Here is a 57,671-nt window from a genome sequence, read left to right on the forward strand (position 1 = left end):
CGGCGGGGCGTGCGAGAGCGTCGCGCTCGACGTCGGCCAGAGGCCGGGTCAGAGCACGACGTTCGGCGTCTGCGACTGCGCCGGCCGTGAGGTCGGCGAGCACCATTAGTGCGCCTTCGGCGAGTACTTGGGGCCCTTCACGCCGTAGCCGGCCCTCGACAGCAGCCAGCCCACGAGCGCACCGATCGGGATGATCGCGGCGCCCACCCAGATCAGGGCGACCCAGACGGGGCTGAACTCGGCGAGGCAGAACGCCAGCGTGCCGATCGTGAAGCCGGCGAGCATGATGATGACGCCCGTCCATGCGGCAGGCGAGTGTCCGTGGCCGGGGTCAGCGATCGGGTTGGTCATGGTCTCCTCCGGGGGACGACGTGCTGGTTCGGATCAAGTCTATCGGGGTCATCGTGTCGGGTCGGTTCCGCGCGAGAGGTCGTCCCACGAATCGATCGCGTCGACGGGCCCGGCGGTCGAGCCGACATGTGCGGCATCGGTGCGGTAGCGGCGTCCGCCGCGCTTCCATCGCCGCCACGTGAGGAGCACGACGAGGGATGCCGCCAGCAGGATCACCCAGCCGATGAGCGTCATCACGGGCCAGGCCGAGAGCTCGATGCCGGCGACGACGTCGGCGATCGCCGTGCTGCCTGCGAGCCCGGTCGTCTCGGTGACGGTGGGACCGACAGCGCTCAGCGGCTCGGTCAGGAGCAGCTGCAGGGTCGTCCAGCCGAGGAACAGCGCTGCCGCGGTGGCGAGAACGCCGAACACGAGTCGCATCACCGGGCCGACGATCGAGAGGGCGATGCCTAGCGCCAGGACCGCGAGGCTCAGAGGAGCGAGCAGCGGCAGCGCGGACGCGCCTGGCACGAGGATGGCCTCCCCGGCATCCGCGCGTTCGACGGTGAGCCACGTCTGGGTCGACGAGATGATCCCGACCGCTCCCGCGAGGAGGAAGCCGGAGACGGCGATCGAGCGACCTCTGCGCGCGAGAGTCACTCGGCCGAGCTCCCCTCGACGGCGTGCAGGTCCGTCGTGTCGAAGCAGGTGCGGGTGCCGGTGTGGCAGGCGGGGCCGGTCTGGTCGACCCGCAGCAGGATGGCGTCGCCGTCGCAGTCGAGTCTCGCCTCGTGCACCACCTGGATGTGTCCGGAGGTGTCTCCCTTGCGCCAGTACTCCTGACGCGAGCGCGACCAGTACACCGCGCGACCGGTGGTGAGCGTGCGGCGCAGGGCCTCGGCATCGACCCACGCGAGCATGAGGACCTCTGCCGTGTCCCACTGCTGGACGATCACCGGCGCGAGGCCGTCGTCGTTGAAGGCGACCTGAGCGATGCGCTCCTCGATATCGTTCATCGGACGAGCACTCCCTCCGCGCGCAGCGCGTCCTTGACGTCGCCGACCGTGAGCGCGCCCGTGTGGAACACGCTGGCTGCCAGCACCGCATCCGCTCCGGCCTTGATCGCGGGAGCGAAGTCGGATGCCTTGCCCGCGCCACCGGAGGCGATCACCGGCACTGAGGCGGCCTCACGCATGAGCTTCACCAGTTCGAGGTCGAAGCCGTCTCGCGTGCCGTCGGCGTCGATCGAGTTGACCAGCAACTCGCCTGCCCCGCGCTCCGCCGCCTCACGCGCCCAGTCGAGCGCATCGAGGGTCGTCTGGGTGCGTCCGCCATGGGTGGTGACGACGAAACCGGAGGGAGTGCCGGGTGCCCGCTTGACGTCGAGCGACAGCACCAGCACCTGTGCGCCGAAGCGGTCCGCGATCTCGCCGATCAGCTCAGGGCGAGCGATGGCCGCCGAGTTGACCCCGACCTTGTCGGCGCCGACCGAGAGGAGCCGCGCCACGTCGTCGACGCTGCGCACTCCCCCGCCGACCGTCAGCGGCACGAACACCTGCTCAGCCGTGCGCTGCACCACGTCGTACGTCGTCGCGCGAGCATCGACGGTCGCCGTGACGTCGAGGAACGTGATCTCGTCTGCGCCCTGCGCCGCGTAGTGGCGCGCGAGCTCGACGGGGTCGCCCATATCGCGCAGGTTCTCGAAGTTGACGCCTTTGACGACGCGACCCGCGGCGACGTCGAGGCACGGGATGACGCGACTCGCGAGCGCCATCAGAGCCTCGCGTTGTGGATCGCCGTGACGAGGATCGCGCGAGCGCCGAGCGCGTACAGCGCGTCCATCACGGGGTTGACCCGCGCACGCGCCACCATGACGCGGACGGCGACCCACTCCGGATCGCGGAGCGGTGAGACCGTGGGCGACTCGATGCCACCCGCGATCTTGACGGCGTCGTCGAGCAGAGCCAGCGGCAGGTCGTAATCGATCATCACGAACCGCCGAGCGACCATGACGCCGCGCAGGCGGCGAAGCAGCGTCTCGGAGCCCTCAGCATCATGCGGGCCCGCGATCAGCACGGCCTCGGACTGCAGGATCACAGGGCCGAAGACGTCGAGCCCCGCCTGACGCAGCGTCGTTCCCGTCTCGACGACATCGGCGACGGCGTCGGCGACGCCGAGGCGCACGGCGGACTCCACCGCGCCGTCGAGCGGCACGAGGTCGACGGCGATGCCCCGCTCGTCGAGGAACGCGTCGACGAGGCCGGGGTACGACGTCGCGATGCGCAGTCCGTCGAGCTCTGAGACGTCGGTGTAGCGCCCCGATGGCGCGGCGAAGCGGAACGTCGACCCGGCGAAGCCGAGCGCCTCGATCTCCCGCGCGCCCGGCATGCGGGCGTCGAGGAGCAGATCGCGTCCTGTGATGCCGACGTCGATGGCGCCGGACCCGACGTAGGTCGCGATGTCCTTCGGGCGGAGATAGAAGAACTCGACGTCGTTGTCGGCATCGACGACGTGAAGCGTCTTGGGGTCACGACGACCGGCGTAGCCGGCCTCCGCGAGCATGTCGGCGGCCGTCTCGGAGAGAGAGCCCTTGTTGGGAACAGCAATGCGCAGCATGGGAAGCCTTCAGATCGAAGCGAGTGGGGCGGAGCGCTTCACAGATGTCGGTAGACGTCCTGCAGGCTCAGGCCCTTCGCGATCATCATCACCTGGACGTGGTAGAGCAGCTGCGAGATCTCCTCCGCAGCGGCCTCGTCGGATTCGTACTCGGAGGCCATCCAGACTTCGGCGGCCTCCTCGACGATCTTCTTGCCGATCGTGTGCACGCCGCCGTCGAGCTCCGCGACCGTCCCCGATCCCTCTGGACGGGTCTCGGCCTTGACGCTGAGCTCGGCGAACAGCTCGTCGAAAGTCTTCACGATTCCAGGCTAGCGGCTCTGGCGCGGTCTCTGAGCCGGGTGACGGCCGCCTCGACGTCGTCGGCGCCGTAGACCGCCGACCCGGCGACGAACGTGTCGGCGCCCGCGGCGGCTGCCGCTTCGATGGTCGCGTCCGAGATGCCGCCGTCGACCTGCAACCAGACGTTCGATCCGCGACGCTTGGCCTCGTCGGCGAGAGCGCGCAGCTTGGGCATGGTCTCGTGCATGAACCCCTGCCCGCCGAACCCGGGTTCGACCGTCATCACGAGGATCTGGTCGAACTCCTCGAGCACGCTGTAGAGCCCCTCAGCGGGGGTGTCCGGCTTGATCGCGACGCCGGCCCTCGCCCCGATGCTGCGCAAGGTGCGAGCGAGCGAGATCGGATCCGCCGCCGCTTCGAGGTGGAACGTGACGCTGGCGGCGCCCAGCTCTGCATAGGCGGGCGCCCAGCGCTCGGGCTCGGTGATCATCAGGTGCACGTCGAGCGGTATGGGGCTGGTCGCCTGGATCCGTTCGACCATCTGCGGCCCGAACGTGAGGTTCGGCACGAAGTGGTTGTCCATCACATCGACGTGAGCGAAATCCGCGGTCGCGATCTTGGCGAGATCGCGCTGCATGTTCACGAAGTCGGCAGCGAGGATGCTGGGGTTGATGCGCGGTGCGCTGGGGAGTTCCACGTCTCTAGTCTCTCTCTTCGGAGTTCGCGTCGCCCTGCTCGGTGGCGGTGCGCTGGAGCAGCGCGAGGAACATGGCATCGGTGCCGTGGCGGTGCGGCCACAGCTGCACGCGACCGGAGCCGTCGCCGGCGAGGTCGATCGGTGACGCGGAGACGCCCTGGAGCACGCCACGCGCATCGAGCTCGGTGATGTCTGTGCGGCCTCGGAGCACCTCCTGGACGACGCCCGTCGTCTCGGCGAGATGCGGCGAGCAGGTGACGTACGCGACGATCCCACCCGGCGCGAGTGCGTCGAGCGCGGAGCTGAGGAGCTCGACCTGCAGCGGCACGAGCTCTGCGACGTCGGCGGGGGTCTTGCGCCAGCGCGCTTCCGGCCGCCGTCTGAGCGCGCCGAGGCCCGTGCACGGCGCGTCGACGAGGATGCGATCGAAGGCACCGGGATGGGACGCGCCGAACGAGCGCCCGTCCTCCTCGTGCACCACGACCTCGCCAGGCACCGCACGCAAGGCGTTGCGCACGAGACGTGCGCGTGTCGGGATGACCTCGTTCGCCTCGAGCGTGACGTCGTGCTCACGGGCGATGGCGGCGAGCAGCGCGGTCTTGCCGCCCGGGCCCGCGCACAGGTCGAGCCAGCGCTCGCCCGACGTGATGGGCGCGGCGGCCGTCAGTGCGAGCGCGACGAGCTGCGAACCCTCGTCCTGCACGCGGACGGTGCCGCCTGTCGCGGCGATCACGCGATGGGGGTCTCCCCCGGGCGAGCCGAAGGCGGTCGGCGCGTACGGACGCCGTGGCTCACCCGGGTCTGCGAGACCGGGGAGCGCGACGAGCGTCACCTCCGGCGAGGCGTTGTCGGCGTCGAGGAGATCATCGAGCTCGTGTGCCCGGCCCTCGGCCGCCAGCGCGCGTCGCAATGCCCTGATGATCCACACGGGATGCGCGGAGCGCAGTGCGAGACGCTCGTCATCGGACCGTGCCGAGCTCTCGATGCGGTCTTCCCACTCCCCCGGTGTCTCTCGGGCGATCCGGCGCAGCACGGCGTTCGCGAAGCTCGAAGCGCCTCGCCCCTGCGTCGAGGCGACCAGATTCACGGATTCGTTGACGGCCGCGTGCGAGGCGACCCGTGTGGCGAGCAGCTGGTGCGTCGCCAGGCGCAGCGCGTCGAGCACAGCCGGGTCGATCTCCTCCGCCGGACGATCGGCGGCGGTGGCGATGATCGCGTCGTAGGTGCCACGTCGACGGAGCGTTCCGTATGCGAGTTCAGTGGCCAGGGCCGCATCCTGCGGGCCGAGGCCCGCCTCGGCGATGGCCGGGGGCAGGATGAGGTTGGCGTAGGCATCCGACTCGGAGACAGCGCGCAACACGTCGTACGCCACCCGACGTGCGGGCTGCACTGTGCGCTGCGGCCCGCGAGGCTCGTCGCCACGACGGCCCCGTGGCTGACCACCGGCCTGCTGACTGCCACGCTGCCCGTGCGATCGCCCCTGCGGCCGGTTCTGCGGACCGCCCGGACGGCCGTCGCGACGCCTCGCGTCTCCCTGGCCGCTCATGCTCCGGCTCTCAGACCGTCGGTGTCGCGTTGGCCCCGCCACCAGTCGACCGCGTTCATGGCTCCCTTGCCCGCCGGCTGCACACGAGCGACCGAGAGGGGCGTCGAGCCCGTTCCGATGAGGAGGGCCGACTTCGTGGCAATGATCTCTCCCGGTTCCAGGGTGACGACGTCGCTCGATGGCGCCGCCTCGAGGATCTTCAGACGGAGCCCGTCGACGGTGGTGTGCGCCCCGGGCTCGGGAGTGACTCCGCGGAAGCGCGCGAACACCTGAGCGAGGGGCTGGCTCCAATCGAGCAGGCCGTCGTCGAGCGTCAGCTTCGGCGCCAGTGTCGGCTCCCCGTGCTGCGGCACGGCGCGCGCAGTGCCGTCGGCGATGGCCTGCACGACCTCGGCCGTCAGCTGCGCCCCGTCGACGGCAAGGGTCGCGAGCGCCGCGTCGGCCGTCGCCCCTGCTGCCACATCGACGACGCGGGTCGCGAAGATGTCTCCCGCGTCGAGTGCCGGCACGAGCTGGAAGACGCTTGCTCCGAGCTGGGCGTCGCCGGCGATCAGCGCGCGCTGCACGGGAGCAGCACCTCGCCACTGGGGCAGAAGCGAGAAGTGGAGGTTGATCCACCCCTTCGCCGGGGTGGAGAGCAGCGGCTCTCGCACGAGGCCGCCATACGCGACGATCACGCCGAGCTCGACCTGCAGGGCAGCGATCGCCTCTGTCGCCTCGTCACCGAGCCGCGCAGCCTTGATGATCGGCAGACCGAGGTCGGCGGCTGCCTGAGCGACGGGTGACGGTGTCAGCACCCTCTTGCGCCCCAGTGGCGCATCAGGACGCGTGACCACAGCCGCGATGTCGTGTTCGTCCGCGAGGCGGAGGAGGGTGGGAACGGCTGCCGATGGTGTGCCGGCGAAGACGAGACGCATGAAGGTGCTCCGGAGGGATGCGGGGTGAGGATCCGGGAGGATCGGGGTGATCGGATCGGTGCGGACTGATCAGAGCTCTGGGTCGAGGATATCGAGCCGAACCGAGAGCGTGCTCCGAGTCGACTTGCCCTTGCCTCGGCGATTGCTGACGGCTTCGGCGACGACGGCCGCTCGCAGCGTCGCCGCGACCTTGACTCCGGCGCCGTACTCGAACCGGACGAGGGCGCGGACGCGCGGCGGGTAGTCGTCGGACTCGATGGGCACGGGACCCAGGACCGCGTCGGACGGGAGGGCGAGCTCCTGCAGCGCCGCCAGCGCACGGCCGACGGCCGCGGCTGACCCCTCGACCAGGGCCACGCGCGCGGCCGGCGGCATGTGGAGCGGCGCGCGCTCTGCGAGCTCAGAGCGTGCGTAACCCGACTGGTTCCACGTCGCGAGCGCTCGCGCGATCGTGCCGTCGACTCCGACGAGGTGGATCGGCGCCCCAGGGGCCGCGAGCGCTGCCGCGTTCGACCACCACCGCAGGCAGGCCTCGCCGATCCGCAGATCCGGGGCCTGGAGCATCCGCGGACCGTCGAGCAGCACCACTGCGCGATAACCGCCCTCGGCAAGCGGCTCGGCGCCGCGCGTCGCGACCACCAGTGCGGGCTTGTCCGCGACGTGCTCGACCGGGTGCGCGCTGTCGGCCACGATCACGCGGACGCCGGGGAACGCCTTGCCCAGCTCGTCGGCGGTCCGCTCGCTTCCCGACGACGCCAGGCGCAGCTTGGTCGACGCACACGTCGGGCAGGTCCAGGCTCGCGCGCCCCGGCCGCACCACGCGCACACCGGCACGGCGCCGCGATGCTTGGCGCCCAGGGGTCCGCCGCAGTGCGCGCATCGGGCGGGGGCCCGGCACTCCGCGCACACGAGGGACGGTGCGAATCCCGGGCGCGAGACCTGCACGAGCACCGGCCCCTCGGACGCGGCGTTACGGGCCGACAGGAACGCCGACGACGGCATCCGCTGGGCTGTCGGCGCATCCATCTCCTGCGGGGTGCTCAGGATCACCCTCGGCATCACCCGCCGCGCGGCTCGCACGTCCTGCAGATAGCCGTGCGCGACGAGGCGCTCCACGTCCGTCGTACGGGTGTGGCCGACGAAGAGCAGGGCTGAGTCCTCCTGCTCCTGCCGGAGCAGGGCCGCATCGCGCGCGTTGATGTAGGGCGCGAGAGGTTCGCCGAGCAGCGGATCGCCGTCGTCCCAGACGGCGACGAGCCCGGCGCGGACCGGCGCGTACACGGCGGAGCGGTTGCCGACGACGATGCACGGAGCATCCTCGAGCGATCTGAGGAACGAGCGGTATCGATCGGGGTTCGTCTGCCGTGAGTCGTATCGCACGACAGCCTCGGGCGGAACCAGCGAACCGAGCGCTGCGAGCAGCAGATCGAGGTCGCGATGGTCCGGCACGATCAGGATGCTGGAGCGTCCGGCAGCGAGCATCCGCGTCGCCGTCGACGCGAGCAGAGCCGTCCAGCCAGGCTCGCCCCTGTGCTGCACCGGGATCGCCTCCACTGCGGCTCTGCCTGCGCCTTCGAGCACCTCCTCGAGGTGGTCGTACGTGGCGATGAGCGAAGATGCGGAGGTGACGGCGTCATCGGCAGGCACGGGCGTCGGCGCGTCTGAGGTCCACGCCTTCTCGACCCGCACCTGACGCTTGGGGATGACGAGACGCAGCACATCCGACGCCGAACCCGCGGCACGGTCGGCTGCACGACGAGCCAGCCGGTAGGTGCGCTCGGGGAGCACGGGAACCTGTGAGACGACGCTCTCGACCTCGGAGAGGGGCCTGTCGGCGTCGTCCTCGGTGTCGATCTCGACCACGTACCCGTCGATGACCCGACCGGCGGTGCGGAGCGGCACACGCACGCGTACCCCGATCGGCACGTCTCCGAGTTCTGCCGGCAGGGCGTAGTCGAAGAGCCGGTCGAGCTGCGGAAGCGGCGAGTCGAGCAGCACGCGCGCGATACGACGGCTCTCGGCCGTCATGAGCGGATCGCCATCTGGCTCGCGCTCCGTCAGAGGCCTGCAGCGCGCCGCAGCTCCTCAGCGCGGTCGGTGCGCTCCCAGGTGAACTCCGGCAGCTCGCGACCGAAATGCCCATAGGCGGCTGTCTGCGCATAGATCGGGCGCAGCAGATCGAGCTCCTCGATGATCGCCTGCGGACGGAGATCGAAGACGTCGTTGATCGCGCGGATGATCGCCTCGTCCGACACCTTGCCGGTGCCGAAGGTCTCGACGTAGAGCCCCACCGGGCGTGCGACTCCGATCGCGTACGCGACCTGGACCTCGAGCCGGTCGGCGAGACCTGCCGCCACAGCGTTCTTGGCGACCCAGCGCGTCGCGTAGGCGCCCGAGCGGTCGACCTTGGACGGGTCCTTGCCGCTGAAGGCTCCGCCACCGTGGCGCGCCGCACCACCGTACGTGTCGATGATGATCTTGCGGCCGGTGAGCCCGGCGTCGCCCTTGGGACCGCCGGTCACGAAGGGACCGGCGGGGTTGATGTAGTAGGTGATGTCGTCGAGGTCGAGCCCTGTGGTCTCGAGGACCGGGTCGATCACGTGCTCCTGCACCTGTGCCTTGAGCTCGTCCTGCGAGATCTCGGGGTGATGCTGGGTCGACAGCACGACGGCATCGACGGTCTTGGGGGTGAAGCCGTCGTACCCGAGCGTGACCTGCGTCTTGCCGTCGGGGCGGAGGAACGGCAGCGCGCCGGAGCGGCGAACCTCGGCGAGACGCTCCGCGATGCGGTGCGCGGTCCACGCGGCCATCGGCATCAACTGCGGCGTCTCGTTCGTGGCGAACCCGAACATGATGCCCTGGTCTCCGGCACCGAGTCCGTCGAGCGGATCGACGGATGACCCGTCGCGGTGCTCCTGGGCGTTGTCGACACCGTGGGCGATGTCTGTCGACTGCTCGCCCACCGAGATGCTCACACCGCAGGAGTCCCCGTCGAAGCCGGTGTCGCTCGACGTGTAGCCGATCCCATTGACGACCTGTCGGACGATGGTCGGGATGTCGACGTAGGCCTCGGTGCGGATCTCACCGGCGACGTGCACGAGACCGGTGGTCACCAGCGTCTCGACCGCGACCCGCGAGCCGGGGTCTTTCGCGATGAGTCCGTCGAGGATGCTGTCTGAGATCTGGTCGCAGATCTTGTCCGGGTGCCCCTCGGTGACGGACTCGGACGTGAACAGACGCAGCGCGCTCATCGGGGCTCCAGGACGGAATCGGACAGCAGGAAGGGGGTGGCTCCCATGATGGACCGCACCGCCGACATCAGTCGGCGGTGCGGTCATCGGACGTCACTCGGCGTGACGGAGGCGGAGCTTGTCCTCGTTGATCTCGTGCAGAGCGATGGTCAGCGGCTTGTCCTCGACGGAGGAGTCGACGAGCGGACCGACGTTGTCGAACAGGTTGCCCTCGTGGAGATCGGAGTAGTAGTCGTTGATCTGACGGGCACGCTTGGCGGCGTAGATCACGAGCTCGTACTTCGAGTCGACGCGGTCGAGCAGGTTGTCGATGGGGGGATCGATGATTCCGTTGGTGTGGTGTCCGGCCATGGTGGGACCTCCTGATCAGGCGACGGGATCGTCGCGAAGACTGTGCTGCGGCGCGCGAAGAAGCTCAGCGCGCAGAGCTTGAAGACAATTCTACGACCTCTGCGGCCGCGGCGGCGACGTCCTCGTTCACGATGAGGTGATCGAACTCGTTCTGCGCGGCGAGCTCCACCTTCGCGGTGCGCAGTCTGCGAGCGCGTTCCTCGGCACCCTCGGTGCCTCGACCGACCAGTCTCTGAACCAGTTCGTCCCAGGTCGGCGGCAGCAGGAAGATGAGCGTCGCCGCAGGCTCGGCCTTGCGCACCTGGCGTGCACCCTGCAGGTCGATCTCGAGCAGAACGGTCTTGCCGGCGGCCAGCGCGGCATCGATCGGGGCACGCGGAGTTCCGTATCGCGACCTGTTGTGCACGACCGCGTACTCGAGAAGCTCGTCCTCGGCGATCAGCCGATCGAACTCCGCGTCGTCGACGAAGTAGTAGTGCACGCCGTCGATCTCGCCCGGGCGCGGTGCGCGGGTCGTCGCCGAGACCGACAGATGGATCTCGGGGTTGTGCTCGCGGATGTGGGCGGCGACCGTGCCCTTGCCCACAGCGGTCGGGCCGGCGAGCACCAGCAGACGGCTGCGTGCGCCCCGCGGCTGCAGGAGCGGGAAGCGTGTGTCGAGCCACTGCGTGAGCGCCAGCCGTTGCCTGACGCCGAGACCGCCCAGTCGCTTGACCGGCGAGATGTGCAGTTCTGCGAGAATTCGGTCGCGCTTGCCCGCCCCGATGGCAGGGAGGGCGAGCAGGAAGTCCGTGATGCGCATCGATCCCTCGACCGAATCGGGGTCGGCGGTGGCGCGCTCGAGCACCGACTGCGGGGTGACGACACGCGTCGTCAGATCGCGCTTGAGCGACGCACGGGCGCGGCGCCGCTCGACCGCCTTGCGTGCGGCGGCGGCACGATCGACCTCGGGGACGGGACGGGACTCAGCCACGGCCGGCCTCCCTGTACTCTGCGACGCGAGCGTCGATGGCGGCGGCGAGACCAGCGGGTCCGGCCGAGAGGATGCTGCGGCTCTCGCTCGCGATCACCGCGGGGCTCATCGAGCCGAACCGCCGGTGCAGGTCTGCCGGAGTCGCGCCCTGCGTGCCGAAACCGGGGGCGAGGACGGGTGCCACCGGCGCGAATGCGGCGATGCCGGCATCCGTCCAGTCCACCGTCGCTCCGATGACGAAGCCGAAGCTCCCCCACTCGCCTGCCTCCGAGTGCTCCGCATTGCGTGCCGAGACGACCGAGATGATGTCCGCAGACACAGCGCGGCCGGTCTCGGAGACCGAGCGCTGCAGAGTCTGCGCCTCAGGGTTGCTCGTCGCGGCGAGCACGAAGAGGCCCTTGTCGTGCTCGCCGGCGAGGGCGAAGGCGCCGTCGAGCGCACCGACCCCGAGGAACGGGTTGACGGTCAGGGCGTCGGCCTCGAGCGGAGACCCCGGTGTGAGCCACGCCGCCGCATACGCATCCATGGTCGAGCCGATGTCGCCGCGCTTGGCATCCGCGATCACGATGAGTCCGGCCGCGCGCGCGGCCGCGAGCACCTCTTCGAGGGCCGCGAACCCCGCAGAGCCGAAGCGCTCGAAGAACGACACCTGCGGTTTCACGATCGCGGCACGGCCAACGGCGGCCTCGACCGTGCGCAGCCCGAACTCGCGGACGCCGGAGGCGTCGTCACCGAGCCCCCAGTCCGCGAGCAGCGCCGCATGCGGGTCGATACCCACGCACAGCGGGCCGTGCGCCGCGAGGGCGGCACGGACCCGTTCGCCGAAGCGTGCGCTCACAGAGCGGCCTTCCGGTCGAGTGCGTACTCCTGGAGGCTCTTCACCTGGAAGCCCTCGTGGGCTGCGTCCATGCCGCTCACCGCTGCGCCGAGCACTGCCATCGTGGTGAACAGCGCCTTGTCGGCCGCGACGGCAGCCGCACGGATCTCGTAGCCGTCAGCACGCGCCGCCCCACCCGAAGGCGTGTTCACGACGATGTCGATCGACCCGTCGTTGATGAGGTCGACGATGTTGGTCGCGCCCGACTCCTGGGTCTCGCTGTACTTCTCGACCACGGTCACCGCGATGCCGTTGCGCGAGAGGATCTCGGCCGTGCCCTCGGTGGCCACGATCGTGAACCCGAGCTGCTGCAGACGGTGGGCCGGCAGGATCACCGCGCGCTTGTCGGAGTCGGCCACCGAGATGAACACGGTGCCCGAGGTCGGCATCCCGCCGTACGCGGCCGCCTGGCTCTTCGCGAACGCGGTCGGGAAGTCGCGGTCGATGCCCATGACCTCGCCGGTCGAGCGCATCTCCGGGCCGAGGATCGAGTCGACGGTCTTGCCGTCGGCCGTGCGGAACCGCTTGAAGGGAAGCACGGCCTCCTTCACCGAGACGGGGGCGTCGAGCGGCACACGAGAGCCGTCCTGCTCGGGGAGCATGCCCTCGGCGCGGAGCTCGGCGATGGTCGAGCCGACCATGATGCGGCTCGCGGCCTTCGCCATCGGGATGCCCAGCGCCTTCGAGACGAACGGCACCGTGCGGCTCGCGCGCGGGTTCGCCTCGATGACGTAGAGCACGCCGGCGCTGATCGCGAACTGCACGTTGAGCAGACCGCGCACGCCGACACCCTTCGCGATCGCGAGGGTCGCCTCGCGCACCCGGTCGATGTCGGTGCGGCCGAGCGAGACCGGCGGCAGCGTGCAGCTGGAGTCGCCCGAGTGGATGCCGGCCTCCTCGAGGTGCTCCATCACGCCGCCGATGTACAGATCGGTGCCGTCGTACAGCGCGTCGACATCGAGCTCGATCGCATCGTCGAGGAATCGGTCGACGAGCAGGGGCTTGCCCTCCTCGATGATGACCTCGCCCGCCGTGCGCACGAAGTACTCGCGCAGCGACTCCGCGCTGTAGACGATCTCCATTCCCCGTCCGCCGAGCACGAAGCTCGGACGCACGAGCACGGGGTAGCCGATCTCGTCGGCCACGGCCACCGCGGCGTCAGCGTTCACAGCGGTGCCGTGACGCGGTGCGATGAGACCCGCCGCGTCGAGCAGCTGGGAGAACAGCTCGCGCTCTTCGGCGATGTCGATGGCCTCAGGGCTCGTGCCGAGCACGGTGTAGCCCGCGGCCTCGATGCCCTTGGCGAGACCCAGCGGCGTCTGGCCGCCGAGCTGGCAGACGACGCCGAGGATGGTGCCGCTGGCGGCTTCCGCGTCGAGCACCTCGAGCACGTCTTCGAGCGTCAGCGGCTCGAAGTAGAGCCGGTCGGACGTGTCGTAGTCGGTGGACACGGTCTCAGGGTTGCAGTTGACCATGATGGTCTCGAAGCCGGCATCCGACAGCGCGAACGACGCGTGCACGCAGGAGTAGTCGAACTCGACGCCCTGGCCGATGCGGTTGGGACCGGATCCGATGATCACGACCTTGGTGCGATCCGATGGCATGACCTCGGTCTCGAAGTCGTAGCTCGAGTAGTGGTACGGCGTGAGAGCCGGGAACTCGCCGGCGCAGGTGTCGACCGTCTTGTACACGGGGCGGATGCCCAGGCCGTGGCGCACACCGCGGATCTCGGCCTCGTCGTCACCCCGGAGCTGTGCGATCTGCGCGTCGGAGAATCCGTGCTCCTTGGCATAGCGGAGCGTGGCCGCATCGAGCTCGGGCGCCGTGCGCACGGTCTCGGCGACCTCGTTGATCAGCACGATCTGGTCGATGAACCACGGGTCGATCGCGGTCGCCTCGAACGCCTGCTCGACTGTCGCACCCTTGCGCAGCGCCTGCTGCAGGGTGACGATGCGACCGTCGGTCGGGATCTTCGAGATCTCGAGCAGCTCGTCTGCCGAGCGGTTCTCCTCGCCCCAGTGGAAGCTCGAGCCGCGCTTCTCGAGCGAGCGCAGCGCCTTCTGCAGCGCGGTCGCGTAGTTGCGGCCGATCGCCATGGCCTCACCCACCGACTTCATGGTGGTCGTCAGCGTCGCATCGGCGGCCGGGAACTTCTCGAACGCGAATCGCGGCACCTTGACGACGACGTAGTCGAGCGTGGGCTCGAAGCTCGCCGGGGTGACACCCGTGATGTCGTTGGGGATCTCGTCGAGACGGTAGCCGAGTGCGAGCTTGGCCGCGAGCTTGGCGATCGGGAACCCGGTGGCCTTCGAGGCGAGGGCGCTCGAGCGCGAGACGCGCGGGTTCATCTCGATGACGATGATGCGGCCGTTGCTGGGGTCGACGGCGAACTGGATGTTGCAGCCACCGGTGTCGACGCCGACGGCGCGGATGATGTCGATGCCGATGTCGCGGAGCTTCTGGTACTCGCGGTCGGTGAGCGTCAGAGCCGGGGCGACCGTGATCGAGTCGCCCGTGTGCACGCCGACCGGGTCGACGTTCTCGATCGAGCAGACGACCACCGTGTTGTCGGCCGTGTCGCGCATGAGCTCGAGCTCGTACTCCTTCCAGCCGAGGATCGACTCCTCCAGGAGCACCTCGGTGGTCGGCGAATCGCGCAGACCGGCCCCGCCGATGCGGCGCAGGTCCTCTTCGTCGTATGCGAAGCCCGAGCCGAGACCGCCCATCGTGAACGAGGGGCGCACGACGAGCGGATAGCCCAGCTCGGCCGCACCCTCGAGCAGGTCGTCCATCGTGTGCGCGATGATGCTGCGGGCGACGTCGGCTCCGGCGTCGAGCACGAGCTGCTTGAAGATCTGGCGGTCCTCGCCCTTGTTGATCGCCTCGAAGCTCGCGCCGATCAGCTCGACGTCGTACTTCTCGAGGATGCCGTGGTTGTGCAGCTCGATCGCGGCGTTCAGGGCGGTCTGTCCGCCGAGAGTCGGAAGGATCGCGTCAGGGCGCTCCTTCGCGATGATCGTCTCGATGACCTGCCACGTGATCGGCTCGATGTACGTCGCGTCGGCGAAGTCGGGGTCCGTCATGATCGTGGCCGGGTTGGAGTTGACCAGGATGACCCTGACGCCCTCTTCGCGGAGCACGCGGCACGCCTGGGTGCCGGAGTAGTCGAACTCGCAGGCCTGACCGATGACGATCGGGCCGGAGCCGATGACGAGAACGGAGTTGATGTCGTCGCGCTTGGGCATTACTTGGCGTCCTTCTTGCTGGCGATGACCATGTCACGGAACCGGTCGAAGAGATAGTTGGCGTCGTGCGGGCCGGCGGCGGCCTCCGGGTGGTACTGCACCGAGAACGCCGGGATGTCGAGGGCGCGGAGGCCCTCCACGACGTTGTCGTTCAGACCGACGTGGCTGACTTCGACCTTGCCGTAGCCGTGGGGGCTGTCGAACGAACCCTCCAGCGGCGCTTCCACGGCGAAACCGTGGTTGTGCGCGGTGATCTCGACGCGTCCGGTGGACTTGTCGAGCACCGGCTGATTGATGCCGCGGTGGCCGAAGGGCAGCTTGTAGGTGCCGAGCCCCAGCGCCCTGCCGAGCAGCTGGTTTCCGAAGCAGATCCCGAAGAACGGCAGCCCGTCGTCGAGCACCGAGCGCAGCAGCTCGACGTGGTCGCCCGACGCCGCGGGGTCTCCAGGGCCGTTCGAGTAGAAGACGGCGACGGGGTCGATCGAGCGGATGTCGTCGATCGTGACGTCCTGGGGCAGCACGTGCACCTCGAAGCCTCGGGCTGCGAGATTGTCGATCGTCGCCTGCTTGACTCCGAGGTCGAGGACGGCGAGATTGCCGACCCGCTCCCCCATCGCCGTCGTCACCGTGGCGACGTCGACAGAGACCTGCGACGAGAGGTTCTGACCGGCCATCTCGGGGGCTTCGCGCACGAGCCGCAGCTGCTCTTCGGGGTCGATCTTCGCGGCGTCGCCCGAGAACACGCCGCCGCGCATCGAGCCGGCCGAGCGGATGTGTCGGGTGATCGAGCGGGTGTCGATGCCGCTGATGCCCACGATGCCGTCTCGCTCGAGGATCTCGTCGAGCGAGGCGTTGGCTCGCCAGTTCGAGACGACGCGCGAGGGGTCGCGGACGATGTAGCCGGCCACCCAGATGCGACGGGACTCGCGGTCTTCGTCGTTCATGCCGGTGTTGCCGATGTGCGGTGCCGTCTGCAAGACGATCTGGCCTGCGTACGAGGGATCGGTGAGGGTCTCCTGGTAGCCGGACATGCCGGTGGCGAAGACGACCTCGCCGAAAGTGGTGCCCCGCGCGCCGTATGCACGGCCCGTGTGGCGGGTCCCGTCTTCGAGGACGAGGACGGCGGGTTCGGGGAGGGCTGTCATGACGTTGCTCCTGTGTCGGGGGCGGCGGCGTCGTCCGTGGCCGGGACGAGGCGCTGCAGTTCTGAGATGAAGTTCTGGGGGTCGCCGTCTGTCAGGCGGAGGTACGAGTCGACGATCGTGTCGTCGTCTGCGCTCCAGGCGACGCGGACGAGTCCGCCCGGTTCCACGACGCGGTCGATCGTCACGGTCGCACGATCGACGCTCGCGAGCCGTGCGGAGGCGAGGAAGACCGTCGGCGCCCCGTCGAGGCAGAGCGCGAGGCCGCGATCAGTGACGGCGACCTCTCCCCTGGCTCGGTAGGCGAGCGGGTGCAGGGTCAACCGCTCCAGCGGCTGGTCGTGCTTGGTCGTCGAGACGTAGAGCACCTCACGACGGGCGATCACCTCGGCGTGCTCCGGCACTCCGAGGGGCGCCGAGAGACCAGAGTCGCGTCGGAGTCGTCGTCGCCACGCGGTGAACATGACGACGAGCACGAGCGCCGCCACGGCGATGGTGATCGCGATGGCGATGTCGCGTGCGCTCATGCGTTCAGCTCCTCGACGACGTCTGCGCCGTCGACCGTCAGGACTCCGCGGTGCACCGTGAATTCGACGCGACCGGGGAGGTCGCGGCCGAGGTAGGGCGAGTTCACGCTGCGACCGTGCAGGTCCGATTCGGTGAAGACGCCGGCGACGGACGGGTCGTAGAGGGTGATCTGCGCGGGAGCACCCGCCTCGAGAGGCAGCCCGTGGCCCGAGAGACGGCCGATCCGCGCGGGCGCGGCGCTCATCACCCGAGCGACGTCCTCCCAGCCGATCAGGCCGGTCTGCACCATCGACTGGTGCACGACGCGCAGCGCGCTCTCGAGTCCGACCATGCCGTTGGCGGCGGCCTGCCACTCGCACGACTTGTGCTCGCTCGGGTGCGGCGCGTGGTCGGTCGCGACGATGTCGATGGTGCCGTCGGCGAGGCCTTCGCGCACCGCCAGGACGTCCTCCTCACGACGCAGCGGCGGATTGACCTTGTAGCGCGCGTCGTACCCGCGCACGAGCTCATCGGTGAGGAGCAGATGATGCGGAGTGACCTCCGCCGTGACGTCGATGCCCCGCTTCTTGGCCCAGCGGATGATGTCGACGGAGCCGGCCGTCGACAGGTGGCAGACGTGCAGACGCGATCCGACGTGCTCGGCGAGGAGCACATCGCGGGCGATGATCGACTCCTCGGCGACGGCTGGCCATCCGGCGAGGCCGAGCTCGGCCGAGACGGTGCCCTCGTTCATCTGGGCGCCCTCGGTGAGGCGGGGGTCCTGCGCGTGCTGCGCGATGACGCCGCCGAAGGACTTCACGTACTCGAGCGCGCGACGCATGATCAGCGGGTCGAAGACGCAGAATCCGTCATCGCTGAAGACGCGAACCTGCGCACGGGATGTCGCCATCGCACCGAGCTCGGCGAGTCGCTCGCCCTTCTGCCCCACGGTCACGGCGCCGATGGGCTGCACGGTCGCGTACCCGGCCGCTTCACCGAGCGCGAGCTCCTGCTCCACGACGCCTGCGGTGTCGGCCACCGGAGACGTGTTCGGCATGGCGAACACGGCGGTGAACCCGCCGGCCGCGGCCGCCCTGGTGCCGGTGAGGATCGTCTCGGATGCTTCGTAGCCGGGTTCGCGCAGATGGGTGTGCAGATCGACGAGTCCAGGAAGTGCCACCAGGCCGTCGGCGTCGATGACCCGCGCACCCCCACGGCTCAGCCCGGTGCCGATCTCGGTGATCAGACCGTTCTCCACGATGATGTCGGCGCGCTCGGCACCGAGAAGCTGTGCGCCGGTGATGACGAGGGTCTCGCTCACTGGTCTCCCCCTCGTTCGTCGTCTCGTTCTCCTGCAAGGAGCAGGTACAGCACCGCCATGCGGATGGACACTCCGTTCGTCACCTGTTCCAGCAGGGTCGAGCGCGGGGAATCGGCGGCTTCGGAGGAGATCTCCAACCCTCGGTTCATGGGTCCGGGGTGCATGACAATGCTACCGTCCGGAAGGCCGGCCACACGCAGTGCGTCAAGACCCCATCGTCTGGAATACTCCCGCTCAGTGGGGAAATATGCGGCGTTCATGCGCTCGAGCTGGATGCGGAGCATCATCACGGCGTCGGGCCCCTCGGCCAGGGCCTGGTCGAGGTCGTAGACGACCCTGGCGGGCCAGAGCGAGACGTTCTGCGGCACCAGGGTGGGCGGAGCGACCAGGGTCACCTCGGCGCCGAGTGTGGCGAGCAGCCAGACGTTCGATCGCGCGACCCGCGAGTGCAGCACGTCGCCCACGATCACGACCCGGATGCCGGCGAGATCGCGACCGCGGCTGTCGGCGCCGAAGCGCCGTTTGCGGATCGTGAACGCGTCGAGGAGCGCCTGGGTCGGGTGCTCGTGCGTGCCGTCGCCGGCATTGACCACCCCGGCCGAGATCCAGCCGCTGGTGGCGAGTGTCTGCGGCGCACCTGATGCGGGGTGGCGGATGACGACCGCATCCGCGCCCATCGCCTGCAGCGTCTGGGCGGTGTCCTTCAGGCTCTCCCCCTTGGAGACGCTCGAGCCCTTGGCCGCGAAGTTGATGACGTCGGCCGACAGACGCTTCGCTGCGGCCTCGAACGAGATGCGGGTTCGCGTCGAGTCCTCGAAGAAGAGGTTCACGACGGTCTTGCCGCGGAGGGTCGGGAGTTTTTTGACCTCGCGTGACTGCGTGTCGGACATGTCCTCGGCGACGTCGAGGATGCGCAGAGCCGTCTCGCGATCGAGGGTGCGGGTGTCGAGGAGGTGTCTCATGCTTCGATCGTCACCTCCTCGGCGCCGTCATGTTCGGCCAGCCGTACGTTGACTCGCTCCTGACGGGACGACGGGATGTTCTTGCCGACGAAGTCGGGCCGGATCGGCAGTTCGCGGTGACCCCGATCGACCAGGATCGCGAGGCGCACGATCGAGGGACGGCCGATCGACTGCAGCGCATCGAGCGCAGCGCGGATGCTGCGACCGGAGAAGAGCACGTCGTCGACGAGGACGACCGTCTTGCCGTCGATGCCGCCGGCGGGGATGTCGGTCGGACGAGGGGACCGCGTCGGCTGCTTCGCGAGATCATCCCGGAAGAGTGTGACGTCGAGCGCTCCCACGGGAACGGCGGTCTGTGCGATCTCACCGATCACAGCGGACAGGCGATGGGCGAGAGTGACTCCGCGGGTCGGAATTCCCAGCAGGACGAGGTTCTCAGCCCCCCGATTGGATTCGAGGATCTCATGTGCGATGCGGGTCAATGCCCGCGAGATATCGGCTTCGTGCAGCACAGTTCGTGCACTCATCGGCCGCTCCCTTCTCCGCCTCACAGGACGGTGTTAAAGGTTGCTTGATTGACCCAGTCTAGCGCGACTCAGCGCCACTCCAGGACTTCACGCACGACCGCCTGCGAGGCGGGCGAGCCGTCGTTCGCTATGCCAGAAAGCGACTCGTGCGAGAGCATCGCGCCCTCAGCCCCGGCGGCGGCGGTGATCTGTTCCAGGGCGGATGTGACGCGTGGTGCCGCTGCGCGCGCATGCGTCGCATCTCCACGTGCCGAAGTGTGCGGGAAGACGACGAGCTCGGCCACGCCGACGGCGACGGGGCGTGCTGCGGCCACGACGAGCGTCGGGGGCAGCACGGGCTGCAGCGCGTGGGGCAACGGGAAGGGCAGTTCGTCGGTCAGCAGACCTCGCCACCAGCTGCGCTTCGAGCCCTTCTCATCGCCGATCTCGAGCGCGGTCGCCGTCCACTCCGAGCCTCGCGCGCGGAGCCTACCGTCGAAGTCGTCGTCGCGGCGCTCGAAGCCCACGCCGGTCAAGAAGTCCGCGGCGATGCGCACGAGTCGCTCGGAGTCGGATCGCACGATCCATCGCGCACCGCGCAACGGCCCCTTGTACTCGAGCCGCGTCGTTCGGGCATCACGACCCGATCCCTGCGGATGCGGGGTTCGTGACACGTCAGCTGGCCTCGCTGAGCACAGCGTCGCTGACCTCGTCGATCTTCGTGGAACGGATCGGGTGACCGCTCGTCGACAGGCAGCGGCCGGTCTTGAGGTCCCACTTCCAGTCGTGCATGCTGCAGGTCAGGATGCCGTCTTCGTCGACCTTGCCGGTCTTGGTCAGGTCGGCACGCAGGTGCGGGCAGCGGCGCTGCACGACCCAGTCGCCGATCTCGGCGTCCTCGGTCTGATCCGTCTGCTCCTGGTACCAGTTCTCGACGTACTCGATGCGGTCGACCGAGAGGCACTTGAGGAACGTCGTCAGGAACTCGTTGAACTTGCCGCTGCGTCCCACCTGGAACTGCATGGAGAGGAAGATCGAGTTCGACCAGTCGATCTCATGATCGCGGATGTTCGTCGAGACGAGATCAGCGGGGATCGTGTACCAGTAGATGCACTCCTCGCCCGCATACTCGCGGACCTTCGCCCGAGGGAAGTCCACGACCATGTCGAGGTCGCCGATCCTGAATCGCACGCAGCCACCGACTCCGAGACGGATGGTGCGCGACTTCTTCAGCAGCGGCTCCCACCAGGTCTTCAGCTCCTCGAGCATCTCGGCGGCAGGAAGGACCTCTGCGCGAGAGGCCTCCTCATCGAGGATCTCCTGCTGGCGGGACGCCCGCTGCTCTTCGAGGTAGTCCCACTTCTCATCGAAGATGTGGGCGAGCTCCGCCTCGGAGTACAGCGTCTGCTCGGTCGACACGTGACCGGCGTCGACGGTCACGACCGTCCCCGGAACGAACAGATGCCCGTCGTACTGCGGCGAGAGCTCCTTCATGTGGGCGAGGAACTGCTTCTGGTCCGTGAAGATGGACTCACCGTTGCGGCCGACCCCGTTGAAGTCGAAGAGATCGTCGCGCAGGAACATGGGCGGCCCTGCCATCGGGAAGACGTGCGGAGCGTCCACCTTGTCGATGTAGTACATCGCTCGCTTGTTCTGCGCGTCTCGCTTGAGCTTCGCGAAGTTCTGCTTCGCGTCCATCGGCAGGTCGTAGACCATGGGCCACCAGATCGCACCCGAGACCTGTGTGAAGTACGCGTCGGGCTTGCCGAAGTGCAGCAGCGTGTCGAGGTCGAGGGGGTGGGAGTCGTTCTGGTTGAGCACCGATCCGGTGCCGTCGTCGACGCTCAGCGACGAGTCGCCGATGGGGCCGTCACTCGGCGCTCGCAACGGCGTGATCATGATCTTGAGATCGCCGCGCTCGATGATCCTGCCAGCCGGGGCGTAGGTGATGTTCGTGTATCCCAGTGCCCTGATGTCCTGTTCGAGGTCATCGATGGGGTACTCGGGCAGCAGCACCTCGATGTCCTTGCGGATGTAGCGCTCGAGCAGCGTCGGGTCGAAGTGGTCGCGGTGCCGGTGCGAGATGTAGAGGAAGTCCGCCTCGCGGCCGAACCGCTCCCAGTCGAGCGCACGGTTGTCGGGGAACGGGAACCACGAGCCGAAGAACGAGGGCCCGAGAACCGGGTCGCAGATGATGTTCCCGCCGACTGTCTCGATGAACATCCCGGCGTGGCCGAGTCCCGTGATCCGCATGCATTCCTCCTGAAGTGAACCGTTCGATTCTACCGACGGGGTGCTGGACGGATGCGGTGACCCGGCCGGAACAAATCAGGCCTCGTCGAACAGACCCTTGATGTCGTCGGCCGTGAGCGACTGCGCGAAGAGCTCGTCGTCGTCCATCACCGCGGTGAAGAGCCTGGCCTTGCGGCGCTGAAGCTCGAGGACCTTCTCCTCGATCGTGCCGGTCGAGATCATCCGATAGACGAACACCTGATTCGTCTGCCCGATGCGATGCGTGCGGTCGATCGCCTGCTCTTCGGCGGCCGGGTTCCACCAGGGATCGAGCAGGAAGACATAGTCGGCTTCGGTCAGCGTGAGTCCGAACCCACCGGCCTTCAGGCTGATCAGGAACACCGGCTGCTCCCCCGCCTTGAACCCGTCGATCACCTGCTCTCTGCGCCGCGTCGAGCCGTCGAGATGCGCATACGGGATGCCGGCGGCCTCGAGACGAGCAGCTGCGAGATCGAGGAACGAGGTGAACTGGCTGAAGACGAGCGCGCGGTGCCCCTCGGCCTGCAGCTCGACCACTCGCTCGAGAAGCGTGTCGAGCTTGCTCGAGCCGATGTCCGCATCGGCTTCGTCGACCAACGCAGGTGCGAGGCTCAGCATCCGCAGCAGCGTGAGAGAGCGGAACACGATGAAGCGGTTGCGATCGAGATCGTCGATCAGCCCCAGGACCTTCTGACGCTCGCGCTGCAGCACGACGTCGTAGAGCGCCTTGTGCTCCGGGCTCATCTCGACCTCGAGAAGCTGCTCCTGCTTGGCAGGGAGATCAGGTGCCACGAGCTCCTTCGTGCGTCGCAGCATCAGAGGCCTGACGCGACGACGGAGCTGGGCGAGGCGCCGAGCGCGATACTCGCCGCCCTCCTCGTTCTCGGGGACCTTCCCCTTCTCGATCGGCTGGATGTACCGGTCCTTGAACTTCCGCGCCGAAGGGAAGAGCCCCGGCGCGGCGAGTTTCAGAAGCGACCACAGCTCGGAGAGGCTGTTCTCCATCGGCGTGCCGGTCACGGCGTACGTGACGTCGGCACGGAACGTCGAGATGGCGCGGTGGAGTCTCGTCTTGGGGTTCTTGACGAACTGGGCCTCGTCGAGGATCAGCCCGGCCCACTCGACCTCGCGGAACTCCTCTTCGTCGAGTCGTGCGACCGTGTACGAGCTGACGACGAGATCGCTCGACCGTGCCGCCGCCCTCAGCACGTCAGCGCGTTTTCCGCTCGTGCTGTCGACGATCGACACGCGAAGCCCCGGAGTGAATCGCGCGGCCTCCGACCGCCAGGTGCTCAGCACCGACGTGGGCGCGAGCACGAGGAACGGCCGCGTCTCGCCGGCATCCCTCGTGTGCTGCACGAACGTCAGGAGCTGCAGGGTCTTGCCGAGACCCATGTCGTCGGCGAGGATTCCGCCCAGCCGATGACGCCACAGGAAGACCAGCCAGTCGAAGCCGGTCTTCTGATAGGGGCGCAACTCCGCCTGAACCCCCTCGGGCACGGGCGTCGGGGGGACACCTGTGGCCTGACGAAGCCCGTCAGCCGTGGCGCGCCAGCTGACGGCAGGCTCGGCCTCGTCTGCGAGATCCTCGAACTCCTCCCAGAGATCGGTCTGGTAGCGACTGATCCGGGGGCCCGTCTCCCACTCGTCGAGCTCGCCCGCCTCCTCGATGAGGTCACGGAGACGATCCAGCGACGGGTGGTTGAGTGAGAAGTACCCGCCATCGGAGAGGAGCAGCTTCTTGCGCCCCTTGCTCAGTGCCGTGAACAGCGGCCCGAAGGGGATCGTCCGGCCGTCGATCGTCACGAGGATGCCGAGATCGAACCAGTCGGAATCCGTCGACTCGACGGTCGTGACCTTGACCTGCGGATCACCGGTCAGCTCGCGGTACGCCTTGCGCTCTCCGCTCGATTCGACGCGCACTCCCACCGCCTCGAGTGCGGGAACCCCCTCCGCGACGAACGCCGCCGCGTCGATGTCATGGAAGGAGCCGCTCGGCCTGAAGCTCGTCGTGCGGAACTCCTGCCACGCCGCCTCGATCGCCGTCCTCTTGGCGGTTTCGACGGCGGCGTCGCGCACTGCTGCGTCGTTCCAGGCGAACGGCACGCGCCCGAACTGACCGTATGACCATTCGAACGTGTAGCTCACGACATCGCCACGCTCGTAGCCGACGGTCAACACGGGCTCCGGCTCGGGAACGTCGGGGAGCGCGACCGCGCCGACCGTGCGCACGGTGCTTCGTCTCGCCAGCAGCGGATACGCGTCGGCGATGAACGCCTTCTCGTCGTCGGAGGGCACGACGATCGGATCGGGTGCCGCGAGCAGTGCGCGCGTCTGCTCGCTCAGCGACACCTCGGCGAGGACGATCTCGATCCGCGCGCCCACGAGGCCGACCGAGTACACCCCCGTGCGGCCTATCGGATGCACCTCCCGGTCAGGAACCTCTCGATCGTCGATGCGCACGTCCGCGGACACCGCCAGAGAGCCGTCGTCCGTTCGAGTGATGCGTGTCGAGACCTCCGCGCCGGCCGCGATGCGCACCGAGGCGCTCTTCTGACTCGCGACGAGCGGGATGCCGAGCTCGGCGCCCGATCGGAGGTGCCGCCAGAGCAGAGGGGACTCGACCTGGTCGAGGACGAGCCATTCGCCGGCGTTGCCGGAGAGCAGCGAATCCCGCGAGATGCTGAGCAGGTCACCGAACCAGCGGTTCTGATCGCGACCGAACTGTGAGGCGTCGCGCCGGACGGCATCCCACCCAGCGCCTCCCTGGATCCAGGCGCCGGTCTGCGCACTGCGCATCATCGGACGGATCGCCAGCAGCAGCTCCCCGTTCGGGCGTGCCAGATCGCGTGCCGTTGCAGCACGAACGGGGCGTGGTCCCCAGTGGTTCTCGCTGCGGGACTCGCGGTGCCGCAGCTCGATCCCGAGCGCGAGGCGCTGGGGGTGCCGAGAGACCGACGGGTCGAGCAGGCTGCGCCACGACGTCGCCGCAGCGCTGCGGGGCGCGGCCGACTCCGGTTGAGCGTCGGGCTGACGCTGAAGGGCCGCCGCCTGCTGGGAGTACTCGTGCACGTTGGACGCGAGCAGCGTCGCGACGACGTGCTTGCAGCCGCTGCCCACCGGGCACGAGCAGCGAGTCGTCCTCGGACGCCTCGTCCCGTTCGACGAGTGGAAGAGGATCTCGGTCACATACTGGGCATCGGAGCTGCCGCGAACATGCCCCTCGAGTTCGAGGAGATCCTCATGCCAGACCACGTCGAGCACGTTGCCCTCGCGGAAATAGGCGAGACCGCGTTGATAACCACCCGCATCGGTGATCTGCATGAGATCCCGAAGATCGACGTGCGGCGCGGGCATGACCCCATCCTTCCCAGGGCCTCCGACATCTCGGAGACCGCGTCCTGAGTCGTCGCTCAGGCCGCGCGAGAGACGCGGGCGAGCACGCCGTGCACGAATGCGCCCGAATCGTCGGTGGAGAACTCCTTGGCGAGCTCGACCGCCTCATCGATGGCGACGGCCGTCGGCACCTCGGCGTTGAACAGGATCTCCCAGACGCCGATGCGCAGCAGCGCGCGGTCGACCGCGGGCATCCGCTCGAGCTTCCAGTCTCGACTGTGCGTCGTGATGAGCTCGTCGATCTCGTCGCGGTGGTCGATGATGCCGTCTACGACTTCGCGCACGTACAGCCAGGAGGCCTCGCGGGCGGGTTCGCTCGCGGCGCGCTTGGCTTCGGCGGCCAGAGCCACCGCGACCTCGTCGCCACGGACGTCGGCGGAGAACAGGATGTCGAGTGCGCGCTTGCGCGCCTTCGTACGGGCGCTCACGCCTTACTTCTCGCGACCGAGGTAGTCGCCGGTGCGCGTGTCGACCTTGACCTTGGTGCCGGTCTCCACGAACAGCGGCACCTGGATCTCGTAACCCGTCTCGAGCGTGGCGGGCTTGGTGCCGGCCGACGAGCGGTCGCCCTGCACGCCCGGCTCGGAGTAGGTGATCTCGAGGATCACGGACGCCGGCAGATCGATGTACAGCGGGTTGCCGTTGTTGAGCGCGATCGTGACCTGCTGGTTCTCGAGCAGGAAGTTCTTCGCATCGCCGACGGTCGCCGCGGGGACAGTGATCTGGTCGTAGTCGGTCTGGTCCATGAAGACGTAGCCGTCACCATCGGTGTACAGGTAGGTGTAGTCGCGACGGTCGACGTTCTCGATCTCGATCTTCGCGCCGGCGTTGAACGTCTTGTCGACGACCTTGCCGCTCATCACGTTCTTGAGCTTCGTGCGGACGAACGCGCCGCCCTTGCCGGGCTTGACGTGCTGGAACTCGACGACGCTCCAGAGCTGCCGCTCGATGTTGAGGACGACGCCGTTCTTGATGTCTGCGGTAGATGCCATGCGCTGGACTTTCCGTTTCTAGAGTCTGGGGGCCGCTCGCGTCCGAGGTGGACTGGGGTGGGCCGAGAGTCGATTCTACGCGATGAGCGCTGCGAGCTGCCGCACAGCGCTCGCGTAGCCGTCGACGCCCTCGCCGATCACACGCACCGCTGCCACATCGTGGAGGTAGGAATGGTGCCGGAATTCCTCCCGCGCGTACACGTCGGAGATGTGCACCTCGGCGAACGGCAGAGCGACGCCGGTCAGGGCGTCGCGCAGCGCCACACTCGTGTGCGTGAGCCCGCCCGGGTTGATGATGATCGCAGTGCAGTCCTCCCTCGCGGCGTGGATGGCATCGATCAGCACCCCCTCGTGATTGCTCTGCAGCGCCCGGAGCTCGAAGCCCTCCGCCTCGGCGGCCGCAGCGGTGAGCTTCTCGACATCGGCGAGTGTCGCCGTGCCGTAGACCTCGGGCTCGCGGCTGCCGAGCAGGTTGAGGTTCGGACCGTTGACGAGCAGGATGCGACGGGTCATTCGCCGATCTCCTGGTAGGCGGCGAAGAGCAGCGACTCGTCCGGCGCCTGCAGCACGGTGGGCTTGGCGATGTCGTCGAGGAGGATGAACCGCAGCATGCCACCCCGGCTCTTCTTGTCGCGCTGCATCGTCGCGAGCAGCTGTGGCCATGCACCGGCACGATAGCCGGTCGGCAGCCCGAGCGAGTCGAGGATCGTGCGGTGACGCTCGGCGGCGGAGTCCGACAGTCGGCCGGCGAGTCGCGACAGCTCAGCCGCGTACAGCATGCCGATCGAGACGGCCGCACCGTGGCGCCAGCGGTATCGCTCGGCATGCTCGATCGCGTGGCCGAGGGTGTGGCCGTAGTTGAGGATCTCGCGCTGGCCCGCTTCGCGGAAGTCGTCGGAGACGACCTGCGCCTTCATGTCGATGGCGAGTTCGATCGCCCGACGGAACTCGGGTGTCGTCGAGTCGACGGCGCGCGCGGGGTCCGCTTCGATGATGTCGAGGATCTCGGGGGCCCAGATGAATCCGGCCTTCACGACCTCGGCGAAGCCCGCGGTCGCCTCGTTCGGGCTGAGGCTGGCGAGCTCGTCGAGGTCGCCGATCACCGCGCGAGGTGCCCAGAAAGCGCCGACGAGGTTCTTGCCCTCGGCGGTGTTGATCCCGGTCTTGCCGCCCACCGATGCGTCCACGAGGCCGAGCACGGTGGTGGGCACCTGGACGAGCTGCACCCCCCGCAGCCAGGTCGCCGCGACGAAGCCGGCGAGATCCGTCACGGCGCCGCCGCCGTATCCGACGACGGCGTCCGAACGGGTGAAGTCGGCCTGTCCCATCACCTGCCAGCAGAAGGCGGCCACCTCGACGCGCTTGCCCTGCTCGGCATCAGGCACCTCTGCGAGCAGAACCTCTCGCTGACCGTTCTCGACGTCGGCGAGCAGCCGATCCCGCAGCTCCGCCGCGCGGGCGGCGAGCGTGGGCGGGTGGACGACGAGGACCTTGCGCACTCCGGGATCGAGCGCCTCCGACACCCGATCGAGGATGCCGCGTCCGATGGCGATGTCGTAGGGGTTCTCCCCCGTCACGCTGATGGTTGTCGTACTCATCCCAGTTCTCTCCTCCATGCCACGATGTCGTCGGCTATGCGCTGCATGGGGCGCCGTGACGTGTCGAACGTCACGGATGCCACCTCGTCATACCAGTCTCGACGTTCTTCGAAGATCTGTGTCCAACGCCCGACGGGGTCATCGCCCGCGAGCAGGGGGCGTCCGCCGCTGTGGATCCGATCGGCGACCGCCGCAGGGGTCACGGTCAGGAACACGACCGGGTGCTCGATCAGCAGCGTGCGGGTGGCCACGTCTGTCACGGCCCCACCGCCGAGGGAGATCACACCGCCCGTCCCCAGAGCCTCTGCGACCGCGGCGCGCTCGAGCGCGCGGAAGTGCGCCTCACCGTGCTGCTCGAAGATCGCCGGTATCGGGCCGTGTGCTGCGACCACGCGCTTGTCGGTGTCGACGAACGGCACGCCGAGCTTGCGCGCGACGCGACGCCCGACGCTGGTCTTGCCGGCGGCCATCGGACCGACGAGCACCAGCGTCAGCGGATCAGCCTCGCTCGTCATGCGCGATGAGCGCCGCCTCGGACGCGGGCGTCGTGCGCAGCTCGGCCGGGATCGCCGCGAGGTAACCCTCGAGGTTGCGGCGGGTCTCGCCGATGCTGTCGCCCCCGAACTTCTCGAGCACGGCATTGGCGAGTTCGACGGCCACCATGGCTTCGGCCACCACTCCGGCCGCAGGCACGGCGCACACGTCAGAGCGCTGATGGTGTGCGGTTGCGTCCTCGCCCGAGGCGACGTCGATCGTGCGAAGAGCATGCGGCACGGTGGCGATCGGCTTCATTCCCGCGCGCACGCGCAGCACCGTTCCGGTCGACATCCCGCCCTCGGTGCCTCCCGCGCGGTCCGAGCCGCGCGAGATGCCGTCTGCGGTCGCGAACAGCTCGTCGTGAGCGGCGGAGCCGCGTCGGCGCGTGGTCTCGAAGCCGTCGCCGACCTCGACGCCCTTGATCGCCTGGATGCTCATGAGGGCCTGTGCGAGACGTGCGTCCAGACGGCGGTCCCAGTGAACGTGCGAGCCCAGCCCGGGCGGAAGACCGTATGCGAGCACCTCGACGATCCCACCGAGGGTGTCGCCGTCCTTCTTCGCGTCATCGACTTCCTCCACCATGAGGGCGGAGGTCGTCGCGTCGAAGCAGCGCAGCGGATCGGCATCGAGCGTGTCGACGTCTTCGGGGGTCGGAAGCGGAGCGCCGTCCGGCACGCGTACCGGCCCGATCGACAGCGTGTGGCTGACGAGGCGGATGCCCAGCTCGCCGAGGAACGAGCGGGCAATGGCGCCGAGGGCGACCCTGGCAGCCGTCTCTCGTGCGCTGGCACGCTCGAGGATGGGCCGTGCTTCGTCGAAGTCGTACTTCTGCATGCCCACGAGATCGGCGTGTCCTGGCCGCGGGCGGGTCAGCGGTGCGCTCCGGCCACGGGACTTGTCTGTCAGCTCGACGGGTTCGGGGTTCATGACCTCGATCCACTTCGGCCACTCCGTGTTGCCGATGCGAAGAGCGATCGGGCTGCCGAGGGTCTTGCCGTGGCGGACGCCGCCCGAGATCGTCAGCTCGTCCTGCTCGAACTTCATGCGCGAGCCGCGCCCATAGCCGAGCTTGCGACGTGCGAGATCGGCCTGGATCACCTCGGAGGACACAGGGACGCCTGAAGGCAGACCCTCCATGACGGCAATGAGTTCTGGGCCGTGCGATTCGCCGGCCGTGAGCACGCGGAGCATTGCTCTAGTCTCCCACGCCTTTCGACTCGGATCGTGCCGCGTGACGACCGGTGACTACAGAACGGCCTTCATTGCGGCGACCACGGCCTCCTCGGAGGGCAGCGGAACGCTCTGGTCGCCGTGCAGGAAGATCCGGACCTGCCGCACGGCCTGGCGCAGCAGCATCCCCTCACCGGAGAGGGCGCGGCCGTCTCTCCATGCCGATGCGAGAGCCGACGGCCACGGCGAATAGGCGACGTCGAACAGCACTCCCCCGCTCGCAGACAGCCGCGCAGAGGTCGAGGGGTCGAGCGTCGTGCCACCGGGCAGCGTCGCCACGGTGAGCCCGACGTCGGGCAGGTCGGCATCGAAGGGAGACGCCGAGATCGTGACACCGAGCCGATGCCCGAGGGCCACGAGCGCGGCGGCGCGTTCAGGTCGGCGTGCCCGCACATCGATCGAGCGGGCTCCCGCCTCGACGCACGCGACCAGAGCGGATGAGGCCGTGGCACCGGCGCCGAGGATGCGGACCCGGTCGATGTCGAGCAGACCCTGCTCACCCAGGGCATCGACGATCCCGCCGACATCGGTGTTGAACCCGCTGATCCCACCGGTCAGCAGGAGCGTGTTGACCGCTCCGGTGAGGTCCGCGTAGCGATCGTGCGTTCGCGCGGCTCGATGCGCCTTCTCTTTGAGGGGCATCGTGAGCGAGAGCCCGCGCCACGAATCGTCCAGAGTCTCCAGCGCCTCGATGAACGCCGCCTCGTCGACTCGGCGACGCGTGTACTCCCAGTCGAGACCGAGTGCGGCGTATGCCGCGGCGTGCAGCTGGGGTGACTTGGAATGCGCGATCGGGTCTCCCCACACCGCGAGGCGCCGCTGGGTCATCCGGCCGAGCATCCCCCGTCAGGATTCTCCTGGCACCACTGCTCCCACTTCTCGACGCCCTGGAGGTGCTCCTCATAGGTGACCGAGAACTGGGTCTCGCCGGTGGCGAGGTTCGTCGTCACGAAGTACAGCCACGGACCGTCGGCCGGGTGCATCGCTGCATCGATCGCCGCAAAGCTCGGGCTGGCGATCGGTGTGACCGGCAGGCCGGTGTGCACGTAGGTGTTCCACAGGTTGTCGTCCTCGAGCGCCTCGGCGGAGCTCGAGACGACACCCTCGTGGAGCGAGCCGTATCCGTATTGCGCCGTCGAGTCCATCTGCAGCTTCATGTCGATGTCGAGACGGTTCTCGATCACGCGAGACACCTTCGGGAAGTCTGCGGTGAGGCCCTCGCGCTGGATGATCGACGCGATCGTCAGCACGCGCTGCGCATCCTCGGCGGGCACCCCGGCCTCCGTCAGCGCTTCCTTCGTGCGATCGACCATGCGCTGGATCACCTGCGTGGCGGTCACCTCCGGATCGAACGTGTAGACGGCCGGGAAGAGCCACCCCTCGAGGCTCTGCGCGCTGACACCGTAGGTCGCCGGATCCGCGTCGACCGCAGCCTGAAGCTCTTCGACGGGCATGCCCAGAGACTCGGCCATGTCGGGCAGCGAGGATTCGATGGTCGCGCCCTCGCCGACGCTGGCGGAGTTCTCGCGCTTGTTCTCGGGGTTCTGCAGCGCCTCGAGCGCCGCTTCGGCCGTCATCTTCTCCTTCAGGGAATAGATGCCCGGATAGAAGGTGACCGCGATGTTCTCGGTGACGAGGTAGTCGTAGAAGACATCCTCCGTGCGCGTGACGCCGGCTTCGTACAGCGCCGCCGACACGGGTGCGCCGGTGTCGCCCTCATGGATCGTGACGAGCACCTCGCCGGTGGCCATCCCCGGCTCCCAGTCCTTCGGATCGCCCCAGCCGAGGGCATCGCTGATCTTGTCGCCGTACGCGTTCCACGCCCAGACGCCCGCGCCGACGATGCCGCCGATCACCGCGAGGACGATGACGAGGGCGACGAGGCACCCTGTGCGACGCTTCTTCTTCGCCGGCGGTCGGTTGCCGGTGTGGTCCTCGGGATGTCCGTGGAAGAGGTCCTCCAGACGGCCGCCTGCCGCGGAGCCGTCGCCGGCCCGGGCCGGAGCCCCGTCGCCGGTAGGCCCGCCCGACGGGGCGTCGGAGGCTCGCTCCGCGGAACCCGTCGGATCCGCCGAAGGCTTCGACACGGCGGGGTCTTCGGCAGCGGCCGTCGGCATCGCTCGGGTCGACACGTCCTCACCCGTCGGCGTGTCCGCGGACGGGCGTGCGGGGTCAGTGGACGACTGCGCGGCGGCGGCTTCGCGTGCCGCTCGACGAGACCCGGGTGCGGGTGGCGTGTTGTCCACCGTCGGGATCTGCTGCGCCGGGTCGGGAAGGTTCTCGAACAGGTCACCCAGGCGGGCGTCCGGATCGTGCTGGGGCGAAGCACTCTCACGTTCGGGCATTATCGGGGGGACTCCTCGTCGAGCGGAATCGTGGCACCGGTCGGGTTTCCGGTGCTCTTCTCCGTGTCGATCGCCTGCTGCAGCAGGACCACCGCGGCGATCTGATCCACAATGCTACGAGAGTTCTTCTGTGTTCTGCCCGAAGAACGCAACGCGGCGTGTGCAGTGACCGTGCTGAGCCGCTCGTCCACGAGCCGCACAGGAGTGCCTGTGCGAGCCTGCAGGGCGACCGCGAACTCACGGGAATCCGTCGTCGATGCCGTGTCGGCACCCATTAGGTTGACGGGCAGTCCGACGACGAACTCGAGCACGTCGTAGTCCTCGGCGATCATGGCGATCCGGTCGATCGCCTGCTCGTTCCGCTGCACCGTCTCGACGGGCACCGCGAGCATGCCGTCCGGATCGCAGCGAGCGACCCCGACGCGCGCCCGCCCGACATCGATGCCGATGCGCACCCCGCGGCGGAATCCGCTCACGCTGACTGCAGCTCCTGCGACACGGCCTCCAGCGCCGACTGCAGAGCTGCGACATCGGTGCCACCGCCCTGAGCGACGTCATCACGACCGCCGCCGCCTCCACCGAGCACCGAAGCGGCGCGCTTCGCGAGCGCTCCGGCCTTGGCACCGGCCGCACGGGCGGCGTCGTTCGTCGCGACGACCACCACAGGGCGACCGTTGACCGAGGCCCCGAGCGCGACGACCGCGGCGTCGGAACCGAGGCGGTCCCGGACAGCGAGGACGAGCTCGCGCACGTCATCGGCCGAAGCCACCTCGCCGAGCGACTGCGCAGCGACCCGGAAGGCGCCGACGCGGCTCGCCGCATCGGCGATGGCGGGAACACGACCCGCGCGCTCCTTGGACTCGAACTGCGCGATGCGCTTCTCCGCCGCTTTGAGGCTCGCGGAGAGATCGGCGATGCGCTCGGCGAGCTGATCGCGAGGGGTCTTGAGCGAGGTCGTCAGCTGCGACACGAGCGCACGCTCTGCCGCGAGCTCGCGGAACGCATCCTGACCGACGAGCGCTTCGATGCGTCGGTTCGACGCACCGACGGACGATTCGCCGACGACGCTGACGAGACCGATCTCCGCGCTCGTGCTGACGTGGGTTCCCGCGCACAGCTCGCGAGACCACGGCCCTCCGATGTCGACCATGCGCACGACATCGCCGTACTTCTCGCCGAAGAGAGCCATGGCTCCGGCATCCTTCGCCTCATCGAGCGTCACGATGCGTGTCGTGACCTCGAGGGCGTCGTTGACGGCGCGGTTGGTGATCTCCTCGATCTCGGTGCGCGTGTCAGCCGAGAGCGCCTGCGACCACGAGAAGTCGAACCGCATGTAGCCCGCACGGTTGAGCGACCCGGCCTGCGTCGCCGTCGGACCGAGGGTGTCGCGGAGCGCGGCGTGCACGAGGTGCGTCGCGGAGTGAGCCTGGCGAGCCGCGCGTCGATTCGCCGCATCGACGACGGTGGTGGCCGCATCGTCGACGGCGACGACACCGCGGGTGACCTCGACGGTGTGACTGATGAGTCCGGGCACCGGGCGCTGCACGTCGAGCACCTCGAGCTCGTACCCGGGGCCGACGATCACGCCCTTGTCGGCGACCTGCCCACCGGATTCGGCGTAGAGCGTGGTCTCGGCGAGCACGACCTCGGCGATCTGCCCCTCTGCGGCGCTGCGAACGGTGTGGCCGTCGACGAGGATTCCGAGGATGCGCGAGTCGACCTCGAGCTCGGAGTATCCGTCGAAGCCCGTCTCGCCCAGAGCCCGGAGATCGCGGTACACGGAGACGTCCGCGAGCTGACGCTTGCGATTGCGTGCATCGGCCTTGGCGCGCGAGCGCTGCTCCTGCATGAGGGTGTCGAACGCCTCGCGGTCCACCGCCAGACCCGCTTCCTCGGCGACCTCGAGCGTGAGATCGATAGGGAAGCCGTAGGTGTCGTGCAGCAGGAACGCCTCGGAGCCGCTCAGCGAGGCTCCGCCGCTCTTCTTCGTCTCATCGAGCGCGAGGTCGAGGATCGTGGATCCCGATGCCAGCGTGCGGCGGAAGGTCTCCTCCTCGGCGATCGCCGAAGCGGAGAGAGTCGACCACTCCTTCTCGAGCACGGGGTAGGCGGACTTCATCGCGTCGCGCGAGGTGGCGAAGAGCTCGGGGAACACCGGCTCGTCGACACCGAGCAGACGCATCGAGCGCACAGTGCGACGCATCAGGCGTCGGAGGATGTAGCCGCGGCCCTCGTTGGACGGGCGAACGCCGTCCGACAGCAGCATGAGCGACGAGCGCACGTGGTCGGCGACCACCCGGAAGCGGACGTCGTCTTCGTGCACGGCTCCGTAGCGTCGACCCGAGAGCTCGACAGCGCGGTCGAGCACCGGGCGCACCTGATCGGTCTCGTACATGTTCTCGACGCCCTGCTTGAGGAAGGCGACGCGCTCGAGTCCCATGCCGGTGTCGATGTTCTTCTGGGGCAGCTCCCCCACGATGTCGAACTCGGTCTTGCCCCGGATGTTCTCGATGAAGTCCTGCATGAACACGAGGTTCCAGATCTCGAGGAACCTCGAGTCGTCGGCGGCCGGGCCGCCGTCCTTGCCGTATGCGGGGCCGCGATCGAAGAAGATCTCGGAGTCCGGTCCACCGGGGCCGGGCTGGCCGGTGTTCCAGTAGTTGTCGGCGCGCCCCAGACGCTGGATGCGCTCGGGCTTGAGGCCGATGATGTCACGCCAGATCGCCTCGGCCTCGTCATCCGTCTCATAGACGGTGACCCAGAGGTCCTTCTCGTCGAAGCCGAGGCCGCCGTCGGCCTCGGAGCTCGTCAGGAGCTCCCACGCGTAGCGGATCGCACCCTCTTTGAAGTAGTCGCCGAACGACCAGTTGCCCATCATCTGGAAGAAGGTGCCGTGACGCGCGGTCTTGCCGACCTCTTCGATGTCGTTGGTGCGGATGCACTTCTGCAGATCGGCGATGCGCGGATGCGGTGCGGGCACGACTCCGGTGAGGTACGGGATCATCGGCACCATTCCGGCGACCGTGAACAGGAGCGACGGGTCGTCGCTGACCAGCGAGGCCGAGGGGACGATGAGGTGGTCGTTCTTCTCGAAGAAGTCGAGATACCGCTCCGCGATCTCCGCAGTTTTCATAGGGGTGCCAGGTGTCCTTGCGTACAGGGTGTGGAAGGGCGTGACGACTGACGTGATGTCGCGGCGAGGGCGCCGCGACGGTCAGTCGTCAGAGGGGTCGGTCAGACGAGCCTGCTCCGCGCGGAAGGCATCGCCGACGATCCCCGTGAACTCGTTGAAGCGGGCGTCGACCTCGGCGAGGATCTCATGACCGCGCGGGTCGTTGTTCATGAGATGCGCCGCGACGAAGCCGCCGATCACACCGATCAGGAACCACTGCACGTTCTTCATGTCGCCATCCTTGCCTTTGGCCCGCGTGGGCGCGGTGCTTCCATCGTATGCGGAAACGACAGAAGGCGTCGGGTGACCCCGACGCCTTCTGCGGAAAAGCTGAACTCAGCGAGCTGCGTAGTACTCGACGACGAGCTGCACTTCACAGGTCACGGGGACCTCGGCGCGCTTCGGGCGACGAACCAGGCGAGCCTGGAGCTTGTCGAGCTCTACCTCGAGGTAGCCGGGAACGGGAGGCAGGACCTCGGCGTGACCGCCGGCTGCTGCGACCTGGAAGGGCTCGGTGCCCTCGCTCTTGGCCTTGACGTGGATGAGCTGACCCGGCTTCACGCGGAAGGACGGGCGGTCGACGAGCTGGCCGTCGATGAGGATGTGACGGTGCACGACGAGCTGACGAGCCTGCGCAGTGGTGCGGGCGAAGCCCGAACGCACGACGAGGGCGTCGAGACGCATCTCGAGCAGCTCGACCAGGTTCTCACCGGTCAGGCCCTCCTGACGGCGAGCCTCGTTGAACGTGTTGCGCATCTGCTTCTCGCGGATGCCGTACTGCTCGCGCAGACGCTGCTTCTCACGAAGACGGACGGCGTAGTCGCTGTCAGCCTTGCGCTTGGTGCGGCCGTGCTCGCCCGGAGCGTAGGGACGCTTCTCGAGGTAGCGGGCGGCCTTCGGGGTGAGCGGGATGCCGAGTGCACGGCTCAGACGCACCTTGCGGCGGTCCTGGGACTTCGTGGTCACGAAGTTATCCTTCCGATGACGTGGTCGCGTCTTTCACGACTCACGGACGTATCGTCCGCGTTCTGCCTTGGAGCGCACGCCGGGGCGCCAGCAAGGTGGGGTGTGAACGAGGAGATGCCCGAAAACTTGGTTTCGAGCCGATCCAGTCTAACAGATTCGTGTCACCGGCCGTCGAGGATGCGACGGATGCGCTCCAGGCGCGCCGAGATGTCTCGCTCAGCGCCCAGGTTCTTGGGCTCGTAGTACCGCTTCCCGCGGAGCTCGTCGGGCAGATACTGCTGCGGAAGGATGCCGAACTCGCCGTCGTGCGGGTAGACGTAGCCGCGTCCGTGGCCGAGCCGCTTGGCACCGGGATAGTGGGCGTCGCGCAGGTGCAGCGGCACCCGACCGAACCCGCCGGAGCGGATGTCGGCGATCGCCGCGTCGATTCCCACGTACGCCGCGTTCGACTTGGCGGTCGTGGCGAGGTAGACGGTCGCCTCGGCGAGCGGGATCCGCCCCTCGGGCATGCCGATGAAGGCGACCGCATCGGCGGCGGCGACCGCGATCGAGAGCGCCTGAGGATCGGCGAGACCGACGTCTTCGGACGCCGAGATCACCAGACGCCGCGCGATGAAACGGGGGTCCTCCCCCGCCTCGATCATCCTGGCGAGGTAGTGAAGTGCGGCGTCGGGGTCGGAGCCGCGGATCGACTTGATGAACGCGCTGATGACGTCGTAATGCTCGTCACCCTGACGGTCGTACCGCAGCAGGGCCTTGTCGACGGCCTGAGCGACATCGTCGGCGGTCGCGGCCGGCACCGCGCCTTCCTTGCCCTTCGACAGAGCGACGGCCGCAGCCGCCTCGAGCCCCGTGAGCGCGCGTCGCGCATCGCCGGACGCCAGTCGGATGAGGGCGGCACGCGCGTCATCGGCGAGAGTGACCGCGCCGTTGAGTCCGCGCGCATCGCTCACCGCCCGATCGACGAGCAGTCCGACGTCGTCGTCTGTCAGCGGCTGCAGGGTCAGGAGCAGCGACCGCGACATCAGCGGCGAGATCACCGAGAACGAGGGGTTCTCGGTGGTCGCGGCGATCAGCAGGACCCACCCGTTCTCGACGCCGGGCAGCAGCGCGTCCTGCTGCGCCTTGGTGAATCGATGGATCTCGTCGAGGAACAGGATCGTGGTCTGGCCGTAGAGGTCCCGCTGGGTGATCGCCTCCTGCATGACCTCGCGCACGTCTTTGACGCCGGCGGTGATCGCCGAGAGCTCGACGAACCTGCGCCCGGATGAGCGCGCGATCGCCTGAGCGAGGGTGGTCTTGCCGGTGCCGGGCGGCCCCCACAGGATGATCGAGACGGCGCCCGGCGAGGTGGCAGCGGGATCGGCCAGCGCGACGATGGGAGAACCGGCGCGCAGCAGGTGCTTCTGGCCCGCCACCTCATCGAGCGACACGGGGCGCATGCGCACGGCGAGGGGCGTCTGCCCGGAGAGCAGTGCGGCTGCGGAGGTCATCCGTCCAGGCTAACGCGGGGCACCGACACTTCGGGCAGAACAGGGCGGCGCGATCTCGACGGTAGGCTCTCAGGCGACGTTGCACATTCACGTCGAGTAAGGGAGCACGCAATGGCCGGACGCGGGAAGAGCACGCAGCAGTCGCGCACCGAAGCGGAGCGCGCGCGCCTGCACACAGCCCGCAAGACGTGGCACGAGGGGCAGATCCGCCGCCGTACCCGCGACAACGCGATCGCCGTCGTCGTCGGCGTGCTGATCATCGCCGGCGCCATCGTGAGTCAGGTCGTGCATGCTCAGGTGAACCCGCCAGCGCCCTCCCCTACGCCGACCGTCGAACCGACCGACGCTCCGCTGCCGTCGGACCAGGCGACCCCTGAGCCCGCGCCCACGGACGCCCCTGCCGAGTGACCCGCTGAGCGGCCACCCGGCCACTCTCCCGCGCGTCGTGCGATCCGGAGCGCCCGGTGCTCCGGTCGCCGCTGCGGCGCCGCTCAGTACTCGGTGACCGCGAGACGATAGCCCCGCTTCACCACGGTGTGCACGAGCTCGTTACCGCCGAGCGCCTCCCGCAGCCGTGCGACGGCGACCTCGACCGCGTGTCCGTTGCGCTCCGCCCCCGGGAGCACCCCGCCGAGTTCGGCTCGCGAGAGCACGCGGCCCCCCGCCGAGGCCAGTGCCTCGATCAGCGCGGCCGCCGACCGGGAGAGCGGGATGAACGCACCGTCCACGAGGACTCCGCCGCTGCGCACCTCGACGAGTCCGGCATCGGTCGGCAGAGACGGCGCCTTCCCTCCTCCGAAGTGCGCGATGACGGTCCGGGCGAGCGATCCGAGACGCCCCCGGTCGGCGATCGTGGTGCGAAGGTTCGCGGTGTGCAGAGGCGCGGCGGTGATCGGCCCCACGCAGGCGAGCAGGAGGCGCCCCGACTCGGCGCGCCTCCTGACGCGCTCCAGCGCGCCGGATTCCTCGGCGAACGCGATCCACGATGCCGCTCCCGGGGCCGACGTGAACAGCACGGCGTCTGCCTCCCCGCCGGCCGCCTGAAGCGCCGAGCGTCGCACCACGTCCGGGTCCGGAGGAGGACCCCAGCGGTAGACGGTGATGCTCAGCACCTCTGCGCCGGCATCCGTCAGCAACTCGTCGAGTCCGTCCGCGCCGGCGCCGTGATGCTGCACGAGGATCCGCTTCCCCGCCACTCCGGAGGCGAGGAGGTACTCGCCGACCTCGGCCGATGTCTCGGACTCGGCGACCCAGTCGGCCGTGAAGCCCGCCTGCTGGATCGCACCGTGCGCCTTCGGGCCCCGAGCGACGAAGTGCGCACCCTGCAGGGCTCGGTCGAGCTGCCCGTCGAGGCCGTTCTCGTGCGCGGCATCTATCCATCCGCGGAACCCGACCCCGGTGGTGACGATCACGATGTCCGGTGGAGAAGCGATCACTCGCTCGGTGCGAGCAAGCAGTTCGGCGTCGTCGGAGTTGGTGACGATGCTCAGCGCGGGTGCTCGATGGACGACCGCGCCCCGCCGCTCGAGAGCGGTCGCCAGATCGACCGAGCGACGGTCGGCGGCGACGATGATCGTGCACCCGGCCAGCGCGGAGTCGAGTGCGCGCGCAGTGGTCATGTCATGCTCTCCGCGATCAACGCCGGTGTCGGCAGCAGCAGCCCTGCCCGGGCGACTTCGCCGATCACGATCACGGCCGGATTCACCACCTGGGCCGAGTCCGCATCCGCGGCCGCCTGCGCGAGGGTGCTGCGGATCGTCCGCTGCCTCTCGGTGTGTCCGTTCTCGACGATCGCCACGGGGATGTCCCCCGGCACGCCGTGCGAGACGGCTGAAGCGACCAGGCGAGGCAGCGACGCCACCCCCATCAGGATCACGGTGGTGACGGACGGATCGGACATGGACGCGATCGCGCTCGCGGTGAGGTCGCCGTGGCCGTTGAGGATGTGCACGGCCGACGCGACGCCGCGGTGGGTCACGGGGATGCCCGCGGACTGAGGCACGGAGATCGCACTGCTGACGCCAGGTGTGACACTGACCGGCACGCCGGCGGCCTCACACGCGAGCACCTCTTCGCCCCCGCGCCCGAGAACGAACGGGTCCCCGCCCTTGAGGCGAACCACCCGATGCCCTGCGAGAGCGCGGTCCACCAGGAGAGCGTCGATCTCGTGCTGCGGCACCGGATGATGTCCCGGGCGTTTGCCGACATCGATGATCTCGACATGCGGTGGCAGCTCGTGTCTGAGCTCCTCGAACGGACCGAGGCGATCGGCGATCACGACATCCGCCGCCATGAGCAGTCGGTACGCGCGCACCGTCATGAGATCGGCCGGGCCCGGCCCTCCGCCGATCAGGTCGACCCTGCCCACTCGTGCGCGTCTCATGGGCCCGTGCTCTCCGGTGGCCCGACGTACACGGTGCCGTCGTCGATCGCGACCGGCCACACCCGCAGCGCCGCAGGCGGCTTGCCGTGGGTCTCGAGGCACTCGCCTGTGCGCAGATCGAAGACCTGCTTGTGCAGTGGAGAGGCGACGGTGGGAGTGTCCCCCCGGCTGCCCACGATCCCGCGTGAGATGACGTGCGCACCCGAGAAGGGGTCGAGGTTGTCGACGCCGAGCACCGTCCCGTCGGGAAGGAGGAACAGCGCCACCTGCTGTCCGTCGATGAGAGCCGCGCGACCCCTCTCGACCTCGAGGTCGCCGATCGTGCAGACCCGCACGTGCGTCGCGGCGTCGATCGCGAGGCTCATCGACGCACCTCCAGCGCGGTCCCGGCGATGAGGACCCCGCCGGTGCGGCGCTCTTCCGCGGTGGCCGGACGGATCTGGCCGCGCTCCGAGACATAGGCGAGCGAAGGATCAGGTGTGTCGGCGGCATTCACGAATGACCGGAACCTCTCGAGCTTGAGGGGGTCGGCGAGGGTCGCCGCCCACTCGTCCTCGTAGCGATCGACGTGCTGCGCCATCGCCTCGTCGAGATCGGCGCAGATACCGAGGCTGTCGTCGAAGATCACGCTCCGGAGGCCGTCGAGACCCCCTTCGAGATCCTCGCACCACGGAGCCGTCCGCTGCAGACGATCGGCCGTGCGGATGTAGTACATGAAGAACCGATCGATGGCCGTGATCAACCCCTCGTCGTCGAGATCGGAGGCCAGCAGCTGGGCGTGCCGCGGAGTGAATCCGCCGTTCCCGCCCACGTACATGTTCCATCCGGTCTCGGTGGCGATCACGCCGACGTCCTTGCCCCGCGCCTCGGCGCACTCGCGAGCGCACCCGGACACGCCGAGCTTGAGCTTGTGCGGCGCACGAAGCCCTCGATAGCGGAGCTCGAGCTTGACCGCCATGCCGACGGCGTCGAGCACTCCGTATCGACACCACGTCGAGCCGACGCACGACTTCACCGTGCGCAGCGATTTGCCGTACGCCTGGCCCGATTCGAAGCCGGCGTCGACCAGACGCTGCCAGATCAGTGGCAGCTGCTCCAGCCGCGCCCCGAACATGTCGATGCGCTGACCGCCGGTGATCTTCGTGTACAGCGCGAAGTCCTTGGCGATCTGCCCGATCGCGATCAGTCCCTCCGGAGTGACCTCTCCGCCGGCCATCCTCGGCACGACGGAGTAGGTGCCGTCCTTCTGCATGTTGGCCATCACATGGTCGTTGGTGTCCTGCAGCGTGGCGTTCTCTCCGTCGAGCACATGGGCTCCGACGAGGACGGACAGGATGCTGGCGATCGCCGGCTTGCAGATGTCGCACCCGCGCCCGCGCCCGAACCGGTCGACGATCGCACTGAACGTCGTGAGCTGCGCGACCCGCACCGCGTCGAACAGCTGGCGGCGCGAGAGATCGAAGTGCTCGCACAGCGCGTGCGACACGGTCTGACCGAGCTTCGTCAGCTCCTGACCGACGACCTTCTTGACCATCAGGACGCAGGACCCACAGGTGGCGCCTGCCTTCGTGCACCCCTTCACTGCGGCGGCATCGGTGCAGCCCTCCTCGTGCACCGCCTGGCGGATGCGCCCAGCCGTCACGTTGGAGCACGAGCAGACGACGGCCTCGTCCGGCAGCTCGCCGCCGGGCGCCTCGTTGCCACCTTCCGGCAGCAGGTACGCGGCAGGGTCCGCCCCGAGCTTCGCCCCCACCAGGGGGCGCAGCGCGCCGTAGGCTGCCGCGTCTCCGACGAGGATCCCACCGAGCAGCGTCTGCGCGTCGTCCGACAGCACGAGCTTCTTGTAGACCCCGGCCACCGGATCGGCATAGACGACGTCGAGAGCGTTCGGAGTGGTCGCCATCGCATCGCCGAAGCTCGCGACGTCGACGCCCGAGAGCTTGAGCTTCGAGGAGTCGTCGTATCCGGGGAACGCCGCGTCACCGCCGAGGAGTCGGGTGGCTGCGACCTCCGCCATCGCATAGCCGGGTGCCACGAGACCGACGCAGCGACCCTCGAAGCTGGCGACCTCGCCGATCGCCAGGATGTGCGGGTCGGAGGTCGAGCACCGGTCGTCGATGATGATGCCACCCCGCGGATCCACGAGCATCTCCGCGTTGCGTGCGAGCTCGTCGCGCGGGCGGACACCCACCGTGAAGACGACGACGTCGGCTCTCTCGACCGAACCGTCCTGGAACTCGAGTGCGGTGACCGCACCCGACTCGTCAGGATCGAGACGCGTCGTGCGCGACTGAGTGCGCACCGAGATCCCTCGCGCCTCGAGCAGTCGCTTGAGCATTCCTCCACCTGCGGAGTCCAGCTGCGCCGACATCAGGCGATCCGAGTACTGCACGACGGTCGCCTCCACGTCCATCCCCTGCAGTGCGCCTGCGGCCTCGAGACCGAGGAGACCTCCGCCGATGACGGCGCCGCGCAGCGGACGGCCGAGCATCCGGCTCCGCGCCGAGACGAACTCCTTGAGCGAGTGCACATCTTCGAGGGTGCGGTAGACGAAGCACCCTGGCAGGTCGGCCCCGTCGACGGCGACCTTGGCGGCGTAGGAGCCTGTGGCGAGCACGAGCGTGTCGTACGGGATGCTCCTGCGCGATCTGGTCGTGACGGTGCGAGCCGAACGGTCGATCCGCAGCACCCTGTCATCGGCCATGAACCGCACGCGGAAGTCGTCGAAGACCGAGGGATCGAGCTCGAGATCCTCCGGCGTCGCCCCAGAGAAGAATCCGGTGAGACCGACCCGGTCGTAGGGCCGGCGCGCCTCGTCGCCGATGACCGTCACATGCATCGGCGTGTCAGCCCGGCTGATCAGGCTCTCGACGAACCGGTGGGCGACCATACCGGCACCCACGACGACGATCTCCTTGGGGGTGAGGAAGACCTCGTTCATACTGCTCCAATCGCCGGGGGACGTCGTGAAGGCGACGATAGGAGCCTGGTGTTTCCCGCATGTGACGCCCGGTGTTTCGTGCGTCGAACGATTCGCTCACAGATCGGTAACGGCCATTGTGAGATCCGACCACCACATTGCAACCTCGCTCTCGTACTAGGCTGAAGCTCGTCCTTTCCGCCTCCCGCGGGCCCTACCGCGCAAGGAGAATCACCGTGTCTGCCACAGAGCCGTCGAAGCCGACTCCCCCCGTTCCCGCTCCCCCGGCTGCGCCCCTGCCGCGAAAGGTGCCGACGCCGGCTGCCGTCGCGCCGGCCGCGGCCGCCGCCAGCGCCGCGTCGTCGTCCGACGCCGCCAAGTGGGGTCGCRTCACAGACGACGGCACCGTCGAGGTCCGCGAAGGCGCGGACTGGCGCGTCGTCGGACAGTACCCTGACGGCACCCCCGACGAGGCGCTCGCCTACTTCGTGCGCAAGTACGAGGACATCGCTTTCAAGGTGCACACGCTCGAGCAGCGCCATCAGGCCGGGGGCGCCTCCGCCGCCGACCTCGTCAAGCAGGCGGGCCACCTTCTCGCCGAGGCGACGGATGCGGCCGCCGTCGGCGACCTCGCCGGACTCCGCGAGCGACTGAACGCCCTGACCTCCTCGCTCTCCGAGGCGACGGCTCAGGAGGCCCAGCAGGCGAAGGAACTGGTCGACAAGGCCATCGCCGATCGCACGGCCCTCGTCGAGCGTGCCGAGGAGATCGCCGCCCGCGACCTGTCGAAGGTGCAGTGGAAGCAGGTCACCGCTGAGCTCGGCGAGCTCTTCGACGCCTGGCAGGCACAGCAGCAGAACGGTCCGCGCCTGTCGAAGGGCGTCTCGCAGCAGCTCTGGAAGCGGTTCCGCGATGCACGCGGCACGGTCGACAAGGCACGCCGCGCGTTCTACTCCGAGCTCGACGACACGCACAAGACCGCCCGCGACGCGAAGACTCGTCTGGTCGAGCGCGCAGAGGCACTCGCACCGCGCGGCGTCGACGGCATCCCTGCGTACCGCACCCTGCTCGACGAATGGAAGGCCGCCGGCCGCGCCGGACGCAAGGCAGACGACGCGCTGTGGGCACGGTTCAAGGCGGCGGGAGACGCGCTGTACTCGGCACGGGCCGAGCAGTCGGCTGCGGAAGAGGCAGACTCCGCTCCGAAGATCGAGGCTCGCCAGGCTCTGCTCGAAGAGGCGAAGGCCGTGGCCGATGAGCCCAACATCAAGCGCGCCCGCGCGCTGCTCACCGGCATCCAGCGCCAGTGGGACGAGATCGGTCGCATCTTCCCCCGAGACAAGGAGCGGGCGCTCGACGATCGCCTCCGCGTGATCGAGCAGGCTCTCAAGGCTCGTGAAGAAGTCGACTGGAAGAAGAACAACCCCGAGACCAAGGCGCGCGCCAACGACATGAGCTCGCAGCTCCTCGAGGCGATCGAGAAGCTCGAGGCCGAGCTCGCCGCCGCAGAGAAGTCGGGAGACAAGAAGGCCGCCAAGGCCGCAGCGGATGCTCTCGAAGCGCGCCGCGCCTGGCTGAACGCGCTCGGCGGCTGACCTTCTCCACAGATCCTCCGATCGACACGGAACGCGGGGTGCACCGCGCCAGACTGGCGTGATGCACCCCGCGTTCCTGTATCTGCCCGGTGAACGGCTCACGATCCCCGAGCTCAGCGCGGCGAGGATCGACGGGCACCTGGTCGATCTCGGCGAGGGCTACATTCCCGCCGATCTCATCGAGAGCCCGAGCGCGAGGGCGGCTGCGATCGCGGCCCTCGTCCCCGCCGACACAGCTGCCTCCGGTCCATCGGCCGCATGGATTCACGGGGCCGGTGATGCTCCGCCCGCTCGCCACCATGTCCGACGTGCGGTCGGCCACCGCATCCGCGCAGCGCTGCCCCCTCGGGTGATTCTGCACGACACCGCGCTGTCTCGCACGCACATCGAGCTGATCGGCGGGGTGCCCGTCATGACGCCCCAGCGCACGATGGTCGATCTCGCCCTCGGCCTGCACCGCGACGAGTCGCTGCGGCGATGGATGCTGCTGCTGGCCGACACCGAGCCGGCCCTCGTCTCGGTCGCACTCAGCGAGATCGACACCATGATCCGCGTGCCGGGAAAGCGGGCCGGTCGCGGTGCACTCGAAAGGCTCCTCGTCAGGACGAGGTGACGCGGTAGACGTCGTACACCGCATCGATGCGACGCACGGCGTTCAGCACGCGGTCGAGGTGCACGGCATCGCCCATCTCGAACACGAAGCGGCTGATCGCGAGGCGCTCGTCCGTGGTGCTGACCGTCGCCGACAGGATGTTGACGTGGTGCTCACTGAGCACACGGGTCACATCCGAGAGAAGACCCGAACGGTCGAGAGCCTCGACCTGGATCTGCACGCGGAACACGCTCTTGGTCGTCGGCGCCCAGGACACCTCGACGAATCGGTCCTCGTCGCTCTCGAGCGCCTTGACGTTCGGGCAATCCGTGCGGTGCACCGACACGCCACTGCCACGGGTGACGAACCCGACGATCGCGTCGCCGGGCACCGGGGTGCAGCACTTCGCGACCTTGACCAGGATGTCGGATGCACCACGCACGAGCACTCCGGAATCGCCGGAGCGGGGCTCGCGCGAGGGCATGCTGCCAGGGAGGTCGATCGGACCTGTGGCGGGGTCGGTCGCCGCGACCAGCGCGGTGACCTTCTCGAGCACCGACTGCGTCGAGACATGCCCCTCGCCCACAGCGGCATACAGGGCCGAGACGTCCTCGTAGCGGAGCTGGTGGGCTACCTCGGCGAACGAGTCCTGGCTCATCAACCGCTGCAGCGGCATGTTCTGGCGGCGCATCGCGCGAGCGATGGCCTCCTTGCCCTGCTCGATGGCCTCTTCACGACGTTCCTTCGTGAACCATCCGCGGATCTTGTTACGCGCGCGAGTGCTCTTGACGAAGCCGAGCCAATCCTGACTCGGACCGGCGTCGGGGTTCTTCGAGGTGAAGACCTCGACCACATCGCCGCTCTTGAGCTCCGACTCCAGCGGCACGAGACGACCGTTGACCTTCGAGCCCATCGTGCGGTGACCGATCTCGGTGTGCACGGCATAGGCGAAGTCGACGGGTGTCGCACCGGCCGGGAGACCGACCACGCGACCCTTGGGAGTGAAGACGTAGACCTCTTTGGCGCCGATCTCGAACCGCAGGGAGTCGAGGAACTCCCCCGGGTCGGCCGTCTCGGCCTGCCAGTCGGAGATGTGGGCGAGCCAGGCCATGTCGCTGTCCGACGCGCGGACCTCGGCCTTCCCGCCGTTCATCCGCTCCTTGTACATCCAGTGTGCGGCGACACCGTACTCCGCCTGCTGGTGCATCTCATGCGTGCGGATCTGGATCTCGACCGTGCGTCCGGACGGACCGATCACCGTGGTGTGCAGCGACTGGTACAGGTTGAACTTCGGGGTCGCGATGTAGTCCTTGAAGCGCCCGGGAAGAGGGGTCCACCGCGCGTGGATCGCCCCGAGCACGGCGTAGCAGTCGCGAACGGAGGCGACGAGCACCCGGATGCCGATGAGGTCGTAGATGTCGTCGAACTCGCGGCCTCGCACCACCATCTTCTGGTAGACGGAGTACAGCTGCTTCGGGCGTCCGACGACCTTGCCGCGGATGCGCAGATCGCGCAGATCCTCGTCGATCTCCTCGACGACCTGAGCGAGATACTTCTCGCGCTGCGGCGTGCGCTGCGCGATGAGGTTGTGGATCTCGTTGTAGATCTTCGGATGCAGCACGGCGAACGAGAGGTCTTCGAGCTCCGACTTGATCGCCTGGATGCCGAGGCGGTTGGCGAGAGGCGCGTAGATCTCGAGCGTCTCCTTCGCCTTCTTCGCGGCCTTCTCAGGAGGGACGAAGCCCCAGGTGCGGGCGTTGTGCAGCCGGTCGGCGAGCTTGATCAGCAGAACGCGGATGTCCTTCGACATCGCGACGATCATCTTGCGGACGGTCTCGGCCTGCGCGCTCTCGCCGTACTTGACCTTGTCGAGCTTGGTGACGCCGTCGACGAGCATCGCGACCTCGTCGCCGAACTCCGCGGTGAGGTCGGTGAGGGCGTAGCCGGTGTCCTCGACGGTGTCGTGCAGCAGCGCTGCGGCGATCGCTCGAGGGCCGAGGCCCATCTCGGCGAGGATCTGTGCGACAGCGAGCGGGTGCGTGATGTACGGCTCACCGCTCTGCCGCTGCTGCCCTGCGTGCTTCTCCTTCGCGACGGCGTAGGCGCGTTCGATGACGGCCAGATCGCCCTTGGGGTGATTCGCACGCACCGTGCGGATCAGATTGTCGAGGTCGTTGATCCTGGGCGCGCGGGAGAAGATGCGGGGAACCAGTCGTCTCAGGCTGGAGCCCTGCGACGCCGTCTGCGGTTCCGCCATCCGCTCACCTCCGAATCACAACAGTTTACGCGTGCCCTGCGGGGTGCGGCCCCGAGGAGCGGGGACGATCAGGCTTCTGCGGCTGCGAGGCTTCGCGCCTCGCGGATCTTCGCGTCGCGCGCCGCGATCTGCGGCTCGTTCTCGCGGAACAGCGAGTAGAGCGGAGCAGCCACGAACAGCGTCGAGTAGGTCGCGACCAGGATGCCGACGAAGATCGAGAGCGAGATGTCCGTGAGCGACTCGGCACCGAGCCAGAAGGCGCCGATGAAGAGCACCGCTCCCACCGGCAGAGCGGCCACGACCGAGGTGTTGATCGATCGGACCAGCGTCTGGTTCACCGCGAGGTTGACCGACTCGCCGAACGTCCGAGACGAGTTCTCGCCGTCCTCCGTCGTGTTCTCCCTGATCTTGTCGAACACCACCGTCGTGTCGTACAGCGAATAGGCGAGGATCGTGAGGAAACCGATCACCGCCGGGGGCGAGATCTCGAAACCGGCGAGGGCGTAGACGCCGACGGTGATCACGAGCACATCCAGAAGGCCGACGATCGCAGCCGCGGACATCTTCCAGGTGCGGAAGTAGATGGCGAGGATCAGGAAGGTCAGTGCGAGGAAGATCGCAAGTCCCCACAACGACTGCCTGGTGACGTTCTCGCCCCATGCTGGGCCGATGAACGACGACGTCACGCTGTCGGGTTCGACTCCGAAGGCATCGGCCAGAGCGTTGGAGACCTGCTGGGTCTCATCCGCGCCCATCTGATCGGTCTGCACGCGGATGTCACTGCCGTTGATGACGACGACCTTGGTCGCTGCACCCGGCACGACGGACTGCACCGCGTCGGTCGCGGTCCGCTGGTTGGTGCTGTCGGGCGCCTGAACCGTGAACTGCGACCCGCCGGTGAACTCGATCGAGAACTGGATCGGGCGCAGGAGGGGCACCAGCGCCGAACCGACGACCAGGGCGATCGCGATGATGAACCACAGGCGGCGCTTGGCGACGAACGGGAAAGAGGTCTTTCCCGAGTACAGGTTGTTGCCGAACTCATTCATGGAAGCCATCAGGCGTCCCCCTCGCTTCCGGTGCGGCTGGATCTGTCACCGGCTAGTGCTTCCGCGCGCTTGCGCTCTGCGATGGTCTGACGGCGCTCGGCTTCACCCTTGGCCCTGGCGTTCTTCGCACCGCGCCCCGCCGTGGCGGTCGGCACCTGACGGAACTGCGACCGGCTGCGGTACACCGCGCCCAGCGATTCGGGGTCGAGGCCGGAGAGCTTGTGTCCGCCGCCGAAGAACTTCGTGCGAGCGAGCAGCTGCATCACCGGGTGGGTGAAGATCACGAAGATGAACACGTCGATGAGGGTCGTCAGGCCCAGTGTGAAGGCGAAGCCCTTCACCGTGGAGTCAGCGAGGATGTATAGCACGACGGCCGCGAGGATGTTGATCGACTTCGAGATGTAGATGGTCCGCTTGGCTCTGCCCCAGCCGTCTTCGACCGCCGAAGTGATCGACTTGCCGTCGCGCAGCTCGTCTCGGATCCTCTCGAAGTAGACGATGAAGGAGTCGGCGGTGAAGCCGATCGAGACGATGAGACCCGCGACGCCGGCGAGCGACAGGCGGAACCCGAGTCGCCACGCGAGGATGCAGATGATGACGTAGGTCAGCACCGCCATCACGGCGATCGAGGCGATGATCACGGTTCCGAGCGCGCGATACACGATCAGCGAGTAGATCGCCACGAGAGCGAGACCGATGAGTCCGGCGATGAGGCCGATCTGGAGCTGCTGTGTGCCCAGGGTCGCCGAGATCGTGTCGGAGCTCTGCACCTCGAAGCTGAGCGGCAGCGCGCCGAACTTGAGCTGGTCAGCCAGGGCGGTCGCGGATTCCTGGGTGAAGTCGCCCGAGATGCTGGGGCGGCCGTCGAGGATCTGCCCGTTCATGCGCGGTGCGCTGATGACGGACCCGTCGAGGACGAAGGCGAACTGGTCACGCGGCGAGAGCTCAGCCAGGCGGTTCTGGTTGAGGCGGGTGCTGACCTCGCCGAATGCCTCGGCGCCGTCTCCGTTCATGGTGAGCTGGACGAGCCATGCGCCCGTCCTCGGGTCACGGCCTGCCGAGGCGTCCGTGATCGCATCGCCCGTGAGCTCGGTCGGTCCCAGCAGGTACTTCGCCTGCCCGGAGGGATCGCACGCGATGAGCGGCTGATCCTTGGGCGCGTTCGAGGGGTCGTTGTCGGGGTTGGCGCAGTCGTAGGCCTGGAACTCTGCGGCCAGCCGGTCTGTCACCCATGCGAGGTCGCTCGCATCCGTCGGCTCGGCCGTCGGCGTCGCGTTCAGCGAGTCGTCCGGAGTCGGATAGGCCGTCTCGTTGCCGTCTTCACCCACGTACTGGTTGGTGCCTGCGGTCGTGGCGAGCACCGGGCGGAACTCGAGCTGCGCGCTGGACTGGATCCGGGCACGCGTCTGCTCGTCGGCGACACCCGGGATCTGGACCACGATGTTGCGGCCGCCCTCAGTGGTGATGTCTGCCTCGGCCACGCCAGACGCGTCGACGCGCTGTCGGATGATCGCCGCGGCCTGATCGAGCTGCTCCGGCGAGGGCGCAGCTCCGTCTTCGGTCTCCGCGCTCAGCACGATCTGCGTGCCGCCCTGGAGGTCGAGCGCGAGCTCAGGAGACCAGGAGCTCTTCTCGAACACGTGGACGCCGAGAGCGTTGATGCCGAAGAGGACGCCCGTCACCAGGAGCAGGCCCATGAGGACCCGCCAGGCATGACGGACCGGGGAAGAAGTGGCCACGTGTGATCAGCTTTCTAAGATGCCGGAGTGCCGAAGTCGTGCAGCGCGAAGACTACTTGTCGTCGGCGTCGCGCTCGAGACGACGACGGGTCTCTTCGGTGGTCTCGATCGCAGGAGCGTCATCGACGATGGGCGCCTCATCGACCACGACGACCGAGTCGTCAGCATCCTCGACGACGGCGTCCTTGGGCTCGACGATGCGGAGGATCGCCTGGCTGTGCACCTCGATGACCGTGCCGGGCGCGATCTCGACGAGCGCGGGCGAGTCGAGGTCATCGTGGTCGTACGCCACGATCGTTCCGTAGAGACCGCCCTGCAGGAGCACCTTGACACCGGGAACCGTCTTGGTGGCCTTCTCCTCCTGCTCCGCCTTCATCTGCTTCTGGCGCTTGCGTCCGTTGACGAACATGAACACGACGAGCACGGCGAGAAGGCCGAAGAGGAGGATTTCCATGGGCATGGTGGCGAAGGGCCTTTCTCAGGTGCGCGCACCACAGACGGGCGCGCAGTTCTATCGGGGGAAGTCTTCAGTGATTATAGGTCATCAAGTCGAAGCGCCCCATCGGGGTGCGCGATCCCCAGGTGGGCGTAGGCCTCCGGCATGGCCACTCGACCACGCGGGGTCCGACCGAGGAATCCGATGCGCACGAGGTACGGCTCGACCACGCTCTCGACGGTCTCCGCCTCCTCGCCGACAGCCACCGCGAGCGTGCTGAGGCCGACCGGCCCGCCGCGGAAGCGACGCACGAGAGCCTCGAGCACGGCGCGGTCGAGACGGTCGAGGCCGATCGGGTCGACGTCGTAGAGCTCGAGCGCGGCCCGGACCCCGTGCAGCGAGGCCTCCCCGCCGCCGTGGACGAGCGCATAGTCGCGCACCCGTCGGAGCAGGCGGTTCGCGATTCGCGGTGTACCCCGCGACCGGCGGGCGATCTCAGAGAGCGAATCCCGCGGCAGATCGACGCGCAGCATGAGAGCGGAGCGATCGATGACGCGCTCGAGTTCCGGTTCGTCGTAGAACTCGAGGTGGCCGGTGAATCCGAAGCGGTCGCGCAGCGGGTTCGGGAGCAGGCCCGAGCGAGTGGTGGCGCCGACGAGCGTGAACGGGGCGAGGTCGAGCGGGATGCTGGTCGCTCCCGCGCCTTTGCCGACCATGATGTCGATGCGGAAGTCCTCCATCGCGAGGTACAGCATCTCCTCCGCAGAGCGTGCCATTCGATGGATCTCGTCGATGAAGAGCACCTCACCGGGCACGAGACTCGAGAGCAGGGCGGCGAGGTCGCCGGCGTGCTGGATCGCGGGTCCGCTCGAGAGTCGCAGCGGGCGCTCGCTCTCATGCGCGACGATCATCGCCAGCGTGGTCTTGCCGAGTCCAGGAGGACCCGCGAGCAGGATGTGATCCGGCGGACGGTTCTGGATCCGCGCCGCATCGAGCAGGAGCTGGAGCTGCCCACGGACCTTCTGCTGACCGACGAACTCGCCCAGGCTCGTGGGGCGCAGAGCACCCTCGATGGCGAGCTCGGTGTCGTCCGCCGGCTCGGCGGCGTCGCGGACGTCAGACACGCGCCGGCCCCAGGAGAGCCAGAGTGCGGCGCAGGAGCGGCGCGACAGACGCTCGCTCTGCCTCGGATGCCTCGGCGGCCGTCTGCGCGGCGGCCTCGGCGGCGACCTTCTCGGACCACCCGAGGCCGACCAGCGCGGCGGTGACCTGATCGACGACGTCGACTGGGCCGGTCTTCACCGGCTTCGACCCGGCGCCGACGGGGTGCACCTTGCCTGCGAGCTGGAGGACGATGAGTTTGGCCGTCTTCGGTCCGATACCGGAGACACGCCGGAACGGCGCGTCGTCCTCGCCGGTCACGGCCTCGGCGATCTGGTCGACGGTGAGGTGCGAGAGCACCCCGAGCGCCGACTTCGGTCCGACGCCCGTGACGCTGATGAGCAGTCCGAAGATCTCCAGCTCGCTGCGATCGGCGAATCCGAACAGAGACAGGGAGTCCTCGCGGACGATCAGGCTCGTGTGCAGCAGCAGCTTCTCGCCGACCGTCGCGGTGTGCGCGACATCGGCGGGAACGGCGACCGAGAATCCGACGCCACCGACGTCGATGATGACCTGATCGGCGGTCGAGTGGAGAACAGCGCCGTGCAGCGAGGAGATCATCCGACCAGCCTACGCACCGGATCGTAGATATGTTCGAGCGACACGCTCCGCATCAGCCCACGCCTTCTGCGCCGGTGTCAGCGACTCCTGCCCTGGTGCGCCGGCAGCGCCGCGTCGCCATGCGTGGCAGAGGGCGATCGCCAGCGCGTCGGCGGCATCCGGCGGTTGCGGAGGAGCATCCAGGCGGAGGATGCGCGCGATCATCGCCTGCACCTGGCGCTTGTCGGCCGAACCATAGCCGGTCACCGCCGCCTTCACCTCGCTCGGAGTGTGCGTCGCTGCGGGAAGACCGGCCTCGGCCGCGAGCAGCAGCGCCACGCCGCTCGCCTGCGCCGTGCCCATCACTGTGTGGGTGTTCTGCTGTGCGAAGACCCGCTCGACGGCGACGGCGTCGGGCCGATGGGTCTCGATCACCTCGCGGATGCCGGCCGCGACCAGCGCGAGCCTCTCACCGATCGGCAGATCGGGCTCGGAGCGGATGACCCCGACGTGCACGAGCGTGCCCCGACGAGCCCGATCAACGTCGACCACACCGACACCGCACCGGGTGAGACCGGGGTCGATGCCGAGCACGCGAAGCGAGGAGGAGGTCACTCCCCCAGGCTATGCGTCGCCCCGGATCCCGGGGCGACGCCGCGCCTACGCGTCGTCGTTCTCGAGCTCGGCCTGCACCTCGGGCGTGAGGTCGAAGTTCGTGAAGACGTTCTGCACGTCCTCGCTGTCTTCGAGCGCATCGATGAGGCGGAAGATCTTGCGGGCCGTGTCTGCGTCGATCTCCACCTTGAGGTTCGGAACGAACTCGACGTCGGCGGACTCGTAGTCGATTCCCGCCTCCTGAAGGGCGCTGCGCACGGTGACGAGATCGGTGGCCTCGGTGATGATCTCGAAGCCTTCGGCGTGCGGCTCGATCTCTTCGGCGCCGGCCTCGAGAGCGGCCATCATCACGTCATCTTCGGTGGTCCCCTCGGATCCGACCACGATGACGCCCTTGCGGCTGAAGTTGTAGGCGACGCTGCCGGGGTCCGCGAGCGTTCCGCCGTTGCGGCTGAGCGCGGTGCGCACCTCGGCCGCCGCGCGGTTCTTGTTGTCGGTCAGACACTCGATCATCATGGCGACGCCGTTGGGGCCGTAGCCCTCGTACATGATCGAGGTGTATTCGACAGCCTCGCCACCGATGCCCGCTCCGCGCTTCACCGCGCGGTCGATGTTGTCCTTCGGGACCGAGGTCTTCTTCGCCTTCTGCACGGCGTCGAAAAGGGTCGGGTTGCCCTGCAGGTCAGCTCCGCCCAGCTTGGCGGCGACCTCGATGTTCTTGATGAGCTTGGCCCAGGACTTCGCGCGCCTGGAGTCGATGATGGCCTTCTTGTGCTTCGTGGTGGCCCACTTGGAATGCCCGGACATTATTCTCCGCTCGTCGTATCCGCCGTGGGCACTGCCCAGGGCGTCGTCCATTCTATCGAACCACGCCCGTGAGCTGTGGCGGACGTCCCACCCGTTTCGCAGGGAGGGCGGTCAGCACCCTCTGGCATCACGGGCAGCGCAGGTGTAGTCCTGACTCATGGACGAAAGAGCCGTCGATGACAGAACCCGCGGCCTCGAAGCCGCACACCGCGCAGCAATCGACTTTCTCGGGTCGCTCGACGAGAGACCCGTGTGGCCGCGGGCGAGCCTCGACGAGATGATGTCGGCGTTCGGGGGTCCGTTGCCCGAGGAGGGCACGGATGCCGCGAGCGTGATCGAGGAGATGGCACGACGGGGTGATCCGGGCCTCGTCGCGATTCCGGGAGGCCGCTTCTTCGGGTTCGTGATCGGAGGCACCCACCCCGCCGCTCTCGCCGCAGACTGGCTGGTGTCGACCTGGGACCAGAACTCGGGGTCGGCGACCCTCACCCCGACGACGGTCGCGATGGAGCGCATCGCCGGACAGTGGATGCTCGACCTGTTCGGACTGCCTGAGAGCGCGAGCGTCGGTTTCGTCACGGGCGGCCAGATGGCGAACTTCACGTGCTTGGCGACAGCGCGCAACGCCGTTCTCGCACGAAGCGGCTGGAATCTCTCGGAGAGGGGGCTTCGGCTCGCACCCGCCGTGAGATTCGTCGTCGGCGCCGATCGCCATGGCTCGATCGATCGGGCGGCTCGATTCCTCGGGATAGGAACCGACGAGCTGGTCGTGATCGAATCGGATGACCAGGGCCGCATGAGACCGGAGGCCCTGGAGCACGCCCTCGATCAGGCCACGGGGCCGCTCATCGTCTGCCTTCAGGCGGGCGAGGTGCACACCGGCGCGTTCGACGACTTCGCCGCGCTCATCCCGATCGCGCACGAGCACGGTGCGTGGGTGCATGTCGACGGCGCGTTCGGGCTGTGGGCCGCGGCGTCGCCCTCGCTTCGCCGCCTGACCGAGGGGATGGGTCTGGCTGATTCCTGGGCGACGGATGCGCACAAGACCCTCAATGCTCCGTACGACTGCGGAATGGCGATCGTCCGCGATCCTGCAGACTCGATCGCCGCGTTCCGCACCGGCGGTGACTATCTCGTCTTCACGAGCCTCGATCCCTGGGATGTCACTCCGGAGCTCTCCAGGCGGGCCAGAGGCGTGCCCGCCTGGGCGGCGATGCGCAGCCTCGGGCGCCAGGGAATCGCGCGTCTCATCGACGCACTGCATGAGAACGCCATCGCGATGGCATCCGGACTCGCCTCGATCGACGGCATCCGCATCCTCAACGACGTCGACTACACCCAGGTGATGTTCCGACTCGACTCCGACGACGCGACGCGAGCCCTCGGCGAGGCCGTGCTCGCCGAGGGCACAGCTGCCCTGACAGGCGCCGCGTGGCGTGGTCGCGCGGCGCTGCGATGCTCGATGTCGTCCTGGGCGACGACCCGAGACGACATCGATCGCACAGTCGGCGCGATCCGAACACTCGTGTCGGGCTGATCCGACTCGCCTCGATCACTCGCCCGCGATCACTCGCCCCCGGCCGGCAGGCCCACCTTCGGACGAGCCCAGGAGCGACCGCGGGTGTCCTTCAGGATGTCGTACTCCACGTCGACGTGCGGTTCGATCGCGCTGTACTTGTCGTTCGGCGCTCCGATCACGAGCTGGAAGCCGAGACCCCGCCACGCGCCGATCGCACGTTTCGTGAAGTGCGCATCCGCCTTGATCAGGGCCTCGTCCATGAACACCGGCGCGTAGCGGGGACGCTCGGCTCCCGCGTCGCCGAGTTGGTATCGCAGCGCGGCGCCCACGATGAACGCGACGAGCTCCTGCGACTCTCCACCTGATTTCTCACCGATGTGGTCGTAGAGCGCGACGTGCTCCCGGGTCGTGGCATGGATCCGCTCCGCACTCACCCGCACGTGGTTGCGCACGTCGATGAGCTCGGCGAAGTCCGGTGCCGTCCGCCGCATCCGAGCGATGAGACGACTCATCCTCCGGTAGACGCTCTCGCGATCGGCGTCCGTCCCCGCCGTGTCGATGAGGCCGCGCACCTCGCGCAGCTCCTTGCGGAATCGTCTGCGCGCTTCCGATTGATTCTCGCGCGGCGTGATCTGGAGGCGGTGCTCGTCGTCGTAGAACGGCAGCTCCTCCATGATCCGGTTGATCGGGTCGATGCGATTCTTGATCTCACGCAGCGCGCGCCCGAGCGTCGAGTCCAGACTCGTCAGATCGTTTCCGGAGAGCTTGAGAAGGCTGTCCCGCCACTCGGACTCCAGCTCGTGCAGGCCGTTGGTCTCCAGCGCATCGAGGATCCCCTCGAACTCCGCGACCGACTCGTCGGGGTCGGGCAGGATCGTGAGGGTGTCCCAGCGCTCGAGGAACCCGGTCATCAGGCGTCGCATCTGCTCGCGCTGCTCGGCGTGCGCCGTGGCCGCCGACGTGCGGTCCTCGAGCAGCCTGGTCGCGGCGGTGCGCAACGCGGAGTCGAGATGGGCGAGTCGCTCTGACGCCGTGACGCTGACGGAAGCCTCCGCACCGAGGAAGCGCGCGTCGAGGAAGGAACGGTGCCGCTCGTCGAGCGCGATCTCCGCGGCCTCCGCCGCATCGACGATCCGCTGAGAGGCGTCGACCTGGTCCGTCACTTCGACCCAACGGTCCTGGGCGAGCGTCAGGTCGCCCCCGAGACGGGCGCTCTCGTCACGCAGACGACCCGCCCGCTTCCTGAGTTCCTCGGCCTGCGAACGCAGCTCGGCAATCTTCGGGTTCTCGACGGTGACCTCCGCCTCGACCGCGAGCCAGCGCGCACGCTCCGCCTCGACGGCCTCGACGTCGATCTGCTCCCAGGTGAGATCCTCGATCTTCGCGTGCGCCTTCGCGGTGGCCTCGATCCGGTCCAGGTCCGCCTCCGCTTCGGCAGCCGCCGAGGACGCGGCATCCCGTCGGATCTCGAGCTCGCTGACCTGCTCGTCGAGTTCACGCAGACGGCGTGCGTTCGAGAATCCGAGCAGGTTCGCGCGGCCATGCCCGCCGTGGGACCCCCGGTCGCCCTGCGACACCTGTCCCGTGATCGTCAACGCGCGAGGATGCTCGGCGAGCTCGGCCGAGGAATCGACGCAGACGTAGTCGAACCGCTCGCGGAGTCGCTGCTGGAGCCACCCGGTGAAAGGCGTCGACCGATGCTCGAGTCGACCCGGAAGCGTTCTCGGGTCGGCCGGCCGCGACTCGGCGAGACCGGTGTGCATTCCCTCGTAGCTGATCCGCTCCGTGGTGCGCACCGAGTCGATGGCCGCGCGGAATCGTCCGAGGTTCGAGACGTCGATGAGCAGTGTCCGTGCGAACCCGCCGAGCGCCAGGTTGAATGCTTCCCGCCACGGCTCGAACTCGGTGCGCACCTCGATCAGCTCGCCGACGAACGGCAGATCCGTCGGGGCGAGCCCGGCGGCCTGAGCGAGCAGGACTCTCGATTCATGCAGATGTGCCGGGATGCTCCCCCGCAGGTCTCGGGAGCGGTCTCGCTCGGCGCGCACCTGCGCGAGTTCGGTCTCCACGGCTCTGCGAGCGGACTCGGCGTCGGCGAATGCGGCGCGGGCACCTCGGATCCCTGCCTGCGGGAGCTCCCGTCCGATACGGGTCAGCAGGCTCTCGAACGCGGCCGCGTCGTGCACCTCGATGCCGAGCTCGCCGGCGACGGCGTCGAAACGGGACCGCTCACGCCGGACATCTTCGAGACGGCGCTCGACGCCGCGCAGTTCGCGCTGGGCGGTCTCGAGGCGATCGCCTCCGGACTGCCGCAGGACGTCCAGAAGACCCTCCCGCTCGCTGTCCGCGGCGGCGATGAGGGCGTTCTTCTCGCGCACGGCCAGCTGGAGCGCGTGGGTTCGGTCGCGGAGATCCACCTCCACTTCGCGCAGCAGGTCGAGACGACGCTCTGCGCTCCAGAGAGCCGCGAGCGAGTTCGACTCGGAGAAGACCCCGACCTCGTCCACGACCCGCATCCGCTCCGATGCCTCCTCG

Annotated in this window: 54 protein-coding genes (2 of these 54 only partly in view); 4 read left to right on the top strand and 50 right to left on the bottom strand. The window is 68.4% G+C overall.

Translation table 11 applies throughout. The features are described 5' to 3' along the window. The 37 genes from trpC to AC04ME_RS11070 all read right to left on the bottom strand — a co-directional run. A protein-coding gene (gene trpC, locus AC04ME_RS10890) for an indole-3-glycerol phosphate synthase TrpC (RefSeq protein WP_475435052.1) crosses the window boundary here: on the bottom strand, positions 1-103 show its 5' portion. 668 nt of this gene lie to the left of the window's left edge; the window shows 103 of its 771 coding nt (coding positions 1-103); it begins with the start codon at positions 101-103; the stop codon falls past the left edge of the window. Between the two features lie 2 nt (positions 104-105). Continuing rightward, positions 106-351, bottom strand: a complete 246-nt coding sequence (locus AC04ME_RS10895) for an HGxxPAAW family protein (protein ID WP_042536642.1) — start codon at positions 349-351, stop codon at positions 106-108. A gap of 48 nt (positions 352-399) precedes the next feature. Then, entirely contained in the window at positions 400-990 is a 591-nt protein-coding gene (locus AC04ME_RS10900; protein ID WP_475434940.1) for a Trp biosynthesis-associated membrane protein, read from the bottom strand. Next, positions 987-1,346, bottom strand: coding sequence for a phosphoribosyl-AMP cyclohydrolase (gene hisI / locus AC04ME_RS10905; RefSeq protein ID WP_042536640.1), 360 nt, complete (start codon positions 1,344-1,346; stop codon positions 987-989). The genes AC04ME_RS10900 and hisI overlap by 4 nt, the downstream gene beginning before the upstream one ends. After that, on the bottom strand, positions 1,343-2,104 hold the full coding sequence (gene hisF, locus AC04ME_RS10910; RefSeq protein ID WP_056376891.1) for an imidazole glycerol phosphate synthase subunit HisF: 762 nt from the start codon (positions 2,102-2,104) through the stop codon (positions 1,343-1,345). The genes hisI and hisF overlap by 4 nt, the downstream gene beginning before the upstream one ends. Then, the gene (hisG, locus tag AC04ME_RS10915) at positions 2,104-2,946 is read right to left on the bottom strand and encodes an ATP phosphoribosyltransferase (RefSeq protein WP_140037111.1); all 843 of its coding nucleotides are present in this window, start codon (positions 2,944-2,946) and stop codon (positions 2,104-2,106) included. Before hisG ends, hisF begins: the two co-directional genes overlap by 1 nt. A gap of 38 nt (positions 2,947-2,984) precedes the next feature. Continuing rightward, on the bottom strand, positions 2,985-3,248 hold the full coding sequence (locus tag AC04ME_RS10920; RefSeq protein ID WP_042536637.1) for a phosphoribosyl-ATP diphosphatase: 264 nt from the start codon (positions 3,246-3,248) through the stop codon (positions 2,985-2,987). Next, positions 3,245-3,925 (bottom strand): ribulose-phosphate 3-epimerase, encoded by a 681-nt coding sequence (gene rpe / locus AC04ME_RS10925; RefSeq protein WP_042536636.1) that lies wholly within the window; start codon positions 3,923-3,925, stop codon positions 3,245-3,247. The genes AC04ME_RS10920 and rpe overlap by 4 nt, the downstream gene beginning before the upstream one ends. Positions 3,926-3,929: 4 nt before the next feature. Further along, positions 3,930-5,471: an RsmB/NOP family class I SAM-dependent RNA methyltransferase gene (locus tag AC04ME_RS10930; protein ID WP_475434944.1), complete on the bottom strand. Its 1,542-nt coding sequence runs from the start codon at positions 5,469-5,471 to the stop codon at positions 3,930-3,932. Beyond that, the gene (gene fmt / locus AC04ME_RS10935; protein WP_455904930.1) at positions 5,468-6,388 is read right to left on the bottom strand and encodes a methionyl-tRNA formyltransferase; all 921 of its coding nucleotides are present in this window, start codon (positions 6,386-6,388) and stop codon (positions 5,468-5,470) included. The genes AC04ME_RS10930 and fmt overlap by 4 nt, the downstream gene beginning before the upstream one ends. Before the next feature lie 69 nt (positions 6,389-6,457). Next, complete coding sequence (locus AC04ME_RS10940) at positions 6,458-8,416, bottom strand: primosomal protein N' family DNA-binding protein (RefSeq protein ID WP_079112809.1); 1,959 nt, start codon at positions 8,414-8,416, stop codon at positions 6,458-6,460. 29 nt (positions 8,417-8,445) lie between these two features. Then, entirely contained in the window at positions 8,446-9,639 is a 1,194-nt protein-coding gene (metK, locus tag AC04ME_RS10945) for a methionine adenosyltransferase (RefSeq protein ID WP_042536632.1), read from the bottom strand. A 93-nt stretch (positions 9,640-9,732) separates the two neighbouring features. Next, positions 9,733-9,990, bottom strand: a complete 258-nt coding sequence (gene rpoZ, locus AC04ME_RS10950; RefSeq protein WP_042536631.1) for a DNA-directed RNA polymerase subunit omega — start codon at positions 9,988-9,990, stop codon at positions 9,733-9,735. A gap of 64 nt (positions 9,991-10,054) precedes the next feature. Continuing rightward, a complete protein-coding gene (gmk, locus tag AC04ME_RS10955) occupies positions 10,055-10,963 on the bottom strand; it encodes a guanylate kinase (RefSeq protein WP_042536630.1) in 909 nt (302 codons plus the stop codon). Further along, positions 10,956-11,801: an orotidine-5'-phosphate decarboxylase gene (pyrF, locus tag AC04ME_RS10960; RefSeq protein WP_079112811.1), complete on the bottom strand. Its 846-nt coding sequence runs from the start codon at positions 11,799-11,801 to the stop codon at positions 10,956-10,958. The genes gmk and pyrF overlap by 8 nt, the downstream gene beginning before the upstream one ends. Then, complete coding sequence (gene carB, locus AC04ME_RS10965; RefSeq protein ID WP_455904933.1) at positions 11,798-15,085, bottom strand: carbamoyl-phosphate synthase large subunit; 3,288 nt, start codon at positions 15,083-15,085, stop codon at positions 11,798-11,800. Before carB ends, pyrF begins: the two co-directional genes overlap by 4 nt. Further along, positions 15,085-16,230, bottom strand: a complete 1,146-nt coding sequence (carA, locus tag AC04ME_RS10970) for a glutamine-hydrolyzing carbamoyl-phosphate synthase small subunit (RefSeq protein WP_056376910.1) — start codon at positions 16,228-16,230, stop codon at positions 15,085-15,087. The genes carB and carA overlap by 1 nt, the downstream gene beginning before the upstream one ends. Further along, on the bottom strand, positions 16,227-16,754 hold the full coding sequence (locus tag AC04ME_RS10975; RefSeq protein ID WP_042536626.1) for a PH-like domain-containing protein: 528 nt from the start codon (positions 16,752-16,754) through the stop codon (positions 16,227-16,229). Before AC04ME_RS10975 ends, carA begins: the two co-directional genes overlap by 4 nt. Continuing rightward, entirely contained in the window at positions 16,751-18,055 is a 1,305-nt protein-coding gene (locus AC04ME_RS10980) for a dihydroorotase (RefSeq protein ID WP_309688646.1), read from the bottom strand. Before AC04ME_RS10980 ends, AC04ME_RS10975 begins: the two co-directional genes overlap by 4 nt. Next, a complete protein-coding gene (locus AC04ME_RS10985; RefSeq protein WP_475434951.1) occupies positions 18,052-19,017 on the bottom strand; it encodes an aspartate carbamoyltransferase catalytic subunit in 966 nt (321 codons plus the stop codon). Before AC04ME_RS10985 ends, AC04ME_RS10980 begins: the two co-directional genes overlap by 4 nt. After that, complete coding sequence (pyrR, locus tag AC04ME_RS10990) at positions 19,014-19,544, bottom strand: bifunctional pyr operon transcriptional regulator/uracil phosphoribosyltransferase PyrR (RefSeq protein ID WP_042536623.1); 531 nt, start codon at positions 19,542-19,544, stop codon at positions 19,014-19,016. The genes AC04ME_RS10985 and pyrR overlap by 4 nt, the downstream gene beginning before the upstream one ends. 68 nt (positions 19,545-19,612) lie before the next feature. Next, complete coding sequence (locus AC04ME_RS10995; protein WP_042536622.1) at positions 19,613-20,197, bottom strand: hypothetical protein; 585 nt, start codon at positions 20,195-20,197, stop codon at positions 19,613-19,615. A 1-nt stretch (position 20,198) separates the two neighbouring features. Next, entirely contained in the window at positions 20,199-21,776 is a 1,578-nt protein-coding gene (locus AC04ME_RS11000; protein WP_042536621.1) for a Rieske 2Fe-2S domain-containing protein, read from the bottom strand. Between the two features lie 75 nt (positions 21,777-21,851). Further along, a complete protein-coding gene (locus AC04ME_RS11005) occupies positions 21,852-25,151 on the bottom strand; it encodes a DEAD/DEAH box helicase (protein ID WP_475434954.1) in 3,300 nt (1,099 codons plus the stop codon). 56 nt (positions 25,152-25,207) lie between these two features. Further along, complete coding sequence (gene nusB / locus AC04ME_RS11010; RefSeq protein WP_475434956.1) at positions 25,208-25,618, bottom strand: transcription antitermination factor NusB; 411 nt, start codon at positions 25,616-25,618, stop codon at positions 25,208-25,210. 3 nt (positions 25,619-25,621) lie between these two features. Next, complete coding sequence (gene efp, locus AC04ME_RS11015; protein WP_042536619.1) at positions 25,622-26,182, bottom strand: elongation factor P; 561 nt, start codon at positions 26,180-26,182, stop codon at positions 25,622-25,624. Between the two features lie 75 nt (positions 26,183-26,257). Next, positions 26,258-26,695, bottom strand: a complete 438-nt coding sequence (aroQ, locus tag AC04ME_RS11020; RefSeq protein WP_056376921.1) for a type II 3-dehydroquinate dehydratase — start codon at positions 26,693-26,695, stop codon at positions 26,258-26,260. Continuing rightward, positions 26,692-27,780 (bottom strand): 3-dehydroquinate synthase, encoded by a 1,089-nt coding sequence (gene aroB, locus AC04ME_RS11025; protein ID WP_475434959.1) that lies wholly within the window; start codon positions 27,778-27,780, stop codon positions 26,692-26,694. The genes aroQ and aroB overlap by 4 nt, the downstream gene beginning before the upstream one ends. Beyond that, on the bottom strand, positions 27,777-28,295 hold the full coding sequence (locus AC04ME_RS11030; protein ID WP_475434961.1) for a shikimate kinase: 519 nt from the start codon (positions 28,293-28,295) through the stop codon (positions 27,777-27,779). The genes aroB and AC04ME_RS11030 overlap by 4 nt, the downstream gene beginning before the upstream one ends. After that, the gene (gene aroC, locus AC04ME_RS11035) at positions 28,279-29,508 is read right to left on the bottom strand and encodes a chorismate synthase (protein ID WP_475434963.1); all 1,230 of its coding nucleotides are present in this window, start codon (positions 29,506-29,508) and stop codon (positions 28,279-28,281) included. Before aroC ends, AC04ME_RS11030 begins: the two co-directional genes overlap by 17 nt. A 54-nt stretch (positions 29,509-29,562) precedes the next feature. Beyond that, on the bottom strand, positions 29,563-30,375 hold the full coding sequence (locus AC04ME_RS11040) for a shikimate dehydrogenase (protein ID WP_475434965.1): 813 nt from the start codon (positions 30,373-30,375) through the stop codon (positions 29,563-29,565). Further along, positions 30,372-31,892 (bottom strand): endolytic transglycosylase MltG, encoded by a 1,521-nt coding sequence (mltG, locus tag AC04ME_RS11045; RefSeq protein ID WP_475434967.1) that lies wholly within the window; start codon positions 31,890-31,892, stop codon positions 30,372-30,374. Before mltG ends, AC04ME_RS11040 begins: the two co-directional genes overlap by 4 nt. Next, entirely contained in the window at positions 31,892-32,368 is a 477-nt protein-coding gene (gene ruvX, locus AC04ME_RS11050; protein ID WP_042536612.1) for a Holliday junction resolvase RuvX, read from the bottom strand. Before ruvX ends, mltG begins: the two co-directional genes overlap by 1 nt. Then, on the bottom strand, positions 32,365-35,025 hold the full coding sequence (alaS, locus tag AC04ME_RS11055) for an alanine--tRNA ligase (protein WP_056376934.1): 2,661 nt from the start codon (positions 35,023-35,025) through the stop codon (positions 32,365-32,367). The genes ruvX and alaS overlap by 4 nt, the downstream gene beginning before the upstream one ends. 81 nt (positions 35,026-35,106) lie before the next feature. Further along, positions 35,107-35,295 carry a hypothetical protein gene (locus AC04ME_RS11060; protein ID WP_056376937.1) on the bottom strand — a complete coding sequence of 63 codons (189 nt, stop codon included), beginning with the start codon at positions 35,293-35,295 and terminating at the stop codon, positions 35,107-35,109. Positions 35,296-35,400: 105 nt separating this feature from the next. Next, positions 35,401-36,030: a 30S ribosomal protein S4 gene (gene rpsD, locus AC04ME_RS11065; protein WP_475434970.1), complete on the bottom strand. Its 630-nt coding sequence runs from the start codon at positions 36,028-36,030 to the stop codon at positions 35,401-35,403. Between the two features lie 161 nt (positions 36,031-36,191). Further along, on the bottom strand, positions 36,192-37,523 hold the full coding sequence (locus tag AC04ME_RS11070) for a replication-associated recombination protein A (protein ID WP_079112820.1): 1,332 nt from the start codon (positions 37,521-37,523) through the stop codon (positions 36,192-36,194). Positions 37,524-37,634: 111 nt separating this feature from the next. Here AC04ME_RS11070 and AC04ME_RS11075 point away from each other — a divergent pair, with 111 nt between their 5' ends. Beyond that, positions 37,635-37,931 carry a hypothetical protein gene (locus AC04ME_RS11075; RefSeq protein ID WP_042540565.1) on the top strand — a complete coding sequence of 99 codons (297 nt, stop codon included), beginning with the start codon at positions 37,635-37,637 and terminating at the stop codon, positions 37,929-37,931. Between the two features lie 83 nt (positions 37,932-38,014). Here AC04ME_RS11075 and AC04ME_RS11080 read toward each other — a convergent pair whose 3' ends face one another. The 4 genes from AC04ME_RS11080 to nirB are packed head-to-tail and all read right to left on the bottom strand — an operon-like array spanning position 38,015 to position 42,847. Next, complete coding sequence (locus tag AC04ME_RS11080; RefSeq protein ID WP_475434972.1) at positions 38,015-39,142, bottom strand: uroporphyrinogen-III synthase; 1,128 nt, start codon at positions 39,140-39,142, stop codon at positions 38,015-38,017. Further along, complete coding sequence (gene cobA, locus AC04ME_RS11085; RefSeq protein WP_475434974.1) at positions 39,139-39,906, bottom strand: uroporphyrinogen-III C-methyltransferase; 768 nt, start codon at positions 39,904-39,906, stop codon at positions 39,139-39,141. Before cobA ends, AC04ME_RS11080 begins: the two co-directional genes overlap by 4 nt. Beyond that, positions 39,903-40,271 (bottom strand): nitrite reductase small subunit NirD, encoded by a 369-nt coding sequence (gene nirD / locus AC04ME_RS11090; RefSeq protein WP_079112824.1) that lies wholly within the window; start codon positions 40,269-40,271, stop codon positions 39,903-39,905. Before nirD ends, cobA begins: the two co-directional genes overlap by 4 nt. Then, the gene (gene nirB, locus AC04ME_RS11095; protein WP_309688690.1) at positions 40,268-42,847 is read right to left on the bottom strand and encodes a nitrite reductase large subunit NirB; all 2,580 of its coding nucleotides are present in this window, start codon (positions 42,845-42,847) and stop codon (positions 40,268-40,270) included. Before nirB ends, nirD begins: the two co-directional genes overlap by 4 nt. A gap of 215 nt (positions 42,848-43,062) precedes the next feature. Between nirB and AC04ME_RS11100 the strand changes: the two genes are divergently transcribed. Beyond that, positions 43,063-44,421: a DUF349 domain-containing protein gene (locus tag AC04ME_RS11100; protein ID WP_475434977.1), complete on the top strand. Its 1,359-nt coding sequence runs from the start codon at positions 43,063-43,065 to the stop codon at positions 44,419-44,421. Between the two features lie 61 nt (positions 44,422-44,482). Then, positions 44,483-45,034 (top strand): type IV toxin-antitoxin system AbiEi family antitoxin, encoded by a 552-nt coding sequence (locus tag AC04ME_RS11105; protein ID WP_052492944.1) that lies wholly within the window; start codon positions 44,483-44,485, stop codon positions 45,032-45,034. Here the strand turns inward: AC04ME_RS11105 and AC04ME_RS11110 are convergent. The 8 genes from AC04ME_RS11110 to AC04ME_RS11145 all read right to left on the bottom strand — a co-directional run bounded on the left by AC04ME_RS11110 (position 45,021) and on the right by AC04ME_RS11145 (position 53,617). Continuing rightward, positions 45,021-47,270: a RelA/SpoT family protein gene (locus tag AC04ME_RS11110; protein ID WP_042540575.1), complete on the bottom strand. Its 2,250-nt coding sequence runs from the start codon at positions 47,268-47,270 to the stop codon at positions 45,021-45,023. The two genes, AC04ME_RS11105 and AC04ME_RS11110, sit on opposite strands and share 14 nt — an antisense overlap. Before the next feature lie 68 nt (positions 47,271-47,338). Continuing rightward, positions 47,339-48,328, bottom strand: coding sequence for a protein translocase subunit SecF (gene secF / locus AC04ME_RS11115; protein WP_475434980.1), 990 nt, complete (start codon positions 48,326-48,328; stop codon positions 47,339-47,341). Beyond that, the gene (gene secD / locus AC04ME_RS11120) at positions 48,328-50,058 is read right to left on the bottom strand and encodes a protein translocase subunit SecD (RefSeq protein ID WP_309688701.1); all 1,731 of its coding nucleotides are present in this window, start codon (positions 50,056-50,058) and stop codon (positions 48,328-48,330) included. The genes secF and secD overlap by 1 nt, the downstream gene beginning before the upstream one ends. A gap of 52 nt (positions 50,059-50,110) precedes the next feature. Beyond that, positions 50,111-50,512, bottom strand: coding sequence for a preprotein translocase subunit YajC (locus tag AC04ME_RS11125; RefSeq protein ID WP_042540582.1), 402 nt, complete (start codon positions 50,510-50,512; stop codon positions 50,111-50,113). Between the two features lie 80 nt (positions 50,513-50,592). Then, positions 50,593-51,618, bottom strand: coding sequence for a Holliday junction branch migration DNA helicase RuvB (gene ruvB / locus AC04ME_RS11130; RefSeq protein WP_042540584.1), 1,026 nt, complete (start codon positions 51,616-51,618; stop codon positions 50,593-50,595). Continuing rightward, positions 51,611-52,216 (bottom strand): Holliday junction branch migration protein RuvA, encoded by a 606-nt coding sequence (gene ruvA / locus AC04ME_RS11135; protein WP_042540586.1) that lies wholly within the window; start codon positions 52,214-52,216, stop codon positions 51,611-51,613. Before ruvA ends, ruvB begins: the two co-directional genes overlap by 8 nt. A 9-nt stretch (positions 52,217-52,225) precedes the next feature. Further along, positions 52,226-52,810: a crossover junction endodeoxyribonuclease RuvC gene (ruvC, locus tag AC04ME_RS11140; RefSeq protein WP_056376957.1), complete on the bottom strand. Its 585-nt coding sequence runs from the start codon at positions 52,808-52,810 to the stop codon at positions 52,226-52,228. Positions 52,811-52,855: 45 nt separating this feature from the next. Further along, positions 52,856-53,617, bottom strand: coding sequence for a YebC/PmpR family DNA-binding transcriptional regulator (locus AC04ME_RS11145; RefSeq protein WP_042540590.1), 762 nt, complete (start codon positions 53,615-53,617; stop codon positions 52,856-52,858). A 157-nt stretch (positions 53,618-53,774) separates the two neighbouring features. On the opposite strand from AC04ME_RS11145, the gene AC04ME_RS11150 reads away from it, so the two are divergent. Continuing rightward, the gene (locus AC04ME_RS11150; RefSeq protein WP_042540592.1) at positions 53,775-55,154 is read left to right on the top strand and encodes a pyridoxal phosphate-dependent decarboxylase family protein; all 1,380 of its coding nucleotides are present in this window, start codon (positions 53,775-53,777) and stop codon (positions 55,152-55,154) included. A 29-nt stretch (positions 55,155-55,183) separates the two neighbouring features. Here AC04ME_RS11150 and AC04ME_RS11155 read toward each other — a convergent pair whose 3' ends face one another. Further along, positions 55,184-57,671 carry the 3' portion of an ATP-binding protein gene (locus tag AC04ME_RS11155; protein ID WP_475435054.1) on the bottom strand. 872 nt of this gene lie beyond the right edge of the window, so 2,488 of the gene's 3,360 nt are visible here — the last part of the coding sequence; its start codon lies beyond the right edge, outside the window; it ends in the stop codon at positions 55,184-55,186.

Source organism: Microbacterium sp. LjRoot205 (assembly GCF_056175745.1).

Coding starts and splice junctions, on each gene's coding strand:
- AC04ME_RS10895 (WP_042536642.1), bottom strand. CDS start 351: ATGACCAACCCGATCGCTGACCCCGGCCACGGACACTCGCCTGCCGCA.
- AC04ME_RS11030 (WP_475434961.1), bottom strand. CDS start 28,295: ATGACGAGCGAGGCTGATCCGCTGACGCTGGTGCTCGTCGGTCCGATG.
- AC04ME_RS11060 (WP_056376937.1), bottom strand. CDS start 35,295: ATGAAGAACGTGCAGTGGTTCCTGATCGGTGTGATCGGCGGCTTCGTC.
- carB (WP_455904933.1), bottom strand. CDS start 15,085: ATGCCCAAGCGCGACGACATCAACTCCGTTCTCGTCATCGGCTCCGGC.
- alaS (WP_056376934.1), bottom strand. CDS start 35,025: ATGAAAACTGCGGAGATCGCGGAGCGGTATCTCGACTTCTTCGAGAAG.
- ruvA (WP_042540586.1), bottom strand. CDS start 52,216: ATGATCTCCTCGCTGCACGGCGCTGTTCTCCACTCGACCGCCGATCAG.
- aroC (WP_475434963.1), bottom strand. CDS start 29,508: ATGCTCCGCGTGCTCACGGCCGGCGAATCGCACGGCCCAGAACTCATT.
- carA (WP_056376910.1), bottom strand. CDS start 16,230: ATGACAGCCCTCCCCGAACCCGCCGTCCTCGTCCTCGAAGACGGGACC.
- AC04ME_RS11080 (WP_475434972.1), bottom strand. CDS start 39,142: ATGACCACTGCGCGCGCACTCGACTCCGCGCTGGCCGGGTGCACGATC.
- hisG (WP_140037111.1), bottom strand. CDS start 2,946: ATGCTGCGCATTGCTGTTCCCAACAAGGGCTCTCTCTCCGAGACGGCC.
- AC04ME_RS10985 (WP_475434951.1), bottom strand. CDS start 19,017: ATGAGACACCTCCTCGACACCCGCACCCTCGATCGCGAGACGGCTCTG.
- AC04ME_RS11105 (WP_052492944.1), top strand. CDS start 44,483: ATGCACCCCGCGTTCCTGTATCTGCCCGGTGAACGGCTCACGATCCCC.
- cobA (WP_475434974.1), bottom strand. CDS start 39,906: ATGAGACGCGCACGAGTGGGCAGGGTCGACCTGATCGGCGGAGGGCCG.
- nirB (WP_309688690.1), bottom strand. CDS start 42,847: ATGAACGAGGTCTTCCTCACCCCCAAGGAGATCGTCGTCGTGGGTGCC.
- pyrR (WP_042536623.1), bottom strand. CDS start 19,544: ATGAGTGCACGAACTGTGCTGCACGAAGCCGATATCTCGCGGGCATTG.
- rpoZ (WP_042536631.1), bottom strand. CDS start 9,990: ATGGCCGGACACCACACCAACGGAATCATCGATCCCCCCATCGACAAC.
- AC04ME_RS11145 (WP_042540590.1), bottom strand. CDS start 53,617: ATGTCCGGGCATTCCAAGTGGGCCACCACGAAGCACAAGAAGGCCATC.
- secF (WP_475434980.1), bottom strand. CDS start 48,328: ATGGCTTCCATGAATGAGTTCGGCAACAACCTGTACTCGGGAAAGACC.
- AC04ME_RS11070 (WP_079112820.1), bottom strand. CDS start 37,523: ATGACCTCCGCAGCCGCACTGCTCTCCGGGCAGACGCCCCTCGCCGTG.
- AC04ME_RS11040 (WP_475434965.1), bottom strand. CDS start 30,375: ATGACCCAGCGGCGCCTCGCGGTGTGGGGAGACCCGATCGCGCATTCC.
- AC04ME_RS10940 (WP_079112809.1), bottom strand. CDS start 8,416: ATGACGGCCGAGAGCCGTCGTATCGCGCGCGTGCTGCTCGACTCGCCG.
- AC04ME_RS11110 (WP_042540575.1), bottom strand. CDS start 47,270: ATGGCGGAACCGCAGACGGCGTCGCAGGGCTCCAGCCTGAGACGACTG.
- aroB (WP_475434959.1), bottom strand. CDS start 27,780: ATGAGTACGACAACCATCAGCGTGACGGGGGAGAACCCCTACGACATC.
- AC04ME_RS11150 (WP_042540592.1), top strand. CDS start 53,775: ATGGACGAAAGAGCCGTCGATGACAGAACCCGCGGCCTCGAAGCCGCA.
- efp (WP_042536619.1), bottom strand. CDS start 26,182: ATGGCATCTACCGCAGACATCAAGAACGGCGTCGTCCTCAACATCGAG.
- metK (WP_042536632.1), bottom strand. CDS start 9,639: ATGAGCGCGCTGCGTCTGTTCACGTCCGAGTCCGTCACCGAGGGGCAC.
- nirD (WP_079112824.1), bottom strand. CDS start 40,271: ATGAGCCTCGCGATCGACGCCGCGACGCACGTGCGGGTCTGCACGATC.
- AC04ME_RS10975 (WP_042536626.1), bottom strand. CDS start 16,754: ATGAGCGCACGCGACATCGCCATCGCGATCACCATCGCCGTGGCGGCG.
- AC04ME_RS10930 (WP_475434944.1), bottom strand. CDS start 5,471: ATGAGCGGCCAGGGAGACGCGAGGCGTCGCGACGGCCGTCCGGGCGGT.
- AC04ME_RS11005 (WP_475434954.1), bottom strand. CDS start 25,151: ATGCCCGCGCCGCACGTCGATCTTCGGGATCTCATGCAGATCACCGAT.
- fmt (WP_455904930.1), bottom strand. CDS start 6,388: ATGCGTCTCGTCTTCGCCGGCACACCATCGGCAGCCGTTCCCACCCTC.
- hisF (WP_056376891.1), bottom strand. CDS start 2,104: ATGGCGCTCGCGAGTCGCGTCATCCCGTGCCTCGACGTCGCCGCGGGT.
- hisI (WP_042536640.1), bottom strand. CDS start 1,346: ATGAACGATATCGAGGAGCGCATCGCTCAGGTCGCCTTCAACGACGAC.
- mltG (WP_475434967.1), bottom strand. CDS start 31,892: ATGCCCGAACGTGAGAGTGCTTCGCCCCAGCACGATCCGGACGCCCGC.
- AC04ME_RS11075 (WP_042540565.1), top strand. CDS start 37,635: ATGGCCGGACGCGGGAAGAGCACGCAGCAGTCGCGCACCGAAGCGGAG.
- aroQ (WP_056376921.1), bottom strand. CDS start 26,695: ATGACCCGTCGCATCCTGCTCGTCAACGGTCCGAACCTCAACCTGCTC.
- AC04ME_RS11125 (WP_042540582.1), bottom strand. CDS start 50,512: ATGGAAATCCTCCTCTTCGGCCTTCTCGCCGTGCTCGTCGTGTTCATG.
- AC04ME_RS11000 (WP_042536621.1), bottom strand. CDS start 21,776: ATGCGGATCACGGGACTCGGCCACGCCGGGATGTTCATCGAGACAGTC.